Genomic DNA, 55,222 nt, shown 5'->3' on the forward strand with positions numbered 1-55,222 from the left:
AATCAATCACATAAACGAACCAGAGCCTCCAATGCTCAAACCGCTATAATGTCCCATTTTATATGACGACGGACAGGGGGGCAGTTAAAACGCGTCATGACGGCCATGGCGATGGCGCCACGCCCCGACCTGATCATTTTTGACGAACCGACCATGGCGCTGGACGTGAAAAGCCAAGTCGAGATGTTGACCACACCAGGTAAAATCCCGATCCAGTCTTCTATTGCCAACCCCACTGTGCCGCCAATGTTCCATTGGCCTCCATCGGGCCTGTCAGGTGCTGCCATCCAAATGCGAAACCTTGGCCAGCTATGCCCGCTTGCAGAGCCACAGCGTAGTCGTTCAGGCGCAAACCCCTTAGACCTATTTCAGTCCCGACGTCGAAATAAGCGAACCATTGTCTCCAAGTTGGCCGCTCACGAATGAGCTCCTCAAAGTGGATCAGGCGCTAATGCACGAGACGGCCCAAGCTCTTTAGGTTGACCGCAGCGGCCATCGTAAGAGGGGCGGCGACCGCATATATGACTTCTTTGGCAAGAACTTCTACGTTGCAGTTCGGCCAATACCCTTTCCCATACCGCACGACCAAGGACATATTCTCGACGTCGATATCCTGCTCACGGTCGCTGGCCTGAAAACGCGGGTCCAGCCCGAGATGAGGCCATTAATATTCGCACGGCGTGGCATCATCCAATAAAAGTTAAACGCCGTTGAGGCGCTGAGAGGAACGAAATCTATTCATGCATACCGTCTGACGGCCTGCGCTGACCCCAAGAGCTGATCGAAAGCCAGTGTTACGTTTTTGTAAAAACGTTTCCCTGCGGTTGTTGATCGGACCTGCCTGTGCTTTTAGTTGAAAAGTGGCGGACAGGAAGGGATTCGAACCCTCGAGACGGTCACCCGCCTACGCACTTTCCAGGCGCGCGCCTTCGACCACTCGGCCACCTGTCCGAGATCCGTCTATCGAAAAAGCGGGTGGGTCTGCAAGCCCAAACTTCCCTATCGGTCAGATCAAATGCAGGTTCACACGTCGGTTCTGTTTTCCTTTGTTTTCGATCTTGCCAAGACGCAGCTCACCAATCTCGCTGGTCCGTGCGACGTGTGTGCCACCACAGGGCTGAAGATCAGTTATATCATCCGCTTCGCCAATCTGAACAAGCCGAATAGGCCCCCGTCCGCGGGGCGGCGACACGCTCATCGTTTTCACAAGCGCAGGGTTCGCATCCAGTTCAGCTTCTGATATCCAGGTTTGGATCACAGGCAAATCTGCGCCAACAAGCGCGTTGAGTGCCGCCTCAACGGCCTCACGATCCGAAGGCAGCTCTGGCATCATAAAATCAAGCCGCCCCTTGTCCGAACCGATCTGCCCGCCCGTCACAGGCAGAGGCAAAACGACCGACAGCAAATGAAGCGCCGTATGCACCCGCATATGCCTGTGACGTCTCTCCCAATCGAGATGTTGCACAAGCTTCACACCGACCTGTGGCAAAGCCTCAGGCGCTGCCGGCACAAGCACAATCTCCGCGCCATCGCCTTTGACAGTCGTTGCAATCTCAAGCGTATGACCATCCCAGACAAGGCGTCCGCTGTCGCCAGGTTGGCCGCCGCCTGTCGGGTAAAAAACAGTGCGGTCTAAAACAATGCCGCCTTCAGCCGTATGGGCGACAACAGTTGCTGTGAGGTCGCGAAGATAAGCATCGTCTAAAAATGTCGCTTCGCTCATTTGCCCTCTCTCTCCTTTTTGTCTGATATCGCAGCCGAAGTCAGAGGCTTCGCACGCTTGGCTTTCGATTTTGCCTCAGTCTGTGCCGCTGGCAAAAGCGCCTCTGGATTTCTGATCCAGATATCGCGCTGGTTGAACGGAATTTCGACACCTTCCTCTTGGAACCGCTTTGCAATTTCATGGTTCATATCCGAGCGCACAGACATCACAAAGTTGACGTCTCGCAGTATCGCGCGGATTTCAAAATCAAGGCTATCCGCCCCAAAGCCCTGAAAGACAATCGTCGGCTTTGGATTGAGCAAGACCATAGGATGCGCCTCGGCAATCTCGCTCAATATCCGTTCAATCTTTCGGGTGTCGTTGCCATAGGCCACACCAACAGGCACAATCACCCGCCCGACGGTATTGCCTCGGGTGTAATTGGTGACCTTTCCGCTGATCAGATCGGCATTGGGCAAAATCACATCAGAGCGGTCAAATGTCTCGATCCGCGTCGAGCGAACAGAGATATCGCGCACTGTGCCGTGGGTTCCGCCCACTTCGATCCAATCACCCTCAGAAATAGGTCGCTCGATCAGAAGAATGATACCCGACACAAAATTCGAAACAATATTCTGAAGACCAAAACCAATCCCGACAGAGAGCGCACCAGCCACAATCGCAAGGCTGGACAGATCAATCCCCGCACCGGTGATCGCGCCGAGAGCCGCCAAGAATATCCCGATATAGCCAACACCAGAGACAAGCGCATTCTGTCCGCCCTGATCCATCTGGGTCTTGGGCAAAACCGTGTTTTTAAGCGCCCCCTGAAGAAGGCGTGTGATAATATAGCCAATCACAAAAACAACCGCAAAAGTCAGAAAGGCCCCTGCCGTGATCGTCGTCTCTCCAACGGTAAACCCTTCCCGCGCACGGCTCCAAAAAGCCGAAATCCGTGCATCGCTCGTGCCCCATATTCTCAAGAACTGCGGCAAGGCCAGCAAGATCAAAGCAAAGCCTGACAGGGTCGGAACAAGCCCCTCACGGGCCTCTTCGGCCCCTCCACGCAAGACAACCCAAAGCTCCGCGACAACCCGCTGCGCCAAAATCAAGACCGCAATCAGAACCAGAGTTTCAATTGTTTGGAAAACAGCAGTGGTTCCCGCTTCAAAATACCCTGCTGCCAAAAGCCCAATGCCACCAAGCCCAAAGACCATGATGACGCGGCCCAATAGACCATACATACGGTCAACGTAGCGGGGCGCAGCCTCCTCTTCGAGCGCAGCGCTGGCGGCTTGCGAATGCTGACGCAAGAGGCGGCCAAGCTGCCAGAGAAGATAACCTCCAATAAGGATCAAAGGAAAAACAGTCACGACTTTGGCGCTCGCCGACCACGTGTCATAACGCGCAAACGCATCGAGAATAAAACTGAGGCCAAACACAACTCCAAGACCGATCACCGTCTGGCGGCCTCGCGTGTTTTGCGCCTCGCTCAAGGAAAAGCTGTGAAAGCTGCGGTCTGCGCGAGCAAAAACAAATGCGCTCAGCCACACCGATATAATCACAAAAAAGCCACCCTCAATCACCGCTTCAATCAAAGGATCGAGCCGCAAGCCGACCAAGTCCGAGGAATAGACAGCAAAGGCCAAGCCATAGAGACCAAGGGTTGCAACACAAAGCTGCACAACCGAAAGAACAAACGCGGTAAGCCAGCCTTTGGCGGTGTTTCTATGGCGCACAAAGCGCTCGCTCAAGGCCCGCACCCATCTCCACCCCATCAGCAAAAACACAATCGACACGGACACAAGTGTCAAGAATGTCGGCAAATTCTGGATAAAGGCCTCACGCTGGCTGGGATTATTCCAACTTGTGACAACTTCGCCCCGCGTATTGACCAAAGAGCTCTTAAGGGCGGTCCAGCCCCGCGCCCAAAGCGTCGGGTTAAGCGGGCTTGGCCCGCGTTCCAGAAAGGCATTGGCCTGTCTTTGGGCCAATATGCGGTCAATCTCACCAATTAGGGCATCTGCACGGCTTTGGGCCACTTCTGCCCGCTTGCCAGGGGCCTCAAGAGCAGCCAAGCGCGCGGTCAACGTCACCCGCTGGTTGGCAATCTCTTCAGGCTCTATGCCTGTCTCAGGCGCTGGGCCAAGGGCCGAAACCTGTGCTTGCACCGCGCTGATCGTGCGCACATTCGCGTCTTTCGCGCTCAAAAACTCTGTGCGCCAGCCGACAAGATCTGTGCGCAGATTTTCCAAAACCACATCAGAGGCGCGCCCCGCTTCCACAGCGCCTTCGATCCGTGAGGCCAATGTCTGCCACGCTTCATAATCAGGCTTCGCCGCAGTGCTCGTCTGTGCATTCAGTGGCACAGCCAGCATCATGACCGTCAGCCAAAGTGCGACGAGGCTCTTGATCAAACCCTGCGGTCTCATTGAGTCACCTCCTCCATAACGGAGGGGATGTCGCGTGGCTCACGCTCCATCCATTCAGGCACAGGCAGGCCCTTTTCATGCAAAAATTCGGGGTTAAACAATTTGGACTGATAGCGCGTGCCATAATCACATAGGATCGTCACAATACGATGCCCCGGCCCCATGTCGCGCGCCATACGCACTGCGCCGGCAATATTCACGCCCGAAGAGCCGCCAAGGCACAGCCCTTCTTCGGCCAGCAGATCAAAGACATAAGGCAGAGCCTCTTCGTCAGGCACCTGACAGGCCATATCAGGCGTAAACCCCTCAAGGTTCTTTGTGATACGCACTTGCCCGATCCCCTCGGCAATCGAGCCACCCTCCATCTTGATCTCGCCTGTGGTATAATAACTGTAAAGCCCCGCACCCATAGGGTCCGCAATCCCGATCTTTACGCCCTTGGGCTGCAAGACCATCCCCGTGCCGACAAGCGTGCCGCCCGAGCCAACCGCACAGATAAACCCGTCAACCTTGCCGCCTGTCTGCTCCCATATTTCGGGGCCAGTGGTTTCGATATGCGCCTGTCGGTTGGCCACATTGTCAAACTGGTTTGCCCAGATCGCGCCGTTTGGCTCGGTCTTGGCAAGCTCCCGCGCCAAACGCTCCGAATAGCGCACAAAATTATTGGGGTTGCGATAGGGCGCAGCTGGCACCTGCACAAGCTCTGCCCCTGCAAGGCGCAACATTTCTTTTTTCTCTTCAGACTGCGTCTCAGGGATCACAATCACTGTCTTAAAGCCCATAGACGCGCCCACCAGCGCAAGGCCAATGCCCGTGTTGCCAGCCGTGCCCTCCACAATCGTGCCCCCAGGCTTCAACTCGCCCCGCGCGATCGCGTCTTTGATGATATACAGCGCCGCGCGGTCTTTGACAGACTGACCCGGGTTGAGAAACTCGGCCTTGCCATAGATGTCACAGCCTGTCTCTTCGCTGACTTTTCTAAGCCTAATCAGAGGCGTATTGCCCACGGCCTCCGCCAAATCTCGTGCAATTCTCATGGGCTGTCTCCTTAGGCTCAGTGCCGCACAACCTAGGCGTTCAGATAGAGCACCACAAGCCGCATCAGCCGCAAAAAGCCAAGGTTCCAAACAAAGCCCCGAAAGCGGGAAACTATCCCTGTCGCAAGCGCCCCCGCTCGCCTTTGAGCCACAGCAATAGGTGCAAAAGCGGGCCAATATTGATTTCACCGCTTTTCATCAAAGCCTCAGCCGCCTCAAAGCTGAGAACATGGCTCTTGATATCCTCGGACTCGCTCTCAAGCCCTCCCATCCCAGAGGCCGCATCAGGCAAATCACACAGCCCGATGAATGTGTGAAAATACGTGCTGATCTCTCCGGGCGACGGATAATAACCCGCTACAGGCTCAAGCGCGTCCAACACAAGCCCCGCCTCCTCTACACACTCGCGCTGCGCCGCCGCCTCTGGAGTTTCTCCAAGATCGACGCGCCCCGCGATTGGCTCAAGCGTCCAAGGCAAAGGGTCACCGCGCCCCAAAGGCCCCATCCGGAACTGCTCAATAATCAATACCCGATCCCGCACAGGATCATAGGGCAACACAAGCGCTGCATCCCCTGTCAAAAACACTTCCCGCACCATCTCGTCACTTTGGCAGCCATCATAGCGCAGATGGCTAAGGCGCAGAGTATCTGTGCGAAAATAGCCGATATGGCTGAGGCGTTCGTCCTTTAGCATCACATCTTTTCGCCCATGCGCCGCCCGCAACGTCGCTGGGCTGGGCTGGTTCTCGGCCAGATAACGGGAATAGGCCCGCGCTCTGATCCTCTCAAAATAGCGGCCAAGCTCACTTGGGGCCACCTGCCCCATCAACCCCATAATCTCGCGCGCCGAATGCTGCGTCACAGGCCAATCTGTTTCGCTCCAGCGCTCAAGGCTCCAAGCCTCGCCCGCTTGCCAAAGATCAGGCTCGGGGAAATAGACCAATGTCTCTCTCCCTTCGATTGTGACAGGCAAAAGCCGATAGCCAAAGCCAAGCTCGTAATAATCAAGCCGCGCCTGCTCCTCCGGTGTCACATCAACCAGCAAGACCCCGTCACAACGGCCTCCCGCCTGCTCCAAAATAAGTGGAAAATCATGGCCCTCGGCGCGCGCGACATGATAGCCCTCAAGCACGGAAGCCCGCATCCTGTCGTGCGGCAAACGCCCCAAGACAATCTCAAGCAGCCCCATGTGGCGCAGCGTGCCATATAAAAAAACCTGTGTCACAGCTTGCCTCGCGTCTCGTGCCGTCTCTTAGCGCCAGCGACGGTTGGCAAATTCGGCAAAGACACCGCAAATCAGCCCACCAGCAACCAGAGTTCCTATAATAGTGACGCGCAATAACTCAGCAGAATAGTCAATCGCAAGCTGAACCGCACCAATCAAAGCCTCCATCGGGCCATCAAACTTACGATCCAGAGACAATTGCAACATTTCCCAAAAAGCGTGAGTAAAGACGCAATAAAACACCGCGCTGGCGACAGCCGTGAGACCAAGCCCAAGCGAAACGGAATAAGCATTGCCCACCCGCGCCCCAAGTATCCACCAGCCAACGGCCGCAGAAATCACCACATTAATCTCCATCAAGCGGCCCAATTGCAGGTCAGGGTCTTCAGAGAGCATCGCCGCCTTGACCATATCACTCACAAGATAGGCAACAACGGCAAGACAAACAGCAGAGAGCAATTTGGCGGCAGTGGGCATTTACTCTGACTTTACAATAGTGATCTGAACTACATCACAGTTACCGCCATGAAATGACGCGGCGCAAGAGGTTAGATAAAAATTCCACATTCGACGGAAGCGGTCATCAAAGCCCATCGGCACAATTTCACCCCATGCCGCGTTAAAGCGTTCATGCCAGCGGCGCAGCGTTTGTGAGTAGCTTTCGCCAAACTCAAGCACATCCGTTTCCGCCAGCCCTGCGCGCGCAATCTCGGCCCGCAGCGCCGTTTTCGATGGCAGCATCCCACCCGGGAAAATGTATTTCTGGATGAAATCGACACCCTTACGGTAGATTTTGAAGCGCTCTTCTTCCAGCGTGATAATCTGCAAACTCGCCCGCGCCGCGGGCTTCAAACAAGCCCTCACCTTGTCAAAATAAACAGGCCAGTATTTTTCGCCAACAGCCTCAAACATCTCGATTGAAGCAATTCCGTCATATTGGCCAACTTCGTCGCGATAGTCCTGCATCTTCAAAGTGACAAGGTGAGATAAGCCAGCCTTTTCAATACGCTCCTGCGCATACTTCAACTGCGCTGCGCTGATGGTCAACCCAGTGACGCGCAAGCCGCGCTCGCCCGCCGCATATTCAGCAAACCCGCCCCAGCCACAGCCGATCTCCAAAATATGGTCGCCCGTCTTTACGCCCAAAGCGTCCACAAGGGCCGCATATTTCGCACGCTGCGCCGCCTCAAAGCTCTCTTGTCCGCTCTCAAACAAGGCGCTGGAATAGGTCATGCTCTCATCAAGCCATTTGGCGTAAAACGCATTGCCCAGATCATAATGATAAGAAATGTTCTTACGCGCCTGCCCTTTGCTATTTGACCGCATCAAATGGCGCAGCCGCTCAAAAGCTTTCACAAGCCCTTTGCCAGGAAAACCACGATAGAGAATTTCGTTGCCTGAATTCATGAGGTCAAGAAAAGCCTGCAAGTCAGGCGAGGACCAGCCCTCATCCAGATAGGCGTCACAAAAGCCAAGTTCGCCCTCACGGATCAGCCGTGCAAACACATCTGGGTCATGAATATGCACTTCCCCGACAGGCCCCGCCGTCGCGCCCTCCGCCCGAAAGCGCCGCCCGTCAGGCAAAACCACATCCAGACGCCCGACAGGCATCTGCTTGGCCAGCGCGAACACCCGCGCAAAATACCTCGGCAAATCGGTCTGCCCTCTGGTGTCTGTTAGTATCATTTATGCACCTCCCCTTGGCGCAGCCCCTTCAGGCTAAATCGCGCGATCCTGTCTCGCAAGTTTCTTGTTATCTAGCACTATAGGCTGCCAAAGCCCGCTCTCGGCCGTCTTTCAGCCCGACAATAGGCTGTGGCCGTACGGCTTTTGGCGATAGCCCTGAGTGTTTTGGAATAGCCTCGTAAAAATCAAGTGCCGTCTGGGGCGGCTCCCGTTGGCCTTCCGCAATCCAACGCTTGAAATACGCTCGCTCTGGGTCAAATTTCTGCAACTGGGTGTCAGGATTGAAGACCCTGAAATAAGGCGCCGCATCAGGCCCGCTCCCCGCAACCCACTGCCAGCCCATCGCATTGTTGGCTGGGTCAAAATCAATCAGCTGATCGGCAAACCAGCGCTCGCCAACCCGCCAATGCACCATCATATGCTTGGTCAAATAGCTCGCCACAACCATGCGCGCGCGGTTGTGCATCTTGCCCGTCACCCAAAGCTCGCGCATCGCAGCATCAACAAAGTCAACGCCCGTGCGACCATATTTCCAAGCCTGCACCTTGGCGTCCGTTTCATCCTCACTCCAAGGAAAACTGTCCCAGCCCTCACGCCAGTTGTCGTGAAGCATATGCGGAGTGTGAAACATCAAATGATGCGCAAAGTCTCGCCAGCCCACTTGGCGCAAAAACGGTTCCAGCCCACGCATCCCTGCCGCCGTCGCCGCCTGACCCGTCGCCCAGACACTGCGCGGCGATATTTCTCCATAGGCCAGATTGTCTGAAAGGTCAGATGTCCCCTCTGTAGCAACCTGATCTCGCGCCGCCTTATAATCTGCCGCACGCTCCTCAATAAACCGTGTCAGCTTTTCCCAAGCCGCCACCTCGCCCGCCGTGCTGTGACGCGCCAAAACAGCCGCGCCCCGCCGCATATCACAAGAAAGGGCCCAGCTGGCCAGATCGTCACTGTGAGGCCAAGCCTCGGGCGCAATAAGTCTCGCAGGCAAGGGCAAAGGCGCGGCAACCCCCAAAGGCTCAATCGCGCGCCAAAACGGAGAAAAGACTTTATAATAGTCACCCATTTTGGTTTTGACCGTCATCGGCTCATGCAGCAAATGCCCCGCATGGCTCTGCGCTGTGATGCCCTCATCGCGCAGTGCCGCCTTCACATCCGCATCAATCCGTCGCGACGCGGGGTCATAGAGCCGCCCCCAATGCACAGCGCCCGCACCCGCCTCAGCGATAACCGCGCGCAAAACATCAAGCGCAGCACCTTTGCGCAAGACAAGCTTAAGACCCTTGGCCTCAAGCCCCGCTGCCAAAGCCTTCAAGCTCTGCTCAAGCCGCCAGCGCGGCGCCGCGCCAAGCGCCTCAACCCGCTCCTCGTAAATAAACACTGGGACAACAGGCCCCTTGGCCGCCGCCGCGGTAAGCGCTTCATTATCAACCAAGCGCAAGTCGCGCCTGATCCACCAAATGGATGTTGCCGTGGTATCGCTCATAAGTCCCCGCCCGTGTTTACGTCGTTTACGGGCGCGCCCCGCTCACAGATCACAAAACGCGATCAAGCGCCTCCATAAGCTGTTGCACCTCGGCCTCGCTGGTATAATGCACAAACGAAAGTCGCAACACGCCCTTCTCGGGATTAACCCCCATCGCCTTTAGCGCTCGCACAGCGTAAAAGTCGCCGCCGCCCGCCATGACGCCATGCGCCGCAAGCTCTGCCGCCACAACCTCCCCCGATTGCGCCAGTTCCAGCGCAACTGTCGGCGCGCGCCCAACCGCCTCGGACGGCCCGATCAGGCGCACCGAGTTCTTCGCGCTCACATAATCCAGCAGGGGCTGCAAAAGCCTCACCTCATGGGCGCGCATCAAGTCATGCACCCCCGCTGCCTTTTCTGCCGCCGTGCCTGCAATCCCATGGTGCGCCGCCAGCGCGTCAGCATAATCTGCCATCCCTGCCGAGGCCGCCACCTGCGCATGATCTGGCCCCGCAGGGGTAAAGCGTTTGTAAAGGCTGCCCGCATTAAAATAATGCCCTTGGTTTGGCAGCGTCTCGCCCAAAGCCCGCCGCATCACCATGAGGCCTTGGTGCGGCCCATAGGTCTTATAGGCCGAAAACAGATAAATATCAGGCCCCATCAAGCCCACATTCGGCAAGCCGTGCGGCGTATAGCTGACCCCGTCCACACAAACAAAAGCCCCCGCAGCGTGCGCCAGCGCGGTGATTTCCACCACAGGGTTGATCTCGCCCACAACATTGGAACAATGGGGAAAGCAAACAAGCCGCACCTTCTCGTCCAAAAGCGCCTCAAGCTTCTTAAGGTCAAGATGCCCCGTCTCGGGATCAACCTGCCATTCGCGCACCTCAAACCCCTCATCTTCCAAGCGCCGCCACGGGCCAGTGTTGGCCTCATGGTCCTGATTGGTCACAATGACAGCGTCACCGGGCTGCATAAATTGACGAAACGCATTGGCCAGAACATAGGTGTTCTGCGTCGTTGATGGCCCAAAGCTGAGTTCGTCGCTTTCAACCCCCATCATCGCCGCCAGCCGGCTGCGCGCTTCATCCATTTCTGCGCCGCCAAGCCGTGAAGCCTCATAAGGCGCATAGGGCTGCACTTTGCGTTCTGTGTAAAACCGCGTCAGCCGGTCAATCACAGGCTGACACGTATAAGAACCACCCGCATTTTCAAAAAACGCCTGCCCCTGAAGGCTCTCTTGCGCAAAAGCGGGAAACTGGCCGCGTACAAATTCGATATCAAGCATGAAGGTTTCTCCTCGGTGTATTGGTCTCATCAGGCCCCTGTCGGATAGCCACTCTTAATGGCAGGTCCTCCAGCCGAGCCGCCCGTCGATAGACACCGAGCCGCAGCCACCCCAAGGGATCAACACCCAAGTGAGCAACGCACCAGTGCGTAGCGCGCCCAAATCCACAAGGTCAAGCACCACAGCCCGTCAAAGCCAAGACAGCCCCCCTAACTTTTTCTTTCTCTAAATATCCCAGGGGGTATGGGGGACTGGTCCCCCTTTTAAATCCAGCGCTATGGAAGGCTGGTCCCCAGTCACACAAACGCTATGGCGAGCAAAGCCCATCCTGCGTGCGCGCTTGCGCGCAGGCAGGATGGGCCACGGGGCGGCGCGCGCAGCGCGGCGCAAGTCTCAAGCCAGCGCCGCCGTCAGCTTTTCGCCATTGGCCTTAATCTCCGCCATATCTCCCATCACACCCGCAGGCCCCAAAGCCCGCCCCTCATGACGCGGCAGAATGTGGAAATGAAGGTGAAAGACTTCCTGCCCCCCCGCCGCTTCGGAAAACTGCTGCAAGGTGATCCCATCCGCCCCAAAGGCCGTCATAGCGGCCTTGGCCAGCTTGTTCACGGTGCTCATACAGGCGGCAAGCTGCGCGGGGCTCGCATCCAGAATATTGCGGCACGGCGTCTTCGGAATAACCAGACAATGCCCGGGGCTGCGCGGCATAATATCCATAAAGGCCAAGGTCTCCTCGTCTTCATAAACCTTGAAGGATGGGATTTCCCCTCGCAGGATTTTGGCAAAAATATTGTCCATGTCATAGCTCATAGCATCGCTCCCAAAACGCATTTTCCCAATCTCTTTCACAAATCACGCCCCCCGCCAAGCACGTTCACCAAAAAGAAAGCCGCCCCAAAGGGCGGCTCTCAGAACAGTCTGTTAGATGCCTCAGGCGTTCACATCCACAACAACACGGCCCTTGACTTGGCCTTTGAGAATGTCGCGGCCCAGCTGTGGCAGGTCGCTAAGCGTGGCGGGCTGCACCATCGCCTCAAGCTTGTCCATCGGCAGATCCTTGGCAATCCGCTCCCAAGCCCGCAGACGGTTGTCATAGGGCTGCATCACCGAGTCGATCCCCAAAAGGTTCACACCGCGCAACAAGAACGGAATGACAGTGGCCGGCAAGCCAGCACCCCCCGCAAGGCCAACAGCGGCCACAGATGCGCCATATTCCATCTGGCCCAACACACGCGCCAGCATATCGCCGCCCACGGCGTCAATGCAGCCGCCCCATGTTTCGCCCTCCAGCGGGCGCTTCACCGTTTCGTTCAGCTCTTCGCGCGCCACAATCTGGCTCGCACCAAGCGACGTGAGGTAATCCGCCGTTTCAGGCCGCCCTGTCACAGCCGCAACCTTATAGCCAAGATTAGCAAGGATCGCCGTGGCCACAGAGCCAACACCGCCCGCCGCGCCCGTGACAAGCACAGGCCCCGCCTTGATGCCGTGATCTTCCAGCGTCATTACCGCCAACATCGCGGTAAAGCCCGCCGTGCCCACAGCCATCGCCTGACGGGTATCAAGACCAGCAGGCAGCGGCACAAGCCAGTCCGCCTTCACGCGGGCCTTCTGACCATAACCGCCCCAATGCGCTTCACCCACGCGCCAACCGGTCAGAACAACCTTGTCCCCCGCCTTGTAGCGCGCATCACTTGAGGCCTCGACTGTGCCGGCAAAGTCGATCCCGGGGACGTGGGGATACTTGCGCACAAGCCCGCCGCCCGGGCCAATGCAAAGCCCGTCTTTGTAATTCACTGTCGAATACTCGACCGCCACCGTCACATCGCCCTCAGGCAAGTCAGCCAGCGTCAAGGGCTTGACCGCTGCGCTCGTTTTGCCGCTCTCTTCGTCTTTATCCACCACCAAGGCGTTAAATTCACTCATCTCGTCCTCTTTCTTCTAAATCCAGAATGTCTCGCGCACCGTCGCCGCGCGCACACCCGCAGGGGTGATCACATCCACTTCACTGCCCTCGTCCCAATGCGTCATACGCACCATTCCGATAGACACATTCGTTGCAAAATCAGGCGAGTAAGCTGAAGAGCTAATGTTGCCTACCTGCTTGTCGCCGACCATAATCGGCCAAAGCCGATCACATGGCGGCACAGCATCGCCATGAATTTCTACAGCGCGGATCTGGCGCACTGGGCCTTCCTTAGCGACGCGCAGCAAAGCATCACGCCCCACACAGCCAATCGCGCTTTGGGTGTTGCAAAACTTGCCAAGCCCGCACTCATGCGGCGTGTTGTCATCGGTCATGTCGTTGCCATAGCTCAGCAAACCGCCCTCGATCCGCTCAATCAGGTTGGGACAACCCGCATGAATATCATGCTTTTTGCCCGCTTCCATCAAAGCGTTCCACAGCGGCATCCCGATATCGCTGCCTTCTACATAAATCTCAAAGCCGCCCTGCTTGGAATAGCCTGAGCGCGCCACAGCCAGCTTACGGCCCTGAAACTCAAGCATCGCAAAGCGGAAAAAGCGGATATCGCGCACCGCGTCCCCAAAGACATCCGCCATAACATCATCGGCCTTCGGACCCTGAACCCCGAGCGGGCTGACATCTGGCTCCTCGACAAGCACATCCAGACGATAGCCATAAGCAATGCCCTTAACCCACAATAGCAAATCACTGTCCGCAATCGAAATCCACCAACGGTCTTCCGCCAACTTCACAGCCACAGGATCGTTGAGCATCCCCCCCGTCTCGTCCACGATCGGCACATAGTAACACTGACCCACCTGCATATTGCGCAGATCGCGCGGGGTGAGCATTTGCATCAGCCGCGTGGCGTCAGGCCCGCGCAGCTCCACTTGCCGCTCAACAGCCACATCCCAGAGCTGAACCGCCTCCTTGAGGTGGCGGTAGTCTTCTTGAACCGTGCGAAACACAGTTGGCAAAAGCATACGGTTGTAAACCGTGTAGCCTTTCACACCTGCAGCCTCCACACCCTCGCTAAAGGGTGTGCGGCGCAGGCGACGCGACAAAGAGATGAGCGCCATTAACGGGGGCCTTTCCAATCAATCTGGCAGATTTCGGCGCTGCGGCCGTCAAAATCCCAGACACGCCCAAAGGCGCGCACACGTCCCTGCGTGGCCTTGGCCACAGTGATATCAGGGCCCATCCAATATTCTGTGTTGGTCACAACGATGTCTTTACCGTCCTTGCCCTCAACAGGAATAACCGAGCCTTTGATTTTCTTGCCAACCATCAAGCGGCGCTCTTTGCCGACCGTCTCAAAGGTGATCGGCGCGCGCTCGGCGCCCAAGAATTCGCCAACCAAAAGGCCAAATAAGCCCGTTGTGCCACGTGCAGCGCCAGAGAAGATCGCCACAAGCGCTTCATACTGATCGTCTGTCGCGCGCTCGTCGATATAGGCGGCCGCTTTCCAGTTGCCGCGGCCCATATTGCCGGGGATCTCAAGGAAAAGCCCCACATTGAGGCCCGAAAGGCTCACGCCGCCGTATTCGCCATCATCAATACGCACACCTGACCAAGCTTGGCAGTGGCCTTCCGTGGGCGGGTGCGTGCCAAGGCTCACAACACAGGGGCAAAACACTGTGCAGTTGCAATTGAGAATAAGTTCGCCCTTGATCTCCCAAGGGATTGTTCCAACTTCACCATCTAAAGCCATGTTCTTCCTCCACTAAATGAAAGCGCCAACCAGCGCAAAAAGCCCCCAGCCAATGAGGCCATACCCCAAAGGACGTGTGAGCCAACGCCCGATATCGGGCAGTTTCTCCAAAATCATCATCACAGTCGCCAGCCCCATGAACGCGAGATTCATGACTCCACCCACAAATCCAAGCAGCATCAAGGCCCAGCAACAGCCAAGGCAGACAAGGCCAAGCCGCACACCGTTGCGCCACGCGCCCTCATCCCAATGCTGCATAAAAAAGCTGATCGGGCGGCGGCACTTGCTCAAGCAAGCCTCCTTGAGCGCCGAAAACTGATAGCTTCCAGCGCCAATCAACAGCCCCGCCGTCAAAAGCGGCGACTGGCTCTGCCCCAGAAGATCGACCGCGCCCATCTGCGTCAGGCCCATCTGCACAGCCGCCGCAAAGGCTGCAAAACCGAGCCAAACCACAATATACCCCGCAACCAGCGCTCCGAAGTTGCCTTGCCCTGTTGAGCCGACAAGATCATCATAAGTGCCAAACGCAGGCAAAGCCGTCGGCGCCATCATCGCCGCCGACATCAAGGCCCACATCAAAAAAAGCCGCGCAAGCCCTGCCGCATCGGGCGTAACAGTGCACAGCGCCTCCCAGAAATCTGCGCCATACAAATTGGAATATGCCCGCATCTCCGCAGGCACAGCCATCATAAACAAAGCCGCCCACGCCAAAGCGATCACGGCAAACAATGTCAGCCAATGCCATCCGGTCATGGTTTTGATACGCTCTATCAGCACGTTGTCCTCACGCGACTCAGGTCTTGAATGCAAATGTCAGACAATTTAAGCTCTACGTAAAGAGTGAATTGTCAGACATATGAAAAAATCAACATCCAAACCAGCAGACCTCTCCGCCACAATCGCCAAAAACATCCGCGACGCGATCATATCAGGGGAGCTGATTGTCGATGAACGCCTGCCCTCGGAATCCGATCTCTCCGAGCAGTTCAACGTCTCCCGCCCGACCGTCCGCGAGGCCCTCAAGCGCCTCGCCGCCCAGTCGCTGATCCGCACACAGCGCGGCGCCACGGGCGGCGCTTTTGTCAATCATATCAGCTTCCAAGACGCCTACCCGCAGCAGATCACCACTTCGACCCTGCTCCTGAGCATGAATGACGTCAGCTTTGATGTCGCCTGCGAGGCCCGCTACACGCTGGAGCGCGCCTGCGCACCACTCTCTGCCGCGCGGCGCACGCCAGACCAGCTCGCGACAATGCGCACAGAGATTTTTCGCCAGTCCCAGCCTGCCCTGTCCGATGAGGCCTTCTGCGCCTCCGATGTCGCCTTTCACCGCGCGCTTGTCGATGGCGCAGGCAACCCTGTGCTCTCTTATCAGCTCGCAGGGGCCGTCGAGGCCATGCAGCCCCTGATGAACATGATCACCTTCACAGCCCGCTCCCGCGCCGCAATCATTGATCTGCACAGCCAGATCGCCGATGCCCTTGAGGCTGGCAATGCCAGCGATGTCGAAACCCGCCTGACAGAGCTTGAACGCTACACTCAAAAACTGGCCGCCGATGTCTTTGCCCGCCGCAAAACAGCCAAAAAGCCCTCATAATCTGGCCGTAATTAAAGGCCATCCTCTTCGCCAAATTGCGCAGCCATGGCGAGGTCAAAATGTATACACGTCACTTAACAGAGATCGAAAACACGCCTCATTTCGTCGATTGGGGCAATGGCACAAGCCACCGCCTCCTCACCGAACAAGACCAAATGGGCTTTACCATCTGTCATACCGTCGTGCGCGCCGGATCAGAATCCCGCCTCCAATATCGCAATCATCTTGAAGCCTGCTATTGTATCTCAGGCTCAGGTTCGATCCGCGATCTCAACGGAACATCCCTTAAAGTAAACGTCGGAACCGTCTATGTGCTTGATCAACATGATGATCACTTTCTCTGCGCCGATGCAGGCGCGGATATGGTCCTGATAAGCGTCTTCAATCCCCCCCTCAAAGGCACAGAACGCCACAGCCTCGCCGCAAATTCAGGCTCGGCCTATTAAAGCGAAGTATTTTCATTTTCCCCCTTCAAATCGCCCCGATTAGCGACTATTTTGTAGGTGTCTCCTCGGAGACTATGAACATAAACGCGCTTGTAATAAGCGGATCGGACCCGGGGGCGGTACCCGGCGTCTCCACCAAACATCCTTCATTTGGGGATCATGGGGACGAAATAGGATCGACGAACGTCTAAAGAGGTTAGCTTTGTTTCGGCTGGGTGCCACCGTATCGGCCCAAAATGTACAATTGCAAATGACAATCGTGCTCCAATGGCGATGGCCGCGTAAGCGACTGGAACTGTTGAAATCTAAGTCCTTACGCTTAGCGGCCTAAGGCGGGGTTCGCAGGCACCTGGCAACAGAAGCCTGCACTTTCCTCTCCCTTCCCCTCTCTGATATAGCCCCTATCATGCGCCCCTCTCACACAGCGCTTTTGGAGCCACCACATGACGCCCCCAAGCGCGCAAGAGTTCAACCGCACATTCGCCCGCATCGGCCTTTTGTCTTTTGGCGGCCCCGCCGCTCAAATTGCCTTGATGCACCGCGAGCTGGTGCAGACACGCTCATGGCTGACAGAGCGCCAGTTCGCAGGCGCGCTCAGTTTTTGTATGCTTCTCCCTGGCCCTGAGGCCATGCAGCTCGCAACCTATGCAGGCTGGCGCTTGCGCGGGCTGAAAGGCGGGCTGCTGGCGGGGCTGTTCTTTATCCTCCCGGGCGCATTGGTGATCTGGGCCTTAGCCGTCGCCTATCTCCTTTACGGCGCACAGCCTTGGGCCGTCGCCGCGTTCATAGGCGTCAAAGCCGCCGTAATCACGATTGTGGTTCAGGCGCTCTTTAGCCTCTCGCAAAAAGCGCTGACAAGCTGGCCCAGCCGCGCCATAGCCCTTGGCGCTTTTCTGGGGCTTTATACCCTTGGCGCGCCCTACCCGTTGATACTCGCCCTCGCGGCCCTTGCGGGCAGCCTGCTGTTCGCCTCAGACAGCGAAACACCGAGAGAGCTGCCGCCCACGCTCCCTCTCGCCCAAAGCCTGCGCTGGCTCGCCTGCGGCGTCGCGCTCTGGCTGGCTCCCCTCGCCGCTCTCAGCCTCTCAGGTCAAACCTTCCTCACAGAGCTGGCCGCCTATTTCGCCCAGCTCGCCCTGCTCAGCTTTGGCGGGGCCTATGCGCTGCTTGGCTGGATGACCCAAACCATGGTGCAAGATCACGGCTGGATCACCTCCGCTCAAATGATCGACGCCCTCGGCCTCGCCGAGACAACCCCTGGCCCGCTGATTCTCGTGACCCAGTTCACAAGCCATATCGCAGGCCATGCCCAAGGCAGCTTTGGCCTCGCCACCGCCGCAGGGCTGCTCACCCTCTGGATGGTCTTCACGCCCTGCTTTCTCTATATTTTCCTTGGCGCGCCCTATCTTGAGCGCCTCCTCGCTTGGCCGCGCTTGCGCGCCGCCCTCTCAGGCGTCACAGCCGCCGTCACAGGCGTCATTGCCAGTCTCTCGCTCTGGTTTGCCCTGTCTGTGCTCTGGCCAAACGGGCTGACGGGCGGGTTTGAGCAGGTTTTTGCCCAAATAAACTGGCCTGCACTCGCCCTGATCGCCTCAGGCGCGGCCATCTCACGGCTCACAAAAGGCAATCTTTTCATCCTGATCCTCGCAAATGCCCTGCTCGGCTTCGCTCTCTTTACAGCCCTTGGCCTTTAGCGCGGTTTCGGTCTTTTGTTTTCCGCGAAACTCCCTATTCTTGTCGCAACAACCAAGGGGGCAGCCGATGTCAAAGACGATTGACTATGGCACATTGATGCACAACGCCATGCGCAGCCTGATCCGCCGCGTGCTGACAGACGTCGCGCAAAACGGCCTGCCGGGCGCGCATCACTTCTTTATCACCTTTGACACCCGTCACCCCGAGGCAAAGCTCGCCGACTGGCTGCACGAGCGCTACCCCGAAGAAATGACGATTGTCATTCAGCATTGGTTTGATGCGCTTGTTGTCACCGATGAAGGCTTTTCCGTCACGCTGAATTTCGGCGACGCCCCCGAAGCGCTGCAAATCCCCTATGATGCGATCAAAACATTCGTCGACCCCTCTGTCGAATTCGGCCTGCGCTTTGAAGCCAGCGAAGACGACGACTTTGAGGACGAGGATGACGAAGATGAAACCCTCTTCTCAGATCATGACGAAGCCCCCGAAGCGCCCATGGTTGAACAGGCCGAACCGGAAAAGCGACAAGCCGACGTCGTCAGCCTCGATCAGTTTCGCAAGTAAGCAGGCGCTCCTGCGCCCCCGTTAGGGCTATCAGCCATTGCTCCCCTCCCGCGAGAGCGTTAGACCGTTTGCGACAGTTTGCAAAAGGAGCCGAACATGGCCGACACCCGCACAGAAACCGATAGCTTCGGCCCCCTTGAGGTCCCGTCAAACAAATATTGGGGCGCACAGACACAGCGCTCGATCATGAACTTCCCGATCGGCTGGGAAAAGCAGCCTGTTGCCATTGTGCGTGCGCTCGGGGTGATCAAGCAGGCCTGCGCCATGGCCAACCGCGACAGCGGCGCGATCGACAGCAAGCTTGCAGAGGCGATTATCCAAGCCGCAAGCGAAGTGGTGGCTGGCAAATTTGATGACAACTTCCCGCTGGTCGTGTGGCAGACAGGCTCGGGCACGCAGTCCAACATGAACTCAAACGAGGTCATCGCCAACCGCGCCATCGAAATATTGGGCGGAGTCATCGGCTCCAAAGACCCAGTGCACCCCAATGATCACTGCAACATGGGCCAGTCCTCAAACGACACCTTCCCGACAGCCATGCACATCGCCACGGCTATGTCTGTCCATGATGTTCTGCTCCCTGGCCTTGAAAAGCTCGCCTCCGGCCTTGAAGCCAAGGCAGAGGCCTTCAAAGACATCATCAAGATCGGACGCACCCACACCCAAGACGCAACGCCCCTCACGCTCGGCCAGGAGTTCTCAGGCTACGCCCACCAGATCCGCATGGGCATTTCACGCGTTCACGCCGCCCTCCCCGCGATCTATGAGCTGGCCCAAGGTGGCACAGCCGTCGGCACAGGCCTCAATACAAAGCACGGCTGGGGCGAAACCGTTGCCTCCCACATGGCCGATATCACAGGCCTGCCGTTTGTGACCGCACCCAACAAGTTCGAAGCCCTCGCCGCCCATGACGCCATGGTCTTCATGTCAGGGGCGCTGGCGACAATCGCAGGCTCGGCCTACAAAATCGCCAATGACATCCGCTTCCTCGGCTCTGGCCCCCGCTCGGGCCTTGGCGAGCTGATCCTGCCCGAAAACGAGCCAGGCAGCTCGATCATGCCCGGCAAAGTCAATCCGACACAGGCCGAAGCGCTGACACAAGTCGCCGCGCACGTGATGGGCAACGACGCCGCAATCAAATTTGCAGGCTCACAGGGCCATTTCGAGCTCAACGTCTACAACCCGATGATGAGCTACAACCTTTTGCAAAGCATCCAGCTCTTGGGCGACGCCGCCGACAGCTTCACCGAGCGTATGCTCATGGGCATCGAAGCCAACGAGCCACGTATTGAGAAGCTGATGAAAGAAAGCCTGATGCTCGTCACAGCGCTGGCGCCCACCATCGGCTATGACAACGCGACCAAAGTGGCGAAAACAGCCCACAAGAATGGCACGACCCTCAAAGAAGAGGCCATCGCGCTTGGGTTTGTCGACGCCGAGACGTTTGACCGCGTTGTGCGCCCCGAAGATATGATCGGCCCCAAGTGATGGCCGAGCCGGTTAATTTCAACCGGTTTAAAAAAGCAGCGGCGCGGGCCGAAGACAAAGCCCGCGCCGGTGAAAACGTGGTCAAACATGGCCGCACAAAGGCTCAAAAAGAGCTCGAAAAAGCCCGCGCCGCCAAGGCGGCGCGCGATCTGTCCGCCAAAGAGCGCGACAGATGAGCCGTCCCGTGAAGCGCTCGCTTACCCTGCGGGGGCACCGCACCAGCGTCTCTTTAGAGGATGAGTTCTGGCGCGCATTCCGCACCATCGCTGCGCAAAAAAATAAACCTATCAATGAGTTGGCCGCCGAAATTGATGAAGCACGCGGCGTTGAGAGCGGCCTCGCCTCAGCCATTCGGCTTTATATTCTGGCAGAACTTCAGCGTTAAGCGCGTGTTAACCACTCTATGGCTCAATAGGGCCATGCCTGTCCCAGCTCATCTCACCCCTGATCTCTGGATCGAACAGATTTTTAGCTCCCGCGCTGCCGCCAAAGGCGATGTCGTGCGCCGCAAACAACGCGACATCGAACGTCTTGTTGGCATGATACGCTTCAAATACGAGCTGTCGCGCCGTGGCTATACCGCGCTCACGAATGCTGGGGACATCATCATCTTTTGCAATCAAGAGCCGATCAAACGGCTCTGATCCAAAATTTCTTTCCAGAAATTTGCCCCGAAAATTCGAATTTTCTGGGCCGCTCTATCGCTTACTCACCTTCAGCCAGATCCCGTCTTTGGCCCGCACGGTCAGATGCGCAACAGGTTGCGGCTCACGCCCCTCCACCCGCTCAAAGCGAAAGCGCTTCAACAGCATCGACAAAATAAGCGGCCCCTCCACCATAGCAAAGCCCGCCCCCGTGCAGACCCGCGGCCCCGCACTAAAGGGCATATAGGCTTGCCGCGCACAGCTGCGCCCCGCCTCCGTCTGCCAACGCTCTGGCTCAAACGCATCAGGGCGCGCCCAGATCCGCTCATGGCGGTGCAAGTGCCATGGGCTCAGCACAATCTGGCTGCCCGTCTTCACCTTGCGGCCGCGAAACTCATGCGGACAGCCCGCCTCGCGCACCATCATCGGCACAGGTGGATAAAGTCGCAGCGCCTCTCGAAAGACATCGCGGGAGAGCTTCAGCTCCGACATCACCTTAAAATCACATTCCTTTAGCGCAGCCGCTTCTTGCGCAAGCCGCTCCTGCCACTCAGGGTAAAGCGCCAGCAAATAGAGCGTCCACGCCAGCGCCGAGGCGCTCGTCTCATGCCCCGCCAAAAAGAAGATCGCGACCTGATCAACCATCTCTTCAGGCGTAAAGCGCTCCCCCGTCACAGGGTCTGGCGTGGTCATGATCTTGCTCGCCAAATCGTCAGGCGCCGTGCCCGCCGCAATCTCGGCGGCCCGCGCTTGTGTGAGCCGCGCAATCAGGCTGCGAATGCTCTTAGCTGTCTCTCGCGTGCGACGACGGAAGAACCGTGGCATCCAGCGTGGCAGCGGCAGAAACGCCGCTATATTCACAATCGGCTGGCTGCGCTGATAGTCGCGAAACTCATTGAAGACCTCCGCCGCAATCTCGTTTTCAATCGGAATAGAAAACAGCGTGCGAAAAATCACATCCGCTGCCGCATGGCTCGTGACTTCCTCAATCTCGACGACGCCTTCCTCAAGCCGCGCCACACAGGCCTCCGAGGCGGCCCACATCGCCGGAAAAGTATCACGCAGCCGCCCGCCCTCAAAAGCGGGGTCGATGATGCGCCGCTGCCGCTTCCACGTCTCGCCATTGGTCAGAAACACGCTCTCGCCAAGCAAAGGCCGCAGCCCCTCGCTCACCCGCGATGATTTGGGAAAGTCATCAGGCCGCTCTTTCAGCACGATATCAATCAGCTTCGGATCATTGACCATAAACGAGCGAAAGAACGGCGTGCGAAACTCAGCCATCCAAGCCCGATACAGCTTTGCCGGCTGCGCTGACAGAATATCCTGCCGAAAGAGCTTCACATAGCGCCAAAGGCTCACTTTATCAGGCCGCGCAGGCGGCTTTGGCGGCAGGTTCATGGCGCAACACTTCTAAATTTGTTCACAGGCGTCTCGATGCGGCTCTTTGAGGCCCCGCGTGTGCCATAGCGCGCGCCCAATGTCAGTGGCCCCGCCGTGATCTGGAAGTAGTCATAGTCACGCGGGCGATCAAAGGCGCAGAGATACTGAAAATGAAGCCGAAAGAAGCGCCAGCGCAGCTCTTTCCAGCGCGCCGCACTGAGGCTCTGGGTAAAGGCCGCCGAAATCACCAAGGGCCAGCGCTGGCCCTCAGGCGCAACCCCTGACACTTTGACAGGGTCACACAGCGCAAAGGCACAGCCATCGCCAGGCGCTGTCACATCCACCCAGGCCAGCTCCTCTCGCGTGCTCAAATAGGCCAGATCCGCGCGCAAGCGCCATGCCGCGGGCAAAAAAGACACCATGGGCACAACCTGTCCGAGCGACAGAAACGAAAGCTCTGGCCCCGCCTTGGGCACCTGCCCCGCGCGGATGAGGTCCGCCAAAATCGACACCCCGAGATGCGCGCCCGACGAGTGCCCCACCACCAGAACCTCGTCATACTCTTGCGTCAATGCCTCGGAAATTGCCGCGCCAAACGCGGCCATCCGCGCCTCAAGCTCAGGCGGGTTCGCCCCCTTATGGCGCGCCGAATAGGAATAATCATGCATAAGGTAATAGACAAAAAACTTGGCGTCCTGTGTCTTGAACCAGACAAGAAGCCCCCACGCCACAATAAGCCCAAGCAGAAGGCCCGCATAAGGCGCAAGCCCCGCGAGCAGAGGCACCCCACCGAGCAAAAGGCCCACACCCCGCATCACACCCCATGCCGCCCCAAGCGCCAAAAGCGCCTGCACAATCAACATAAGCACAGGGTAAAGCGCCGCAATCACAGGCCCCTTCCTGAGCCGCATGAGTCGCCAAAGCGCCCCCGAACCGATATAGGCCCAAGCCGTGCGCAGCATCGCGCCATAAGTGGCAGGGATCGTATGGCTCATGCTGTCGCGCACAATATCAGACCAGACCAGCGCCTCGACATCGGTCTGCGTCTCTTGCCCGTCCACGGTTGCGCTCACGTGCCAGCCATAGGGGCCCTTGGTCGTCTTGGGGCTGAGGGCAATGTCATAGCCCGAAATCGTCGCTTGCGCGGCGCCTTCCTTTCGGTAAAGCTCGCGGTAGCGGCGCGGATGAATAGGATCATAGCCGGGGATGTAAAACACCCGCCGTCTGCGCACCCATTGCTTCGCGCTGTCTGCCTTACCGCTCATTCTGTCCCCTTTGCCAAAGAGCCTAGCGCAGGTTTTTGGCAAGAGTAAGGCCAAAGCCTTCAGCCAAGCTTTGCCAGCGCGGGGAAGGTTTCAAGCAGCCAATAAGAGAAGTCCGAAAAGCCCCCCGTCAGCATCAAGAGACCCACGGTCCAAAGCAAAAGCCCCATGATGCGCTCGATCTGCGCCATATGGGCCTTCATCCAACCCATCACGCCGCCAAGGCGCGGCAGATAGAGCGCCACCAAAATAAACGGAATACCAAGGCCAATCGCGTAGGTTCCAAGCAGCACAAGCCCCTTGGCAATGCTCGCCTCGCTCGCCGCCAGCGACAGGATCGCGCCAAGCTGCGGCCCGATACAGGGCGTCCAGCCAAAGGCAAACGCAAGGCCGAGCACATAGGCGCCCATCGCGCTGCCGCCCTGATCGCCCACATCAAGCCGCGCCTCGCGGTCCAAAAAGCCGATGCGATAAATCCCGATAAAATGCGCCCCGAAGATCATCACAATGATCCCGGCCACAGTCGAAAACAGATCGCTATAAGACAGCAAGACCCGACCAAGCGCCGAGGCCGCAAAGCCGAGCAGTAAAAACACGGTCGACAACCCCAGCACAAAGAAAAGAGCAGGCACAACGGCGCTGCGCGGCCCTTCCTTGCGGTTGAGATCAGAGACAGACACCCCCGACATATAGGCCAGATAGGGCGGCACAATCGGCAAGACGCAAGGGCTGAGAAACGAGACAAGCCCCGCCATCAGCGCCACGATCATAGCAGGGAGCAGCCCCGCATCTATAATTTCGATTCCAAACATAAAACAGCCTTAGCGCATCACAGAGGCCGCGTCATTGGCACTTTCTGTCACAAGTCTGTGGACAGGCTGAAACATTCGCAATACCTCTGGCATATGAGCGAAACAGTTGATGCCATAGGCCTTCTCTGCCCCCTGCCCGTCTTGCGCCTGCGCAAGCGGATGCGCGCGCTTGCGTCTGGCGAGACGATCACGCTCATAGCCGATGATCCTGCCGCCGTGATTGATGTGCCTCACTTCTGCGCCGAGGCGGGCCATAGCCTTCTGAGCACAGAAGAAGAAAACGGCGCAATGCGTTACACCGTTCAGAAAGCCTAAACCTCCCAAAAGAATACCGCGCCCGAAGGCGCGGCTCTTTATCTTTTTTCTGTCAGAAGAGCTTAGCCCCCCAGCGACCACCAGCCGCGCTTCTTGGGCTTGGGTGGCGTGTCGTCCTTCACCTCAGGCGCAGGTGCTGGCTCAGGAGCCGCCACAGCCTCAGGCACAGCAGCGACCTCGACAACAGGCTCAGGTGTCGCCTCCACAACAGGCTCAGCTGCCGCTACTGGGGCCGCCTCATCCGCCTCAACAGGCTTTTTCTTCGCCCGCGACCGTGTCGTCTTCGGCTTGGCTGGCGCTTTGTCGTCTGCCGCAGCTTCAACACCAGCCTCCGCCTCATCTGCCTTGGGCTTCTTCGCCCGCGTCGATGGCTTGCGTGTGGCTTTCTTGGGCTTCTCCTCGGTTTCAGCTGTTTCCACAGCCTCGACAGCCTCCGCCTTTGCTGCTGTCGCAGGCTTGGCCTCCGCTGGAGTATCCGCCTTCTTCTTGCGCGAACGGCTCACGGTCTTTTTCTTTGGCGCGTCTTCCGCCTCTGCCTCGGCAGGTGCAGCTTCCACCACCTCAGGCGTGGCCTCTAGAGCGCCAGCCTCATCGGCTGCGCCCTCAGACACAGCCTCCGCGTCAGCTGCGCTCTCGCCATTGCCGTTTTCGCCGTTGTTCTCGCCATTGGCGTCGCCGCCATTGCCCTTGCCCCGACGGCGCCGACGACGACGGCGCTTCTTGGGCTTGTCCTCGCCATTGGTCTCAGCGGTCTCTTCCATGGCTTCTGCGGTGACCTCGTCGATCTCGTCTGGCTCTTCGGAGTCAATATCGTCCATCAAAGCAGCCGTGGCCGAAATAGCCGTCGAAGCCACTTCTTTCACAACCCGTGTCGCCGTCTTGAACTTCTCAAGCGTAAAATCAGGGCTGATCAGAGCAGGGTCGCCCTCGATCCGCACAGACATTCCATAGCGCGCCTCAATCTGCGCCACGTGCTCGCGCTTCTGGTTCATCAGGAAATTGGCAATCCCGACAGGGCATTTCACCAAAACTTCCCGCGAGCGGCGGCGTGTGCCCTCTTCCTCGATCTGGCGCAAAACGCTCAGCGCAAGGTTGTCATCCGAGCGGATCAACCCCGTGCCGTGGCAGGTCGAGCACGGCTGCGTCGTCGCCTCGATCATCCCGGGGCGCAAACGCTGACGGCTCATTTCCATCAGGCCAAAGCCCGAAATACGGCCAACCTGAATGCGCGCACGATCAGACTTGAGCCTGTCTTTCATCCGCTTTTCAACCGAGGCATTGTTGCGGCGCTCGTCCATGTCGATGAAGTCGATCACGATCAAACCGGCCAAGTCGCGCAGGCGCAGCTGGCGTGCCACCTCGTCGGCCGCCTCAAGGTTGGTTTTCAAAGCGGTCTCTTCGATGCTGCCTTCTTTGGTCGCACGGCCAGAGTTCACATCCACAGCCACAAGCGCTTCTGTCACGCCAATGACGATATAGCCCCCCGACTTAAGCTGCACCGTGGGGTTAAACATCCCCGCGAGATAGCTCTCGACTTGGAAGCGCGCAAACAGCGGCAGATTGTCTTCATAGCGCTGCACATTCTTGGAGTGCGACGGCATGATCATCTTCATGAAGTCTTTGGCAATGCGGTAGCCGCGCTCGCCTTCGACCAGAACTTCGTCAATCTCGCGGCTGTAAAGGTCGCGGATCGAGCGCTTGATGAGGTCACCTTCCTCATAGATTTTCGCAGGCGCAGTTGATTTGAGCGTCAGCTCGCGAATCTGTTCCCACAAACGCTGCAAATACTCATAGTCGCGCTTGATTTCGGTCTTGGTGCGCTTGGCACCCGCCGTGCGCACAATCAGACCAGCGCCCTTTGGCACTTCGATCTCGGTCGCGATTTCTTTGAGTTTCTTGCGGTCTGCGGGATTTGTGATCTTGCGCGAGATGCCGCCGCCACGAGCGGTATTGGGCATCAAAACGCAGTAGCGACCGGCAAGGCTCAGATAGGTTGTGAGCGCTGCGCCTTTGTTGCCGCGCTCTTCTTTGACCACTTGCACCAGCATAATCTGGCGCACTTTGATCACTTCTTGAATTTTGTAACGGCGCGGGCGCGGCTTGCGGGGCGGGCGAATATCTTCTTCTTCGTCCTCATCAGCCACAGACTCGATGCTTTCGTCCTTTTCCACGGCGTCTTTCTTGCCACGGCGCGAACGGCCCTTAGGGGCCTCTTCATCTTCCTCGGCCTCAACAGCCTCAGCCTCTTCCGCCCCAGCCCCAGCCTCGGCCTCAACAGCGTCCGCCTCTACGGTCTCGGCGGCCTCTTCGTTTGGCTCTTCTACAGGCGTTTCGCCCACAAGCTCCATGGGCGAAAGCCCTTCGGCGGTGTCCTCGCCGTCGCTCTCGCCAAGGTCGATCGTCTCCATACCAGAAACGTCGCCCTCAACTTCGCGTGTTTCCACTGCGTCGTCTGTTTTCGCACGCGCAGCACGCGAGCGGGAGCGGCCGCGCTTGGGCTTGTCCTCATCGTCCTCGTCGCGGGCGCGCTGTGCTTCCACATACGCGCGCTCTTCTTCCATCAGAGCTTCGCGGTCCGCGACCGGGATCTGATAGTAATCAGGGTGAATCTCGTTAAAGGCGAGGAAACCATGACGGTTTCCGCCATAATCCACGAAAGCCGCCTGAAGCGACGGCTCGACCCGTGTTACCTTTGCAAGATAGATGTTGCCAGCAAGCTGCCGGCGGTTCTCGGTTTCAAAGTCAAATTCCTCAACTTTGTTTCCATCAACCACAACAACGCGAGTTTCCTCTGCGTGGGTGGCGTCGATAAGCATTTTCTTAGCCATGAAGTCCATTTGCACGCAAAATCCCTGCACACCCCTCTCGGAGTCACAGGCCTTAAAACGTGTCTATTTCGGGCGATGTCAGACGCGCGTTCAAGAGGGGCGCTTGCGCCCTCTGCTCTCGAACTCAATAGTTTAGCGCGCTTCATCGCGTTTCTTCTCCGACACCTTGCCGCTTGCGCAGACCAAAGTGCCCATTCATTGGCAGACACAAAGGCCCGCCGGTCCGTTTGGCCCCGTTTTCGGGCCAATTCATCCTGCTGGGGAGTGCGCAAGGCGCAGCATCCGAAGCAGATAAACTCCTCAGAGAGCGAAACTCGCAGCTCTGTAACTCTACTTAAGGCCAGCAAGGGTTAAAATACAATGGCTAATCGACGCCAAACCGCGCCAAACCCACCCAAAGGCAAAAAGCCTAGCTCAAATACTCCGAACGCTGCAGCGCATATTTCGCCATCTTCTCGTTCAGCGTGCGCCGCGGCAGGCACAGCTCCTCCATCACAGCGGCAATAGAGCCCTTGTGGCGGCGCATGGTGTTGTCAATCAGCATCCGCTCGAAGGCCTCGACATATTCCTTGAGCGGCTTGCCCTCGGTCGTCATCACAGGCTGCATCTCGTCGTGATCTGCCATCAAAAGCGAGGTGATCGTTCCGGCCCCACGCCGCGACTGAAGCACCGCCCGCTCGGCAATATTGATCAGCTGGCGCACATTTCCGGGCCATGGCGCTTGCAAAAGCTGCGCCGCCTCCTGCGCGCTCACCTTGGGCGCATCGCAGCCGTATTCCTCGGCAAACTCGTCCGAGAGCCGCGTAAACAGCGTCAGGATATCTTCCCCGCGCTGGCGCAAGGGCGGAACCGTGATGCGCAGCGCCGCAAGGCGGTAAAAGAGATCGGCGCGCAGCGCGTCTTCCACAGTGCGGTTCTGCTCCTGCAAGTTCGAGATCGCCACAATCCGCGTTTCAGGCGGGTTGCCCTCCTCATTCATAAAGCTCAGCAAGCGCGCCTGAACCGCGTCAGGCAGTGTCTCGATGTCTTCCAGCACAAGCGTGCCGCCACGCGCCTCCTCTACCGCAGGCAAGCGGCTGTCTTCGGGCTGCATCGGGCCAAAAAGCCGCTTCACAAGCGCCTCTTCTTCCAGAGCCGAACAGCTCACCAAAACAAACTTCTTTCCCGCCCGCGCGCCCACCGCGTGCAAGGCATGGGCCACAAGCGTTTTGCCCGTGCCCGTCTCACCGTCAATCAACACGTGCCCGTCAGCCTGCCCCAGATCGAGAATATCTTCCTTAAGCCGCGCCATAATCGGGCTGGCCCCGATCAGCTTTTTCATCAGCTGCCCGCCTTCAGACAGCTCGCGCCGCAACGCGCGGTTGTCCAGCGTCAGACGGCGCGCATTCGCGGCCTTCTTGGCCAGCTCGGTCATACGGTCAGGGTTGAACGGCTTTTCAAGAAAATCAAACGCCCCCACGCGCATCGCCTCCACAGCCATCGGCACATCGCCGTGCCCCGTGATCATGATCACAGGCAAAGCAGAATCCGCCCCCATCAGCTTTTTGAGAAACTGCATCCCGTCCATGCCAGGCATCTTGATGTCAGAGATCACAATCCCCGGATAATCCGCGCCCAACTCCTTGAGCGCGTCCTCCGCGCTCGCAAAGGTCTGGGTGTCATAACCCGATAGCGCGAGCCACTGGCTAATCGACTGGCGCATATCCTGCTCGTCATCCACAATCGCAATCTTCATAGCCTTGGCCATCACTCGTCTCTCTTTCCCTACTCTGCAGCTTCAGAGCTGCTGTCTTCCAAGATAGGCAGTTGCATTTCAAAAACAGCCCCCCCCGCCATCGCATTGCGCGCCGTCAACCGCCCGCCAAGGTCGTTTACAATGCCTGACGAAATCGCAAGCCCAAGCCCCACGCCCTCGCCGGGCTGCTTGGTGGTGTAAAACGGCTCAAACAGCGCATCCAGATTTTCGATCCCCTCGCCATTGTCGCGCACAGAAAGCGTCGCCGTTTCCCCCGCCGTCAACATCAGCTCGATTTCGGGCTCCTGCACCAGCTTGGTGGCGTCCAGAGCGTTGCGAATGAGGTTCACCATGACCTGCTCAATGCGCACCCGATCGCCCATCACCATCACAGGCCACTTGGGCACAACACGGTCGATCTTGACATGGCGAAGCTTGAGCTGCGGCTCCATCATAGACAAAGCCGATGTCAGCGCATCACCCATGTTTATCGGGCTCAGCTCGTCCTGCCCCTTGCGCGCATAGCTCTTGAGCTGCTTGGTGATCGTGCCCATCCGCTCAATCAGATCATCAATCCGGTGAAAAGATGACAAAGCCTCGTCAGGGCGGTTGCGCTGAAGCAAAAGCCGCGAGCCGGCCAGATAGGTCTTCATCGCTGCCAAAGGCTGGTTCAGCTCGTGGCTCACAGCCGCCGACATCTCGCCCAAAGCCGCCAGCTTGGAGCTCTGCGCAAGGCTCTGTTCGGCGGTCCTGAGCGCGCCCTGCATCTTCTCGCGCTCGGCAATTTCCCGCTGCAAGCGCACGTTCAGCTGGCGAAGCTCCGCCGACTCGCGCTGAAACAGCGCCATCCGCAAGGCCGACTTACGGCTGAGAAGGTAAAACACCAGCGACAGCAAAATCGCAAAAACCATAATCTCGAGCGCCAGAACCCCGTTCACCCGCTCGCGCACACTCGCATAGGTCGTAAAGGAGGTGATCTTCCAGCCCCGAAACGGCACCCGCATCTCCTTGCGCATCACGCCCTCGCCCTGCACATAGGCGTCAGGCGGCAAAGAGGTCCAGTTTTGCGTGGCGCGGATCGCCCGCTCAATGGCGCTGTCTGCGGACTCGCGCCCAAGCGCTTCATCTTCCTGCAAGCCCCGCCAGCGCGGCTCGGTGGCAAGAACAATCGTGCCCTCGCTGTTGGTCACAAGAACAGCGTCCGAAATACCGGCCCACGCCCGTTCAAACTTGGCCAGATCAACCTCAACCACAATCACCCCGATGGTCTCGGACTGGCTCGTCACACGGCGCGCATAAACAAAGCGGTAGCCGCCGCTCTCGCGCGGCACCGTGGAAAAGATCGTGTTGGGCGAGCGCAGCGCTTCGATAAAGTAGCTATGCTCGCGATGTGGCTCCCCAAGCCGCGCACGGTCGGTCGCCGCCACAGTCCGCCCGCTGGCATCCAGCAAAATAAGCGAGGCCGCGCCGATCTCTTCAACAAAAGAGATAAGCCGCTGGGTCGATTGACTAAAATCGCCCGAGTTCAGCGCCCCGATCAAAGCAGGGTCGCGGCTCAAAAGCTGCGGCACAATCGAGTTGCGCTTCAGCTCCGAGATCAAATTGCCCGAATAAAGAGTCAGCCTGAGTTCGGCGCGGTTGCGGGTGTTTTCGGTAAACCGCTCGGTCAAAAAGCGGTTGGTGACCGATATAGTGAGCACCGCCAAGAGCAAAAGCACGACAAATACCGCCCGCAAGCGCCAGCTTTTGGTGCGCGGGCGCTCGTCTGGCGAGGGGTCAACAATCAGGCTCATGCCGTCAAATTAGCGGGGCTTTCTGCCCCTCACAAGCGCACAGATCTCAGGCAAGCGCCATTTGGCTCATGAGGCTGGCAAACATCGCTTTGCCGTCGGTTCCGCCGTGGCTTGGCTCGGCCATCCGCTCGGGGTGCGGCATCATTCCCAGCACGCGTCGGTTGCGGCTCACAACCCCCGCAATATCGGCCACAGAGCCGTTGGGGTTGTCGACATAGGTAAAGGCAATGCGCCCCTCGCCCTGAAGCTCGGCGAGCTTGGCGTCATCGACATAGTAATTGCCGTCATGATGCGCGATCGGCACGGTGATCACCTGCCCCGCCTCATAGCCGCTGGTATAGGCCGTATCCACCGCCTCGGCGCGCAGCGCGATCGGTTTGCAAATATACTTCAGCCCCGCATTGCGCCGCAGCGCGCCCGGCAAAAGGCCGGTTTCGGTCAGAACCTGAAACCCGTTGCAAATCCCGAGCGCATAGCCGCCGCGCTCGACATGGGCCTTCAGCTCGCCACAGATCGGCGAATTGGCCGCAATCGCGCCACAGCGCAGATAATCCCCAAATGAGAAGCCCCCCGGAACAGCCACAAGATCAATGCCTTCAGGCAAGGCCGTGTCCTTGTGCCAGACCATTTTCACATCGGCCCCCGCCTTTTCCAAGGCCACAGCCAAATCACGGTCACAGTTTGATCCGGGGAAGACAATCACAGCGGCTTTCATGGGGTTCTCCTTGGCGTTTCAGCTCTCAAAATCGGTTATTACAGCCACACCCGCAGGCGCAGCATGGTCAAAAGCGGCAAGCTCGCGGGTCGCCTCACTCAGGGCAATACGGCGGGTGACAAGCGGCGATAGATCAACCTGCCCCGCCTCCATCAAGCTCAAAAGACTTGGGTAACGGTGCGCAGGCATCCCACGGGTGCCATAAATCGCAAGCTGCCCCGAATAGACCACATCCATCGGAATCGGCATCACAGCGTGATCCCCCGCAGGCATCCCGACCTGAACCATACGACCGAGCTTTTTCAAGGACTTCAGCGCGCCAACCGTGGTCGCCTCAACTCCAAGCGCCTCAATGGCAAGGTCCGCGCCGCCGCCCGTGGCCGCGCGCACAGCTTCTGCAGCGTTGCCCTCGGCCGCGTTAATCACAACATCCGCCCCAAGGCGCTTCGCATAGGCGAGCTTCTCGGGCACAATATCGACAACAGCGACCCGCGCGCCGAGGGCGCGGCCCAGCATCAAAGCCGAAAGCCCGACACCGCCGCCGCCAAACACAGCCAGCCACTCGCCCGCCCGCAACGCGGCGCGCCCTGTCAAAGCGTGCCACGCGGTCGTCACGCGGCAGCCAAGCCCCGCCGCCAGATCAGGCGCAATGCTCTCCGGCAAAGCCGTCAGATTGGCATCGGCATAAGGCACAGCGATATACTCGGCAAAAGCGCCCGCATGGGTAAAACCCGGCACAGCCTGTGTGGCGCAGATGGTCTGGTTGCCAGACTGACAGTCGCCACAGCGCCCGCAGGCCAGAATAAACGGCGCAATCACACGCTGGCCAACCTGCCACCCCGTGACACCCGCGCCCACCGCGACAATCTCGCCGCAATACTCATGTCCCGGAATATGGGGCAGCGCCACATCAGGGTCCGCCCCGACCCAAGCGTGCCAGTCAGAGCGACAGACACCACAAGCCAGCACCCTGAGCACAACACCGCCCACTGGCGGTGTCGGGTCGTCCAGACGGACGATCTCAAGCGGCGCGCGCCATGTGGTGATCTGCGCGGCGCGCATCAGCCAAGCTCGATTGTGTAGCTCTCGATCACAGTGTTCGCGAGCAGCTTTTCGCACATCTCGGTGACAGTGGCCTCAGAGGTGCCCTCGGCCAGATCAAGCTCGATCACCTTGCCTTGACGCACGCCCTCGACACCATCAAATCCAAGCGCCCCAAGCGCATGGCGCACGGCCTCGCCCTGAGGGTCCAGAACCCCGTTCTTCAGCATAACTTGCACACGCGCTTTCATGGCTCTCTCCGTTTTCATTCATCATCTGCCAAGAGTTTATCTTGGCTTATCAATATTTTGAAGGCGTTAGTTAATCAACGTCGGCTTCATCGGGGTCGCCCCCTTTGGCATCACGCCGAGCCGTCGCGCCACTTCGCTATAGGCGTCTGTCAGGCTGCCAAGATCGCGGCGGAACACGTCCTTATCCAGCTTCTGGCCGGTTTCCAGATCCCACAGACGGCAGCTGTCAGGGCTGATCTCATCGGCCACCAACAAGCGCATAAAATCGCCCTCATAGACACGGCCGATCTCGATCTTGAAGTCCACAAGCTTGATCCCGACGCCAAACATCACGCCCGACAAAAAGTCGTTCACCCGCAGCGCAAGGCTCAGGATATCTTCCATATCTTGCTGGCTGGCCCAGCCAAAGGCGGCAATATGCTCCTCCGACACAAGCGGGTCGCCCAGAGCATCGTCCTTGTAGCAATATTCCACAATCGGGCGTGGCAGCGGCGTGCCCTCTTCAATCCCGAGGCGCTTGGCCATGGAGCCTGCCGCAAAATTGCGCACAATCACTTCCAGCGGAATAATCTCGCAGGCCCGCACAAGCTGCTCACGCATATTCAAACGGCGGATAAAATGGTTCGGAACGCCAATTTGCGTCAAACCGTTCATAAAATATTCCGAGAGCATATTGTTCAAAACGCCCTTACCTTCGATCACATCCCGCTTTTCCGCGTTGAAGGCCGTGGCATCGTCCTTGAAATACTGCACTATCGTGCCTGGCTCTGGCCCTTCAAACAGGGTTTTTGCCTTGCCTTCGTAGATTTTCTTGCGGCGTGCCATCGGGGCTCCAATCTCGCGCTATAGGTGAGTCTGCTTGCTTGACTGTCTCTTATGGCAAAGGGCTGATTGTCGCAAGCCGCGCCATGAGGGCTTGTGCTCTCCCGCGACGAATTGCATATTTTTGGGGTAAGTTTAACACTGTTCGGAGACACGCCCATGTCCACATTTGACGATCGCGAAAACGCCTTTGAAAACAAATTCGCCCATGACGAAGCCATGAAATTCAAAGCAGAAGCCCGCACAAACAAGCTCCTCGGCCTCTGGGCTGCCGAGCTTCTGGGCAAATCAGGCGATGACGCCGCCGCCTATGCGGCCGACGTCGTGAAAGCCGATTTTGAAGAAGCAGGGCATGAAGATGTGGTCCGCAAGGTCGCCGCCGACCTTGGCGAAATGGCCGATGCCGACACCATCCGCGCCAAGCGCGCCGAGCTGAGCGTTCTGGCCAAAACCCAAGTGATGACAGAAGCCGGCTAAGCCTCGCCCTACATGAGCGTTCAAGCGCCGTCCCTTCGGGGGCGGCGCTTTTTTGGGGCGTATTTTAACTGTTAACGGCAAACTCACAGACCTCTGTCAAAAGGGAGCCAGCTCCTTTAGCAGATGCGCCCTGAGGTCCTATGTTGAAATTTTCCGCTCCCCCGTCTGGCGCGCCTGCCTTGCCCAAGCTGACGCCCCTCAAGGCGCTCTTGCCGCTCGTGATCGCGTCGGTTTGCCTCTGGCTCCTCCTTAACAAACTGCAAACGCTTGATCTCACCCTCCTTCAAAGCGCCCTGTCCTCGATTTCGCCTGTCGCCTGGGCGCTCGCAGCCCTCGCCACTGTCGCTAGCTTTTGGGCCGTGGGGCGCTATGACACTGTGCTCCATCGGCATTTTGACACAGGCGTGCCCACGCCTCTCACCGTGCAAAGCGGCGTGGCCGCCATCGCTTTGAGCCAAACGCTCGGCTTTGGCCTCGTCATAGGCAGCTTGGTGCGCTTGCAGCGCCTGCCAGCGCTGGGGGTGCAGCGCGCTGTCGCAATCACAGTGCTCTGCGCTCTTTCCTTTGGTGCAGCCCTCGCCACACTCATCGCGCTCTGCTCGCTCCTGACGCAGGGCCGCGCTGCAGCGCCTTGGGCTCTGCCCCTGCTGGGCGCGCTCCTTGTCCTGCCGCTCGCATCCCTGCTCTGGCCGAGGCTGCGCCTGCCCTCCCTGCCTGCCATGGGCGCTCTCTTGCTGCTCACCTGCCTTGATACGCTCTTCGCGGCGCTCGCATTTATGTTTCTCTTACCCGACCTCTCAGGCATCAACCTGCTGGCCTTTTATGCCGCCTTCCTGACAGCCTTTGGCGCAGGTCTGCTATCGGGCGCCCCCGCAGGCGCTGGCGCATTCGAGCTGAGCTTGCTGGCGCTCCTGCCCGCCCTGCCCGAGGCCGAGCTTGTGGCGGGGCTGATCGGTTTTCGCCTGATTTATTATGCCTTGCCCGCGCTTTTCGCCGCCTGCCTTCTGCTCAAAAAGCCGCCCGCAGCGCCCCCCGCCGAAAGAGCGCTGCACCGAGCCACGCCACCAACCATTGCGCCGCGCCTTCTGGCCCATGCGCGGCGCGCCGAGCTTGGCGTTACCCGCCAAAACGGCGCCACTCTGCTCACCCACGGCGACGCCGCCCTCTGCGCCATCGCCACACCCCAGACCCTCACCGCGCTGTTTGATCCGGCCCACGGCAGCTTTGACACGCTGCTGCCCGCGCTTGTCGCCCGTGCGCGCCTCGGCAACCGTGTTCCAGCCGTCTACAAATGCAGCCAGACCAGCGCCACCGCCCTGCGCCGCGCAGGCTTTGTGCTTCTGCACATCGCCAATGAAGCCCGCATTGATGTCAAACGGTTTGACACCGCCGCGCCCGCCCACCGCCAACTGCGGCGCAAGCTGCGCAAAGCGGCCTCGGCGGGTGTCACAGTCCGCTGCTCTGCCCGTTTGCCCCTCGCCGAAATGCACCGCGTCGATGCGGCATGGAGCGCCCGTCACAAAGCTGCGCGGGGGTTCTCCATGGGCCGTTTTTGCCCTGACTACCTCGCAAAACAGCGCGTCTATCTGGCCTATCACAAGGGCGCACTCGTCGCCTTCGTCAGCTTTCACCTCTCCGCCCACGAGCTCTGCCTTGACCTGATGCGCTCCACCGATGACGCCCCCGACGGGACAATGCACAGCCTGATCACCCAAGCCATCCACGAGGCCGCCGCCACAGGCCGTCAAAGCCTCTCGCTCGCCGCCTTGCCCGCGCTGCACCACGCGGGGCCGCTGGCGGCCCTGCTGTCCCGCCTCTCCGGAGCCGCAGGCCTTGGCCAGTTCAAAGCCTGCTTCGCGCCGCGTCTGGCTCCCCTCTACATGGCCGCGCCAAGCCGTCTGGGCCTTGGCCTCGCCCTTCTAGATCTCACGCTCAGCATTCACCGCCCCGGCTTCAAGCCCAACTCATAATCTTCATGTCTATTATGAATTTGCCTAAAGTCCCGACCTGTGCGAAGGCAGCGCAAACCCATATAAGGTAGCCCAACCATGACATCCCCCCTTGAAACGCTCCTCGCCTCCCGCGACTGGCTCCTCGCCGACGGCGCAACTGGCACAAATCTGTTCAATATGGGGCTCGGCGCAGGCGATCCACCCGAATTCTGGAACGTCGATGAACCCGCCAAAATCACAGCGCTCTACAAATCCGCCGTCGATGCCGGCTCCGATCTCTTCCTGACAAACTCCTTCGGCGGCAATGCCGCCCGCCTCAAACTCCACAATGCCGCCAAACGCGCCCGCGAGCTGTCGCGCATCTCTGCCGAAATCGGCCGCAATGTCGCCGACCGCGCCGATCATACCGTGATCGTCGCAGGCTCCGTCGGCCCCACAGGCGAGATCATGGCGCCGATGGGCCAGCTCACCCACGCAATCGCCGTCGAGATGTTTCACGAGCAAGCCGAAGGCCTCAAAGAGGGCGGTGCCGATGTGCTCTGGCTCGAAACCATTTCTGCACCCGAAGAATATATCGCCGCCGCCGAAGCCTTCAAGCTCGCGGATATGCCGTGGTGCGGCACCATGAGCTTTGACACCGCAGGCCGCACCATGATGGGCATGACAAGTGCCGCCATGGTCGCCATGGTCGAAAAACTCGATCACAAGCCTCTCGCCTTCGGCGCCAATTGCGGCGTCGGCGCCTCCGATATGCTGCGCACGGTGCAGGGTTTTGCCGCCCAAGGCACAGAGCGCCCGATCATTGCCAAGGGCAACGCAGGCATCCCCAAATATGTCGATGGCCACATCCATTACGATGGCACGCCCGCGCTCATGGCCGACTATGCCGTCCTCGCCCGCGACAGCGGCGCACGGATCATTGGCGGCTGCTGCGGCACCATGCCAGAGCACCTGCGCATGATGCGTGAAGCCCTTGAAACAAGACCAAAAAGCGACAAACCCAGCCTCGAAGAGATCACCGCCCGCCTCGGGGCTTTCTCCTCGGCCAGCGACGGCACAGGCGACAACGAACCCAGCAGCACACGCAGCAACCGCCGCCGCCGCGCCTGACCCGTCTCTGCGGCGCAGCATGGATTTGCTGCGCTGCTATTTGCGACATTCGTGCAGTTGGTCGGCAAAAGTCTCGCGTATGTCGCAATCGAGCCAGTCACATTGCGACATTCTGCCAAAAGCTGTCACAAAGAAAATTCGATCAAAGGATTCCGCCATGTCGGACGAAGAAGACATCATCCTCGCAGATCTGGACGACGACGAGCTTGTCCAACAAATGTTTGACGACCTCTATGATGGCCTCAAAGAGGAAATCGAAGAAGGCGTAAACATCCTGCTCAGCCGCGATTGGCCGCCCTACCGCGTGCTCACAGAAGCCCTCGTTGGCGGCATGACAATCGTCGGACAAGACTTCCGCGACGGCATCCTCTTTGTGCCCGAAGTTCTGCTCGCCGCCAACGCGATGAAGGGCGGCATGGCGATCCTCAAGCCGCTCTTGGCCGAAACAGGCGCGCCCCGCGTCGGTGGCATGGTCATCGGCACGGTCAAAGGCGATATCCACGACATTGGCAAAAACCTTGTCGCCATGATGATGGAAGGCGCAGGCTTTGAAGTCGAAGACATCGGCATCAACAACCCGGTCGAAAATTATCTCGCCGCCCTCGAAGAGCACAAGCCAGAGATCCTCGGGATGTCGGCCCTGCTGACAACCACAATGCCCTACATGAAAGTCGTGATCGACACGATGGTCGAGCAAGGCATCCGCGACGATTATATCGTCCTCGTGGGCGGCGCGCCGCTCAACGAAGAGTTCGGCAAAGCCATTGGTGCCGACGCCTACTGCCGTGATGCGGCTGTGGCCGTCGAAACCGCCAAAGAATGGGTCGCGCGAAAGCACAACCAAGCCTCGGCGGGCTAAGCCCGGGCGACACAAACGCGTCTCAAAGGCCCGCCGGACAGACCGCGCGGGCCTTTTTTCTAAAGGAGCGATAATGTTACCAGACGACACCACGCTCACAGCCGAAGGCCTTCCCCCCGAAGGCACAGGCCGCCTGCTGCTGATCGCCTGCGGCGCGCTGGCCCGCGAAATTCTCGCCCTCAAAGCACAAAACCGCTGGGACCACATGGATCTCACCTGCCTGCCCGCCAATCTTCATCTCTACCCAGAGCGCATCACCGAAGCGGTCGAGGCCAGCGTGCTGAAACACCGCGCCGCCTATGATGCGATCTTCGTGGTCTACGCCGATTGCGGCACAGGCGGGCTGCTCGCGGCCAAATGCGCCGAGCTTGGCGTCGAGATGGTCGCAGGCCCGCATTGCTACTCCTTCTTTGAAGGCAACGCCGCCTTCGCCGCCCATGAGGATGAAATCACCGCCTTCTACCTCACCGATTTTCTCGTAAAACAGTTTGACGCCTTCGTCTGGAAGCCGATGGGCCTGCACAAACACCCCGAGCTGCGCAACATGATCTTTGGCAATTATACCAAGCTCGTCTACCAAGCCCAAACCCGCGACACCGCCCTTGAAGCCAAAGCCCAAGACTGCGCCGCCCGCCTCGGCCTTGCCTATGAATACCGCTTCACAGGCTACGGCGATCTCGCCGCAGCCCTCCTAGCCCAAGCGGACAAAGCCTGAAGACAACAGTCCAGAGACTGCCCGACACCTGCCCGACACCGGCCCTCTGCCTTTCCCTCTGCCTTTTTCTTTCTCAAAATATCCTGGGGTGAAGCGCCAAAAGCCCTACCGCTTTTGGCGCTGAGGGGCAAAGCCCCTTCTTGGTCGGATTTGCGCAGCAAATCCGACGTTCTTAGGCGTCCGCTGCCACTGTTCTGATCCGCTCGATCATGGCGCGCACCCCATTGCTGCGCTGTGCAGAAAGATGCTCCTGAAGCCCCAGCCGCCCAAGCTCGCCCTGTGCATCCACAGCCAGAACCGCGTCCAGATCAAGCCCGTTGTAAAGTTTGCGCAACACAGCCACCAGCCCGCGCACAATCATAGCGTCGCTCTCGCCGTCAAAGCTGAAAACACCCCCCTCAACCTTGGGATGCAGCCAGACCTGACTGGCGCAACCCTCAACCTTGGTGGCCGGCACTTTAAGCGCCTCCTCAAGCGGGTCCATCGCCTTGCCCAGCTCGATCACATAGGCATAACGGTCTTCCCAATCCTCCAGAAACTGGAAATCCTCCACAAGCTCTTCAAATGCAGCGCTGCTCATCATGCTCCCCTTCTACTCCCCTTGAAATAGGCCTCCGATGCGCGAAGGTCCATATGCTTTCCCGTCTTTTCAAGCCCGCCGCAATCAGGTAGCAAGACAGGAACACACAAGACGGAGTGACAAATGCGGATCATCCTCACAACAGCTCTGGTCTCGGCCCTCGCCCTGTCAGGATGTGGCAAAGGCCCTGGCGGCTCCAAATACAACCCGCTCAACTGGTTTGGCAACAGCCGCAGCGAAGCCGTCGCAACAGCGCCGCAAAACCCGCTCATTCCCAAGGAATCCGCCCTCAAACGTGGCCCCGTAGACTATCAAGGCGTTCTGGTCGCCGAAGTGATCGCCATGAGCATCGAGCCGGCAGCCGGCGGCGCGATCCTGCGTGTGACAGGGCTGTCGCCCACGCTCGGCGCCTATAACGTCAAGCTCGTGCCCGAATTTGATCTTGATAAAGACGGGCCGCAAGAGACATTAAATTACAGTCTGAAAGCCGAGTATTCCGCCGTGTCTCGCCCCGCCGCGCCAGCGCGCTCGCGCGAGCTTCTGGCAGCGGTCTTTGTTTCGGACGAAATGCTGCGCGGGGTGCGCAACATTCGCGTCACCGGCGCAGAAAATGCCCGCTCCGTCAGACGTTAAGCCGCGTTCTTAAAGTGAAATAACCTTCACAGAGCGGCCCTTGACGGCCAAAGCGATCTCGCCGTCACAGAGCCGCAAGGCATCCTCGCCAAAGGCTTCCCGCCGCCAACCGCTCAGCGCGGCCACGTCCCGCTCCCCCGCCGCGATCATGTCCAGATCACTGGCCGAGGCGATCAGCTTCGCCGCAACGCCCATATCTTCGGTCTTGGCCTTGAGCAAAACCCGCAAAAGATCGGCCAAAGCAGGGTTCACATTGAGCTTTTCACGCGTTTTGTCGCCTTGGGGCATATCCTCGGGCTTGCAGGCCAAACCCGCCGCCACAGCCGCCAAAATCCCCTCCGCAATCTCGCCCTTGCGCGCATCGCGCAGCAACAGCCGCGAGCGCGACAGATCATTCATATCCTTAGGCTTGGTTGAGGCCAGCTCGGTGAGCGCATCGTCCTTGTAAACACGGCTGCGCGGAACATTGCGCGCCTGCGCATAGGCCTCGCGAAATTTCGCCAGCTCCCGCACCACAGCCAGAAACTTGCCCGAGCTTGTGCGCACTTTCACCCGCTCCCAAGCCTTGGCAGGGTCGATCTGATAGGTCGCCGGCGAGGTCAGCACAGACAGCTCCTCACTCACCCATTTGGCGCGCTTGTTCTTGGCCAGCTGGTCGCGCAGATATTCATAAATCTGGCGCAAATGCGTGACATCCGCCAAAGCATAGGTCTTCTGTGCGTCTGACAAGGGCCGCCGCGACCAGTCGGTAAAGCGGCTTGTCTTGTCCACCGTGTCCTTGGCAATCTTGCGCACCAAAGTCTCATAGCCGACCTGCTCGCCAAAGCCACAAACCATCGCCGCAACCTGCGTGTCAAACAAAGGCGCAGGGATCACATCCCCGTCATGGAAAAATATCTCCAGATCCTGTCGCGCCGCATGAAAAACTTTCACAACGCCCTCATCCGCCATCAGGTCATAAAGCGGCTGAAGCGAAATCCCGCTCGCCAGCGGGTCCACCAGAACGGCGTTGTCATCTGTCGTGCCTGGCATCGCCAGCTGCACAAGGCAGAGCTTGGAATAATAGGTCCGCTCGCGCAAAAACTCTGTGTCAACAGTGACATAGTCGTGGGTTGCGGCCTCTTGGCAGTAGTCTGCCAGCTCTGCTGTCGTGGTGATCGTTCTCATAAAGGCGCTTGCTCTTGTGTTATATGGCTCTGCCTATACGCCAGAGGGTGAGGAATGAAAAGCGCCAGGCGAGTTCTCAGGGCGAGATCTCAGGGCAAGCTTACAGGGCGCGTGTCCCCGCTGGCAAAGCGCCTGAGCACCGCAGGGTAAAGTCGATGCTCCTGCACAAGCACCCGCGCCGCCAGCGTTTCGGCCGTGTCGCCCGCCAAAACAGGCACCCGCGCCTGCCCAAGGATCGGCCCGTCGTCGAGCTTGGCTGTGACTTCATGCACAGTGCAGCCCGCCTCGCTGTCGCCCGCCTCCAAAGCCCGCTGATGGGTGTGCAGCCCTTTGTATTTCGGCAAAAGCGAGGGGTGGATATTAAGCATCCGCCCGTCCCACTGGCGGGTAAAACCTTCGGTCAACACGCGCATAAAACCGCAAAGACAGATCATATCAGGCGCATGGCGCGCGAGCACGCTTTGCAACTCGGCCTCAAAGGCCGCGCGATCCGCCCCGTAAGGCCGATGGTCGACAATTTCTGTGGCCACGCCAAGCGCCTCGGCCTTGGCCAGTCCGCCCGCCTCCGCGCGATTGCTCACAACAACACAGGGCCGCGCAGGGTGGTCCCCCGTCATGCTCTTCACAAGCGACAGCATATTTGAGCCGCCCCCCGAGATAAAGAGCGCAACCCGCATCAGATCAGCGCGCCCGAGTAGCGCACACCCGCGCCCGCCGTCACAGTGCCCAGCACAGAAACAGTCTCGCCCTCGGCCTCCAGAAGCGTCTTCAGGCGCTCGGCCTCTTGCGCGTCCACCGAGAGGATCATGCCAATCCCCGAGTTGAACGTCTTAAGCATTTCGGCCTCGGCCATACCGCCTGTCGCGGCGAGCCATTTGAACACCTCGGGGAGTTCCCAAGCATCAAGGTTGATATCCGCGCCCAAGCCCTCAGGCAGAACCCGTGGCAGGTTCTCGGTCAGCCCGCCGCCCGTGATATGCGCCAGCGCATGAACGCCGCCGCTCTTCACAGCCGCCAAAGCCTGTTTCACATAGAGCCGCGTCGGCGTCAGCAAAGCCGCGCCAAGCGTGCCCTCGGCCCATGGGCAGTCCGCGTCCCAGCCAAGGCCTGAGACGTCAACAAGCTTGCGCACAAGACTATAGCCGTTGGAGTGCACCCCGTCAGAGGCCAGCCCTAAAAGCACATCGCCCTCAACCACACCGCTTGGCAAATCCTGCCCACGCTCCATCGCGCCGACAGAAAAACCCGCCAGATCAAAGTCGCCATCAGGATACATCCCCGGCATCTCGGCCGTCTCGCCCCCAATCAAAGCACAGCCCGACAGCTCGCAGCCCTTGGCAATGCCCTCAATGATGCGCGCGGCCTTGTCCATCTCCAGACGCCCCGTGGCAAAGTAATCAAGGAAAAAGAGCGGCTCCGCCCCTTGGCACACCAGATCGTTGACACACATCGCCACAAGGTCGATGCCCACGCCGTCAACTTCGCCCGTATCAATCGCAATGCGCAGCTTCGTGCCCACACCGTCTGTCGCGGCCACAAGCACAGGGTCGCTATAGCCCGCCGCCTTGAGATCAAACAAAGCGCCAAAGCCGCCAAGCCCTGACATAACGCCTGCGCGCGCCGTGCGCTTAGCCGCAGGCTTGATGCGCTCCACAAGCGCGTTGCCCGCGTCAATATCTACGCCTGCATCTGCATAGGTGAGTCCGTCTTTGCCAGCCATCCTGAAGCCCCCATATCAAAGTTGCCCACGTCCTAAATCATCCCCTGCCGCATAGCAACGGCCCATAGTCACGCAAAGACTTGACGCCGCCCGCCGGTCTGCTAACCAGTCGCCTATGGCGGGCCTGTAGCTCAGTTGGTTAGAGCAGAGCGCTCATAACGCTTTGGTCGTAGGTTCGAGTCCTACCGGGCCTACCAAACCCTCCGCCAAGCTCACAGCACAAGATCGCGCCATAAGCCCATATCACACGTCGTGAGCGCCCGCGATTAGGCCGTGCCGAGCAGGTCCCGCGCAATCTGTTCAAAAATAGCCGTTCCCATAGGGATAATATCGTCGGGAAAGTCATAATCGGGATTGTGCAGCGCCGCATAGCCCTCGCCTGGTCCAAGGCACAGCATGGCCGCCTTTGCGCCCCAGCCAAACACCCCGAAGTCCTCAGACGCGCGCATCGGCACCCCCGCGCCGCTATGAGCGATCTCAAGTCGATCAAGCGCCTTGGCCGCAACCTCATAGGCCTCGGGCGCATTGATCGAGGCGGCAAAATGATCCTCAATCTCAAAGTCGACCGTTAGCCCGTATTTTTCGGCGGCCGCGTCTGCCAAAGCGCGCGCGCCCGCTTCGATCCCCTCAAGCCCCGCATCATGGGTGCTGCGCAGCGTCGCAAAAATCACCCCATCACCGGGCGCAATCCCGAACGACGGTGCCCCGATCTGGACATGGGTGAGCGTCACCAAGCGAAACGCCGCATCAAGCGCGCCCCCCGTGCCAAGCGCTTCAAGCGCGGGAATAAGCTCTGCAATCGCGCGCGCAGGCGACACCCCGTCTTCAGGGTCCGCTGCATGGGCGGTTTTCCCCGCAAACGAAATCTTGAGGCCAAGAGAAGCACAGTTGATCAGCCCGGGGGCCGTTGAGACAAAGCCAAACGGACGGCCCGGCTCCAGATGAATGGCAAAGGCCCAGTCGGGCGCAATCTCCTGAAACGCAGGGTCCGCAACCACAGCCTTTGCGCCGCTGCCGTCTTCCTCGGCGGGCTGGAACATCAAAACAACCCGCCCCTTGGCCACAGGCTGGCGCGCGATCAGCCGCCCCAAAGCCAGCACCATGGTCATATGCCCGTCGTGCCCGCAGACATGGCTCTTGCCGTCGACCTCTGAGGCATAGTCGATCTTGCTGTTCTTTTCCTCGATCGGCAAAGCATCGAGCTCGGCGCGAAACAAAACAGTCGGCCCCGCGACACCGCTGTCAAAAACAGCCGCAACCCCGTGTCCGCCAAGCCCCGTCAGGATCTTGCTGGGCGACAGCGCTTCAAGCGCCCCGACAATCCGCCGCGCCGTCTCGACTTCTTCGCCCGCAACCTCGGGAAAGCGGTGCAACAGGCGGCGAAACGCCGTCAGCTCCACAAGATCAAGATTTGTCAGCATTCTTCCCCCACGCACAGCGCTCTCTTGCCCGTGATATGAGCCGCAACGGCGTAAGGATGCAACCCGCAAGCCGATTGAACCGCCCCCGCTTTCGCGCTACCAAACTCCCAAGGGCCAGCCGCACCGCCCGGAAAGAGCACCATGACACCACCGCGCCATACTCTCCAGACCGCCGCTCTGCTGGTGCTCGGCCTTGTTGGCGCTCTGCTCGCCGAGGCGCTCGGCCTGCCGCTGCCCTTTCTGCTCGGCCCGCTCCTTGCCACGGCGCTTGTCGCGGTCTTCGCCAGCGCCCGCCTGCCGGCAGGCTATGCCTTCCCCGCCAATATCCGCGTGCCTTTCATCGGCCTGATCGGCGCGGTGATCGGCGCACAGGTCACGCCCGCGCTGCTCGCCTCCCTGCATGATCTGCTGCCCTCGCTCGCCGCCATGGTCGCCTTCGTGCTCCTCGCCCAAGGGCTGAACTACGCGGTGTTTCGCTACATCGGCGGCTATGATGCGCCCACCGCCTTCTTCTCGGGCGCGCCGGGCGGGCTGATCGAATCTATCGCCATGGGCGAAGCCACAGGCGCGCAGCAGCCGACCCTGATCGCCCAGCAATTCCTGCGCATCATTCTGGTGATCACTCTGGTGCCCCTCGGCCTCTCGCTCTGGCTCGGCTATCCCGTTGGCTCGGCCAGCGGGCTGAGCGTCAACACCCTCCCCGTCACATGGGCGGCCTATCCCCAAGCCGCCGTGATCCTCGCTCTCGGCCTTGTCGCGGGCCGCGCCATGCGCCTGCCCGCATGGCAGCTTACAGGGCCGCTGCTCGTCTCCGCAGGCTTTGCCTTGCTCGGCGCGCCTCTCGCGCTGCCCGACTGGCTCGTTCTGCTCGCCCAGCTTGTTGTGGGTGCCTCACTCGGGATGCGCTTTGCTGGCCTTGATATGCCCACGCTGCGCCGCTGCCTCTGGCTCTCGCTTGTCTCGATTGGCCTCATGTTCGCCCTCGCAGCCGCCCTCGCCGCGCTCCTGATCGGGCCGACAGAGCAGCCCTTGAAAACCCTCTTCATCACCTTCGCCCCCGGCGGCGTCAACGAAATGGCGCTGATCGCCCTCTCGCTGCAAGCCAACCCCGCCTTTGTCACCCTGCACCATATCTTTCGCATCATGGTGACAGTGCTCCTGCTCGGCTTTGTCGCCAAGCGGCTCAACAAAGTTGACTAAAGCGGCGGGCTTGCGTTATTGAACGAGTGTTCATTTCATGCGCGCAAACGCCAAGGAGCCTCCCATGCAACTCTCAGCCACCAAAGCCATCATCACAGGCGGAGCCTCAGGCCTCGGCGAAGCCACCGCGCGCCACTTTCGCACCCTCGGCGCCGAAGTCACCCTCCTTGACCGTGATGTTGCGCGCGGCAAAGCCGTCGCCGCCGAGATCGGCGCGCATTTTGCCCAGACCGATGTGACAGACGAAGCCAGCGTTGCCGCCGCGATTGACGCCGCCACCTCCGCCATGGGCGGGCTCACCGCCGCGATCAACTGCGCCGGCATAGCCCCGCCCGCCAAGACACTGGGCCGCGACGGCCCCCACCCGCTCGCACTCTACCAAAGCGTGATTGACATCAACTTGGTTGGCTCCTTCAACGTCGCCCGCCTCGCCGCCGCCGCCATGGCCAAAGGCGCACCCGACGCCGCAGGCGAGCGCGGCGTGATCATCAACACCGCCTCCATCGCAGGCTTTGAAGGCCAGAAAGGCCAAGTCGCCTATGCCTCCTCCAAAGGCGGTATTCTCGGCATGGTCCTGCCCATGGCCCGCGACCTGGCCCGCGACAATATCCGCGTCATGGCCATCGCCCCCGGTATCTTCGCTACCCCGATGCTCAAGGGCCTGCCCCAAGAGGTGCAAGACGCGCTGGCCAAAGACGTCACCTGCCCACAGCGCTTAGGCGACCCGCTCGAATACGCGCGCCTCGCGGCCTTTATCGTCGAGTCAGGCTACCTCAACGGAACCTCGATCCGCATTGACGGCGCGCTTCGGATGCAGTGAGGCATTGGACGGATAGCAGCCCTTGTCGACGGAGGCTAACGTCAGCCCCTGGGGTGGCGATGCTACGGTTTTGATAAGGCGCTTTATGCTCGCCAAGCACATCCTCAGAACGAATGGCGCGCCTGCATCTGCCAAATCGCCAGCCCAAGGGAGGGGCTGACGATAGCCGGGCCGCTCCGCGGCTGTTAACCGGCTGGCTGCACACATTGATTGTCTTCTATGGGCTCAAAGCAGATTTTCACAGTTCATAGGCTGCCCCCTTGCGAACTGTTAATTAACTAAATTTCGGTTAATCAAAACTGTTTCACGCGGTGCACGCATGGTGCACGCATGGTGCACGCATATCACCCCCCCCCGAATCAGGCATTTTTTGGGCCGTTAACCCGCCTGTTCGGCCTTTTCTTCAAGCGTTAACCAATCTTCTTCGGCCTGCGCCAAAGCGCTCTGACGCTCGACCAAAGCCTCGGTGGCTTTCTTGAACTTCACGGGTTCCTTAGTGAACAAATCAGGCTGCGCCAGCAGCTCTTCGAGCTTGCCGATCTCGGCTGTCAGCCGCTCCATAACGCTTGGAAGTTCTTTCAAACGGTGCTCTTCCGTAAAGCTGAGCTTGGGTTTGGCCTTGGCCTTCTCCTGCTTCTCTTTTGCCCGCGAAGCCTTTGTATTTGGGCGGTTTTCCCAGTCGTCACTGTCGGGCTTCTGGGCCTGATAGTCGCTCCAGCCGCCCGCATAAACCGTGGCCTTGCCGTCGCCTTCCATCGCCACAGTGAGGCTTGCCACACGGTCCAGAAAGTCCCGATCGTGGCTCACAAGCAGCACGGTTCCGTCATAGTCGTCCAGAATTTCCTGCAACAGATCGAGCGATTCGACGTCCAAATCGTTGGTCGGCTCGTCCAGCACCAGCAAATTGCTTTCCCGCGCCATCAGTTTGGCCAGCAAAAGGCGCGCCTTTTCCCCACCCGAAAGCGCTTTCACAGGCCCCCGCGCCTGACCTTCCTCAAACAGAAATTCTTTAAGGTATCCAACAACATGGCGTGGCATTCCACGCACCATAATCTGGTCGGCCTTGCCCGAAACCCGCATATCAGGGTCGCCTGTGAGGCTGTCCCAAAGGCTCATCTCCGGATCAAGTTGGGCGCGCGCCTGATCAAAGATCGCCGCCTCCAGATTGGTCCCGAGTTTGACCGTGCCTGCGTCGGGTTCTTCCAGCTTCATCAAGAGCTTAATGGCCGTGGTCTTGCCCACACCATTGGGCCCGACAAAAGCAATCCGGTCCCCGCGCTGCACGGTGATGTCAAACTCTGTTAAGATTTGCTTGCCATCATAGGCTTTCGATATCCCGACCGCCTCAATGACCTTCTTCCCCGAAACCACCCCCGACGACAGCGCCATACCCGCCGTGCCCTGCCGTCTGATCTGGCTTGAGCGCTCTTCGCGCAGCTCGGCAAGGGCACGCACACGGCCTTGGTTGCGCTTGCGGCGCGCGCTGATGCCTTCAACAGCCCAGCGGGCCTCGGCTTTGATCTTGCGGTCAAGCTTGTGGCGGGCTTGGTCCTCTTCGTCCCAAAGCTTGTCGCGCCACGCTTCAAAATGCTCGAATCCTTGCTCGTTTCGCAGAACTTTTCCCCTGTCAATCCAGAGGGTTGCGCGCGTAAGTTCACGTAAAAAGGCGCGGTCGTGGCTGATCAAAACAAAGGCCGTGCGCGTCGCCTTCAGCTCGCCTTCCAGCCAGCGGATCGCCTCGATATCAAGGTGGTTGGTCGGCTCGTCAAGCAGCATCAACTCTGGCGCTTCCGCCATCAGCTTGGCCAAGGCCGCGCGCCGCTTTTCGCCGCCGCTCGCCGTCTCCACAGGCCGCTCAGGGTCAAACTTGAGGCCCTCGCCAGCCCGCTCCACGCGGTAAAGTTCCCCTGGCTCAAGCCCGCTTGAAGCATAGTCCCCAAGCGTCAAAAAGCCTGTCATATCAGGCTCTTGCTCCATATAGCCAACGCGCACACCAGGGCCCGCAACGACATCGCCTTTGTCCGTTTCGACAAGCCCCGCCATGACTTTCATAAGCGTCGATTTGCCCGAGCCGTTCCGTCCGACCAGAGCGAGCCTGTCGCCAGATTGCAAGGAGGCCGAAAGCCCGTCAAAGACTGGGTTTCCGCCGAATGTCAGCGAGACATCATTGAGCTGTAAAAGGGGTGCGCGTGCCATGGCAGAGCGCTACCGCCCCCCGCGCGCAGCGTCAAGCGCTCTCACGCCGCAAGGGCGCGCAAAAGCTTTATCCGCGTCGCCGGAATAGCGCCAACCTCCAGCCCCATAAAAACGTGCAGCGTGCCCATATCCTTGTCGATCACAGCATGATCACTGACCCAAGCGCCCATTGCCAAATAGCTGCGCAGCAAGGGCGGCATCTGCGCCACACCCCGCTTCAGATCGGGAGCCTCAAGAATTTTGCCTTTAAAATCATAAACCAAAGGCGCGCGCGCCTTGGGGCGCCAATGCTCAGGGGCCGCGTGATGCGCCTTTAATATTGCAAAACTATCCAGATAGGGCGCCGCAGAAGCCCCCGCAAAAGACGCACAGCCAATCAGCATTTGCACGGTTTTTTCGTCGACATAGCGCGTCAAAGCGGCCCATGCCACACGCAGGATATCAGGGTCGCTCAACGCAGGGTCCGTGCAAAAACGCCCCATCTCAAGCATCCTGCCACCAAACCCGCCAAGCGCGCCCAGATCATAATACTGCGCCGAATAACTCTCACACAGCTGGCTACCATCCCGCATCAGAAATATACGAAAACAGCCCGCCAGACGCCCCGTGTCGTGCTCCACCAAAACATGATCGCACGCCCCGTCAAAGCGGTCACAGTCCAAGCCCTCAGCGCCAAAAAAGGCGCGGTGGCGCAGAGCTTGCGCCGCCTGAACATCGCCCGCAGAGGCCGCAAGGCGAACTCTATAGCGCCCCTTCACAAACTCTTTCATAGCACCCTTCCGCGCGTCGCCCCGACTGGCAACACAGCGATCTTAACACAGCTCACTTCAGATAGGTGACGATTTCAGGCCCATCAGAGCCTATTCAAACGCCCCAGGCGAGAAGCGCCCGATGCTGCCGAGCAGCTGGCGCAGGAATGTGTCGTTTCTGACGGTCTGGTCGGTCACACGGCGCGACAGCGTCACGACTTCACCGTCCTCAAGCGAGAATCGTTCAATATTCTGCACAATCCCCGCCTCGGTAAAGCTGATCGCAAGAACCTCACGATTGATTTCTTTTGGCCGTAAAGCCCCGAAAAACCGCACACGACTTTTTACATAATAATAGCCGCTGTCGTTCAATACGCCCGCCGTCGAGGGCAAACCCACCGCCTCGGCCACACTGTCGCGGGAATCAACCCCAACAACAATCTCGGCCAAATCGCTCTCGGGCGGCACATAGCCGTGGTCACGATATGTCGCGGCACAAGAGCTTAACGCCATGAAAACAAGCCCGAGCAGCAAAAACGCCGCGCTCTGCTGTATGGGGTGGGTAATTGCTTTCATCTCTGCCCTCTTGTATCGGCGGTTGTGGCCTTGCCTTCCGATTACTAAGGAAAGGCCCCCGATTCAAGGAGCGGCGCGATGGCCCAAGACTTTAACGACACCACAACGATACCCGTTTCGCGCCTTTCGGCAAACCAAAGCTACAGCTTTTCGCTCAAACTGTCCGATGAAGCACGCGCCGAGATGGCCAAGACGCTTGATCTGCTTGCGCTCAAAAAGCCAAGCCTGATCGGCACGCTGAAGCCACATGGCGCAGATGACTGGCTCTTGGAGGCCCGCCTTGGGGCAACGGTGCAACAGGCCTGCGTGATCACGCTTGCCCCCGTCAGCGCCCGTATAGAAGAGCGCGTCGAGCGGCTGTTTGTGCGGCAGATGCCAAATTTTGACGACCTTGAAGAAGATGCAGAGGTCGAAATGCCCGAAGACGACCGCGCCGAGCCGCTGGAAAACACGATAAATCTGGCGGATGTCTTTGGCGAAGCTCTGTCTCTTGCCTTGCCGCCCTATCCGCGCGCCGAGGGTGCAAACCTCACAGAGGCCGTCTTTACAGAAGACGGCAAGACCCCCCTCACAGATCAGGACACAAAGCCTTTCGCAGGCCTTGCTGCCCTTAAGGCCAAGCTGGAAGACCGCGAGAGTTAAGGTAAAATTCGGGGTTGCAACTCATGCGTTTCCAGCTATTTTCGCGCGCTCTTACGAATTTAGGGTTGGACAGGCTCACCGCTTTTGCATAAGAGCAGTCTGAACCCGAACGCACAGGGCTTCGCCCTTCTGAAACTGGCAGTTTTGCCCCTAGATAATTGAGGTTGCGACATGGCTGTCCAACAGAACAAAGTATCCAAATCACGTCGCAACAACCGTCGTGCACATGATAGCCTCACGGCTGCAAACCCGAATGAGTGCCAAAACTGCGGCGAACTCAAGCGCCCGCACCACGTCTGCCCAGACTGTGGCCACTATGCAGATCGCGAAGTGATCGCGATGGCGGACGAAGTCGAGATCGACGAAGACGCGGCCTAAGCCGAGGCTTACGCATGCGCCAGACAGTCACGCCAGAGCCTGCATCTTTGACCCCGCAGGCGGAGCGTATTGTCATTTCGGTTGACGCGATGGGAAGTGATAAAGGGCCAGCGGCAATTGTCGCTGGCTGTTCTCTTTCCGCGAAGAAAAATAAAGATATTTTCTTTCTCCTGCACGGGCGCGCCTCCGAGCTGGAGCCTCTTGTGGCGCGCAAAAAGCATCTGCGCGACCGCTGCACCATTGTCGAGGCCGACGGCATTGTATCCATGGAGGACAAACCCTCTCAGGTAATGCGCTCGGGCAAAAGCACCTCGATGTGGTCCGCGCTGGAAAGCGTGCGCAATGGCGACGCGACAGTTTGTGTCTCTTGTGGCAACACAGGCGCGCTCATGGCGCTCTCTGTTATTCGCCTGCGCAAAACGCCGGGTGTCTACCGTCCTGCCATTGCCGTGCTCTGGCCCTCGCGCAACCCGCAGGGCTTTAACGTCATGCTCGATGCTGGGGCCGATATCCGCGCCGATGAGCGCGATCTTTTGCAATATGCCCTGATGGGTGCCTCCTATGCGCGCAACGGGCTCCACCTCGCCCGCCCGCGTGTCGGCTTGCTCAATGTCGGCACAGAAGAGTTCAAGGGCCGCGCCGAAATTCAGGCCGCCAACGAGCTGATCGCCGAAAACGCCAGTGCCGCCAATTTCGAATATGTCGGCTTTGTCGAAGGCAGCGATTTGCCCGGAACAAAATGCGACGTGGTCGTAACCGACGGCTTCACAGGCAATATCGCTCTCAAAACAGGCGAAGGTACAGCCAGCCTGATCCGTGATCTGTTGCGCGACGCGTTCAACTATACGCCGCTGTCGCGCTTGGCCGCCCTGCTCGCCTATACCTCTCTCAAGCGCCTGAGCAGTCGGATTGACCCGCGCAAAGTCAACGGCGGGATCTTTCTGGGCCTCAATGGCACAGTGGTCAAATCCCATGGCTCCGCCGATGCCACGGGCGTCTCCGCCGCCGTCAAACTCGCCTTTCAGCTGGCCCAATCAGGCTTTAACGAAAAGCTCGCCGCGCGCATTTCTGCGGCCACCATGCTCGCCTCCGAAGCAGGCGCAGCGCACAGCACAGACCACAAAGAAGAGACCATCTCATGACAAAACGTGCCGTCGTTGTTGGCTATGGCCACTATTTGCCAGAGCGGATCGTGGAAAATGCCGAGTTCGAATCAACTCTGGACACCACTGATGAGTGGATACGCAGCCGTTCTGGGATCGAGCGACGCCATTTCGCCGCCGAGGGCCAGCATACCTCCGATCTGGCCGCCGAAGCGGCAAAAGCCGCCCTCGCAGAGGCGGGGCTAACGGCTGGCGATATCGACGCCATTGTCGTCGCAACATCCACCCCCGATCTCACCTTCCCCTCCGTGGCCACCATGGTGCAGCAAAAAATCGGCATGGAGCGCGGCTTTGGCTTTGATGTGCAGGCCGTCTGTGCGGGCTTCGTCTTCGCCCTGACAACAGCCAACGGGCTGCTCCTGTCGGGTCAGGCTGGGCGGGTGCTTGTGATCGGCGCCGAAACCTTCAGCCGCATCATGGACTGGACCGACCGCGGAACCTGCGTTCTGTTTGGCGATGGCGCAGGCGCGCTTGTCCTTGAGGCGCAAGACTGCGCAGGCACAACCGATGATCGCGGCATTCTCGCCGCCGATCTCAATTCCGATGGCCGCTACAAGGATATGCTCTTTGTTGACGGCGGCGTCTCCTCCACAGGCACCTCCGGCAAATTGCGGATGCAGGGCAACGCGCTCTTCCGTCAAGCCGTTGAAAAGCTGGCCTCAACAGCCGATGCCGCGCTCCAAAAAGCAGGTCTGACGCACAGTGATGTCGACTGGATCGTGCCGCATCAGGCCAATATCCGTATCATCCAAGGCACCGCAAAAAAACTTGGCGTGCCAATGGAGCAGGTCGTGCTGACAGTGCAAGACCACGGCAACACCTCTGCCGCCTCCATCCCGCTCGCGCTTTCCGTCGGCGCAGCCTCTGGCAAAATCAAAACAGGCGATCTTGTTCTCACCGAAGCCATTGGCGGCGGTCTGGCTTGGGGCGCTGTCGCGATCCGCTGGTAAATCCACAGGTTAATGCGCTCAATTATCGCTGAAAAGCCGTGCGCCAAGTCATTGATATTGACTCGGAATCTCTCTGAGGCCTATGCTTGGCAAAACGGGGGATTTGAAATGAGCGAAAAAACACTCACACGTATGGACTTGAGCGAAGCTGTGTTTCGCGAAGTCGGCCTGTCACGCAACGACAGTGCGCAGCTTGTCGAAACGGTGCTTCAGCACGTTTCTGATGCGCTCGTCGCGGGCGAAAACGTGAAAATTTCGTCGTTTGGCACATTCTCGGTCCGTCAGAAAACAGCCCGCGTGGGCCGCAACCCCAAAACAGGCGAGGAAGTCCCGATCAATCCGCGCCGCGTGCTCACGTTCCGCCCCTCGCATCTCATGAAAGACCGAGTCGCCGCAGGCAACAAGCGCTAGGAGCCTCCCAAGGTATGGCAAAATCAGCCGACGCATTCCGCACCATCAGCGAAGTGGCCGAATGGCTCGATCTGCCGACTCACGTTCTCAGGTTCTGGGAAAGTAAATTTACGCAGGTAAAGCCCGTCAAGCGCGCTGGCGGGCGCAGATATTATCGTCCCAATGATATGGTTCTGCTCGGCGGGATCAAAAAGCTCCTCCACGACGATGGTATGACAATCAAAGGCGCGCAAAAAATGCTGCGCGATCATGGCGTCAAACATATCGCGAGCCTGTCACAGCCCCTTGATGGCGACTTGATCGAAGCCGAGGTTGAGTATGAAGCGGCGGCACCTGAGCCAGCGTTAGAGACACCAAGAGCGCCAGAGGTTGGGATTCAGGCCGAGACTGTCCCTGACACCGACCACCCTGAAGACACAACCGCCCCCGCCCAAATGCCCGCCTTCAGCCATCATCAAGACGAAGACGATTCGTCTGACGAGCCGACCGAGCCTGCGACAGAGGCTGCACGCGTGCAGGACCACGACGATCATAGCGAAAGCGCAGCAGAGCCAGCCCCCAAAGACATAGAAGACGCAGGCCTCAACACAGAGCCCGCGGCCATGCCTTCTTTCTTGCAGCCCAGCAAAGACGCCGACACAGAGAGAGACGCTCCCAAAGCCGCGCCTGTCTCCCTTGCGATCCAGCTCCCTGACGACCCAAGCGACACCGAGCTTGACGTCAGCGCAGGCCTTCTCAGCCGTATTGCGGCTTATAAAACAGCCCCGACAGATGAGGTCCGCCGCATCTTGGTACAAGCCCGTCATGATCTGAAGGCCCTCTCCTCCTGACGACAGAGCCTCGCGGCGCAGCCCTGCCGAGATTGCCATAGATTTGCCCTTGCCCTCTGGCTCAAAACCGCTAATAAGCAGCCTTAGTCGGGCTATAGCGCAGCCTGGTAGCGCGTCCGTCTGGGGGACGGAAGGTCGCAGGTTCGAGTCCTGCTAGCCCGACCATTTACCCTTTCCCCGGAGTTTTCGCCCGCTGCCAGCAAAACAGTCAAGAGACTGTTTCCCACTGTTACGGCGCTCCAATATTGCTTAGGTCTTGCTCTCGATGACGCCCGAAATCAGGGCTGTTTTCCCTGCCGTAAGTCACAAAGGCACTCAGGCTTTCACCTCTGGGCCAGATACGCCTTGAGCCAGCCCATCACAGGGGCGTCAGGGCCATTCTGGGCGATACGCCCAAGTGCTTTGGCCTCAACAGGTGACAAAACTTAACCAATCAGGCGGCAGAGGCGCATTTTTCCCTGCCTCTCGGTCGAAAACTTGATAAAAGCTGCGCAACCTTGCCCTGAAAGGACACAGCATGACAGGCGTTCTGGCCAGCCAGCAGCTCAAAGAGATGATCGCGCGTGGCGAAATCTTGGCTCAAGAGGACTATGCCGAGGGCCAGATCCAGCCCGCCAGCCTTGATCTGCGCCTTGGCGCGCGCGCCTATCGCGTCCGCGCCTCCTTCCTTGCGGGCGCGGGCCGCACAGTCGCCGAGCGCCTGTCGGAGTTCGAGATGCACCAGATTAATCTGAGCCAAGGCGCGGTTCTTGAAAAGGGCTGCGTCTATGTGGTCGAGC

Annotated in this window: 55 protein-coding genes, 3 tRNA genes, 1 other RNA gene and 1 pseudogene (1 of these 60 cut by a window edge); 28 read left to right on the forward strand and 32 right to left on the reverse strand. The window is 59.1% G+C overall.

The window, feature by feature from the left end; genetic code table 11:
• Positions 1-72: 72 nt before the first annotated feature.
• Positions 73-192: pseudogene (locus tag ACTF58_RS07105) on the forward strand (ABC transporter ATP-binding protein); the annotation flags it as partial.
• Between the two features lie 669 nt (positions 193-861).
• Here the strand turns inward: ACTF58_RS07105 and ACTF58_RS07110 are convergent.
• From ACTF58_RS07110 to ACTF58_RS07175, 14 genes are all read right to left on the reverse strand, one after another.
• Positions 862-951 (reverse strand) — tRNA-Ser (locus ACTF58_RS07110).
• A 55-nt stretch (positions 952-1,006) separates the two neighbouring features.
• A complete protein-coding gene (locus ACTF58_RS07115; protein WP_438991281.1) occupies positions 1,007-1,723 on the reverse strand; it encodes an alanyl-tRNA editing protein in 717 nt (238 codons plus the stop codon).
• Positions 1,720-4,134 (reverse strand): DUF3772 domain-containing protein, encoded by a 2,415-nt coding sequence (locus ACTF58_RS07120; protein WP_438991282.1) that lies wholly within the window; start codon positions 4,132-4,134, stop codon positions 1,720-1,722. Before ACTF58_RS07120 ends, ACTF58_RS07115 begins: the two co-directional genes overlap by 4 nt.
• Positions 4,131-5,171 carry a cysteine synthase A gene (locus ACTF58_RS07125; protein ID WP_438991283.1) on the reverse strand — a complete coding sequence of 347 codons (1,041 nt, stop codon included), beginning with the start codon at positions 5,169-5,171 and terminating at the stop codon, positions 4,131-4,133. Before ACTF58_RS07125 ends, ACTF58_RS07120 begins: the two co-directional genes overlap by 4 nt.
• Before the next feature lie 112 nt (positions 5,172-5,283).
• Positions 5,284-6,396: an NUDIX domain-containing protein gene (locus ACTF58_RS07130; protein ID WP_438991284.1), complete on the reverse strand. Its 1,113-nt coding sequence runs from the start codon at positions 6,394-6,396 to the stop codon at positions 5,284-5,286.
• 27 nt (positions 6,397-6,423) lie between these two features.
• On the reverse strand, positions 6,424-6,873 hold the full coding sequence (locus tag ACTF58_RS07135; protein WP_438991285.1) for a TrgA family protein: 450 nt from the start codon (positions 6,871-6,873) through the stop codon (positions 6,424-6,426).
• Positions 6,874-8,082: a class I SAM-dependent methyltransferase gene (locus ACTF58_RS07140; protein ID WP_438991286.1), complete on the reverse strand. Its 1,209-nt coding sequence runs from the start codon at positions 8,080-8,082 to the stop codon at positions 6,874-6,876.
• 67 nt (positions 8,083-8,149) lie between these two features.
• Positions 8,150-9,565 carry a cryptochrome/photolyase family protein gene (locus tag ACTF58_RS07145; protein WP_438991287.1) on the reverse strand — a complete coding sequence of 472 codons (1,416 nt, stop codon included), beginning with the start codon at positions 9,563-9,565 and terminating at the stop codon, positions 8,150-8,152.
• A 49-nt stretch (positions 9,566-9,614) separates the two neighbouring features.
• Entirely contained in the window at positions 9,615-10,832 is a 1,218-nt protein-coding gene (locus ACTF58_RS07150) for an aminotransferase class V-fold PLP-dependent enzyme (RefSeq protein WP_438991288.1), read from the reverse strand.
• A 393-nt stretch (positions 10,833-11,225) separates the two neighbouring features.
• Complete coding sequence (locus tag ACTF58_RS07155; RefSeq protein WP_438991289.1) at positions 11,226-11,642, reverse strand: HIT family protein; 417 nt, start codon at positions 11,640-11,642, stop codon at positions 11,226-11,228.
• A 120-nt stretch (positions 11,643-11,762) separates the two neighbouring features.
• On the reverse strand, positions 11,763-12,755 hold the full coding sequence (gene acuI / locus ACTF58_RS07160; protein ID WP_438991290.1) for an acryloyl-CoA reductase: 993 nt from the start codon (positions 12,753-12,755) through the stop codon (positions 11,763-11,765).
• A gap of 15 nt (positions 12,756-12,770) precedes the next feature.
• A complete protein-coding gene (locus ACTF58_RS07165; RefSeq protein ID WP_438991291.1) occupies positions 12,771-13,874 on the reverse strand; it encodes a dimethylsulfoniopropionate demethylase in 1,104 nt (367 codons plus the stop codon).
• Positions 13,874-14,506 (reverse strand): DUF1326 domain-containing protein, encoded by a 633-nt coding sequence (locus tag ACTF58_RS07170; protein ID WP_089888530.1) that lies wholly within the window; start codon positions 14,504-14,506, stop codon positions 13,874-13,876. The genes ACTF58_RS07165 and ACTF58_RS07170 overlap by 1 nt, the downstream gene beginning before the upstream one ends.
• A gap of 12 nt (positions 14,507-14,518) precedes the next feature.
• Entirely contained in the window at positions 14,519-15,259 is a 741-nt protein-coding gene (locus ACTF58_RS07175) for a DUF2182 domain-containing protein (protein ID WP_438991292.1), read from the reverse strand.
• A gap of 103 nt (positions 15,260-15,362) precedes the next feature.
• Here ACTF58_RS07175 and ACTF58_RS07180 point away from each other — a divergent pair, with 103 nt between their 5' ends.
• The 9 genes from ACTF58_RS07180 to ACTF58_RS07220 all read left to right on the forward strand — a co-directional run bounded on the left by ACTF58_RS07180 (position 15,363) and on the right by ACTF58_RS07220 (position 20,940).
• Positions 15,363-16,103 carry a FadR/GntR family transcriptional regulator gene (locus ACTF58_RS07180; protein WP_438991293.1) on the forward strand — a complete coding sequence of 247 codons (741 nt, stop codon included), beginning with the start codon at positions 15,363-15,365 and terminating at the stop codon, positions 16,101-16,103.
• 59 nt (positions 16,104-16,162) lie between these two features.
• Positions 16,163-16,549 carry an ectoine synthase gene (locus tag ACTF58_RS07185; protein WP_438991294.1) on the forward strand — a complete coding sequence of 129 codons (387 nt, stop codon included), beginning with the start codon at positions 16,163-16,165 and terminating at the stop codon, positions 16,547-16,549.
• Positions 16,550-16,569: 20 nt separating this feature from the next.
• Positions 16,570-16,919, forward strand: a transfer-messenger RNA (tmRNA) gene (gene ssrA / locus ACTF58_RS07190).
• A gap of 73 nt (positions 16,920-16,992) precedes the next feature.
• Positions 16,993-18,243 carry a chromate efflux transporter gene (gene chrA / locus ACTF58_RS07195; protein WP_438991295.1) on the forward strand — a complete coding sequence of 417 codons (1,251 nt, stop codon included), beginning with the start codon at positions 16,993-16,995 and terminating at the stop codon, positions 18,241-18,243.
• Positions 18,244-18,310: 67 nt separating this feature from the next.
• Positions 18,311-18,808 carry an SspB family protein gene (locus tag ACTF58_RS07200; RefSeq protein ID WP_438991296.1) on the forward strand — a complete coding sequence of 166 codons (498 nt, stop codon included), beginning with the start codon at positions 18,311-18,313 and terminating at the stop codon, positions 18,806-18,808.
• Between the two features lie 96 nt (positions 18,809-18,904).
• Positions 18,905-20,296, forward strand: a complete 1,392-nt coding sequence (gene fumC, locus ACTF58_RS07205; protein WP_438991297.1) for a class II fumarate hydratase — start codon at positions 18,905-18,907, stop codon at positions 20,294-20,296.
• Positions 20,296-20,472, forward strand: a complete 177-nt coding sequence (locus ACTF58_RS07210; RefSeq protein WP_438991298.1) for a DUF4169 family protein — start codon at positions 20,296-20,298, stop codon at positions 20,470-20,472. The genes fumC and ACTF58_RS07210 overlap by 1 nt, the downstream gene beginning before the upstream one ends.
• Positions 20,469-20,681, forward strand: coding sequence for a ribbon-helix-helix domain-containing protein (locus tag ACTF58_RS07215; RefSeq protein ID WP_438991299.1), 213 nt, complete (start codon positions 20,469-20,471; stop codon positions 20,679-20,681). Before ACTF58_RS07210 ends, ACTF58_RS07215 begins: the two co-directional genes overlap by 4 nt.
• Positions 20,682-20,715: 34 nt before the next feature.
• Positions 20,716-20,940: an N-(5'-phosphoribosyl)anthranilate isomerase gene (locus tag ACTF58_RS07220; protein WP_438991300.1), complete on the forward strand. Its 225-nt coding sequence runs from the start codon at positions 20,716-20,718 to the stop codon at positions 20,938-20,940.
• Positions 20,941-20,994: 54 nt separating this feature from the next.
• Here the strand turns inward: ACTF58_RS07220 and ACTF58_RS07225 are convergent, their stop codons facing one another.
• The 3 genes from ACTF58_RS07225 to ACTF58_RS07235 are packed head-to-tail and all read right to left on the reverse strand — an operon-like array spanning position 20,995 to position 24,394.
• Positions 20,995-22,338, reverse strand: a complete 1,344-nt coding sequence (locus ACTF58_RS07225) for a cytochrome P450 (protein WP_438991301.1) — start codon at positions 22,336-22,338, stop codon at positions 20,995-20,997.
• Positions 22,335-23,585, reverse strand: coding sequence for a hypothetical protein (locus ACTF58_RS07230; RefSeq protein ID WP_438991302.1), 1,251 nt, complete (start codon positions 23,583-23,585; stop codon positions 22,335-22,337). The genes ACTF58_RS07225 and ACTF58_RS07230 overlap by 4 nt, the downstream gene beginning before the upstream one ends.
• A 59-nt stretch (positions 23,586-23,644) precedes the next feature.
• Positions 23,645-24,394 (reverse strand): cytochrome c biogenesis CcdA family protein, encoded by a 750-nt coding sequence (locus tag ACTF58_RS07235; RefSeq protein ID WP_438991303.1) that lies wholly within the window; start codon positions 24,392-24,394, stop codon positions 23,645-23,647.
• 93 nt (positions 24,395-24,487) lie between these two features.
• On the opposite strand from ACTF58_RS07235, the gene ACTF58_RS07240 reads away from it, so the two are divergent.
• Entirely contained in the window at positions 24,488-24,709 is a 222-nt protein-coding gene (locus ACTF58_RS07240; RefSeq protein ID WP_438991304.1) for a sulfurtransferase TusA family protein, read from the forward strand.
• Positions 24,710-24,771: 62 nt separating this feature from the next.
• Here the strand turns inward: ACTF58_RS07240 and ACTF58_RS07245 are convergent, their stop codons facing one another.
• From ACTF58_RS07245 to purC, 7 genes are all read right to left on the reverse strand, one after another.
• Entirely contained in the window at positions 24,772-27,537 is a 2,766-nt protein-coding gene (locus tag ACTF58_RS07245) for an Rne/Rng family ribonuclease (RefSeq protein ID WP_438991305.1), read from the reverse strand.
• A gap of 409 nt (positions 27,538-27,946) precedes the next feature.
• Entirely contained in the window at positions 27,947-29,284 is a 1,338-nt protein-coding gene (locus ACTF58_RS07250) for a sigma-54-dependent transcriptional regulator (RefSeq protein ID WP_438991306.1), read from the reverse strand.
• A gap of 17 nt (positions 29,285-29,301) precedes the next feature.
• Entirely contained in the window at positions 29,302-31,065 is a 1,764-nt protein-coding gene (locus ACTF58_RS07255) for a sensor histidine kinase (protein ID WP_438991307.1), read from the reverse strand.
• A gap of 46 nt (positions 31,066-31,111) precedes the next feature.
• Entirely contained in the window at positions 31,112-31,780 is a 669-nt protein-coding gene (gene purQ, locus ACTF58_RS07260) for a phosphoribosylformylglycinamidine synthase subunit PurQ (protein WP_438991308.1), read from the reverse strand.
• Positions 31,781-31,798: 18 nt separating this feature from the next.
• Complete coding sequence (locus ACTF58_RS07265) at positions 31,799-32,842, reverse strand: zinc-dependent alcohol dehydrogenase family protein (RefSeq protein WP_438991309.1); 1,044 nt, start codon at positions 32,840-32,842, stop codon at positions 31,799-31,801.
• The gene (purS, locus tag ACTF58_RS07270) at positions 32,842-33,072 is read right to left on the reverse strand and encodes a phosphoribosylformylglycinamidine synthase subunit PurS (protein ID WP_298805027.1); all 231 of its coding nucleotides are present in this window, start codon (positions 33,070-33,072) and stop codon (positions 32,842-32,844) included. Before purS ends, ACTF58_RS07265 begins: the two co-directional genes overlap by 1 nt.
• Before the next feature lie 66 nt (positions 33,073-33,138).
• Positions 33,139-33,897: a phosphoribosylaminoimidazolesuccinocarboxamide synthase gene (gene purC, locus ACTF58_RS07275; protein WP_438991310.1), complete on the reverse strand. Its 759-nt coding sequence runs from the start codon at positions 33,895-33,897 to the stop codon at positions 33,139-33,141.
• Between the two features lie 156 nt (positions 33,898-34,053).
• On the opposite strand from purC, the gene ACTF58_RS07280 reads away from it, so the two are divergent.
• From ACTF58_RS07280 to ACTF58_RS07300, 5 genes are all read left to right on the forward strand, one after another.
• The gene (locus ACTF58_RS07280) at positions 34,054-34,371 is read left to right on the forward strand and encodes a DUF1476 domain-containing protein (protein WP_438991311.1); all 318 of its coding nucleotides are present in this window, start codon (positions 34,054-34,056) and stop codon (positions 34,369-34,371) included.
• Between the two features lie 140 nt (positions 34,372-34,511).
• Positions 34,512-36,341 (forward strand): phosphatidylglycerol lysyltransferase domain-containing protein, encoded by a 1,830-nt coding sequence (locus ACTF58_RS07285; protein WP_438991312.1) that lies wholly within the window; start codon positions 34,512-34,514, stop codon positions 36,339-36,341.
• Between the two features lie 78 nt (positions 36,342-36,419).
• Entirely contained in the window at positions 36,420-37,433 is a 1,014-nt protein-coding gene (gene bmt, locus ACTF58_RS07290; protein WP_438991313.1) for a betaine--homocysteine S-methyltransferase, read from the forward strand.
• Between the two features lie 157 nt (positions 37,434-37,590).
• Positions 37,591-38,292, forward strand: coding sequence for a corrinoid protein (locus ACTF58_RS07295; RefSeq protein ID WP_438991314.1), 702 nt, complete (start codon positions 37,591-37,593; stop codon positions 38,290-38,292).
• Positions 38,293-38,365: 73 nt separating this feature from the next.
• Entirely contained in the window at positions 38,366-39,007 is a 642-nt protein-coding gene (locus tag ACTF58_RS07300; RefSeq protein WP_438991315.1) for a DUF1638 domain-containing protein, read from the forward strand.
• A 172-nt stretch (positions 39,008-39,179) separates the two neighbouring features.
• On the opposite strand, the gene ACTF58_RS07305 is transcribed toward ACTF58_RS07300, so the two are convergent.
• A complete protein-coding gene (locus ACTF58_RS07305; protein ID WP_438991316.1) occupies positions 39,180-39,587 on the reverse strand; it encodes a SufE family protein in 408 nt (135 codons plus the stop codon).
• 123 nt (positions 39,588-39,710) lie between these two features.
• Here ACTF58_RS07305 and ACTF58_RS07310 point away from each other — a divergent pair, with 123 nt between their 5' ends.
• Positions 39,711-40,220: a hypothetical protein gene (locus ACTF58_RS07310; RefSeq protein ID WP_438991317.1), complete on the forward strand. Its 510-nt coding sequence runs from the start codon at positions 39,711-39,713 to the stop codon at positions 40,218-40,220.
• A 9-nt stretch (positions 40,221-40,229) separates the two neighbouring features.
• Here ACTF58_RS07310 and rnd read toward each other — a convergent pair whose 3' ends face one another.
• From rnd to purM, 3 genes are all read right to left on the reverse strand, one after another.
• On the reverse strand, positions 40,230-41,387 hold the full coding sequence (gene rnd, locus ACTF58_RS07315; protein WP_438991318.1) for a ribonuclease D: 1,158 nt from the start codon (positions 41,385-41,387) through the stop codon (positions 40,230-40,232).
• 89 nt (positions 41,388-41,476) lie between these two features.
• Positions 41,477-42,064, reverse strand: coding sequence for a phosphoribosylglycinamide formyltransferase (gene purN, locus ACTF58_RS07320; RefSeq protein WP_438991319.1), 588 nt, complete (start codon positions 42,062-42,064; stop codon positions 41,477-41,479).
• The gene (purM, locus tag ACTF58_RS07325) at positions 42,064-43,107 is read right to left on the reverse strand and encodes a phosphoribosylformylglycinamidine cyclo-ligase (protein WP_438991320.1); all 1,044 of its coding nucleotides are present in this window, start codon (positions 43,105-43,107) and stop codon (positions 42,064-42,066) included. Before purM ends, purN begins: the two co-directional genes overlap by 1 nt.
• Before the next feature lie 120 nt (positions 43,108-43,227).
• Here purM and ACTF58_RS07330 point away from each other — a divergent pair.
• Positions 43,228-43,304: transfer RNA gene (locus tag ACTF58_RS07330), tRNA-Ile, on the forward strand.
• Between the two features lie 69 nt (positions 43,305-43,373).
• Here the strand turns inward: ACTF58_RS07330 and ACTF58_RS07335 are convergent.
• The gene (locus ACTF58_RS07335; RefSeq protein ID WP_438991321.1) at positions 43,374-44,528 is read right to left on the reverse strand and encodes an amidohydrolase; all 1,155 of its coding nucleotides are present in this window, start codon (positions 44,526-44,528) and stop codon (positions 43,374-43,376) included.
• 141 nt (positions 44,529-44,669) lie between these two features.
• Here ACTF58_RS07335 and ACTF58_RS07340 point away from each other — a divergent pair, with 141 nt between their 5' ends.
• Both ACTF58_RS07340 and ACTF58_RS07345 read left to right on the forward strand, forming a co-directional pair.
• Positions 44,670-45,728 (forward strand): AbrB family transcriptional regulator, encoded by a 1,059-nt coding sequence (locus ACTF58_RS07340; protein WP_438991322.1) that lies wholly within the window; start codon positions 44,670-44,672, stop codon positions 45,726-45,728.
• Between the two features lie 64 nt (positions 45,729-45,792).
• Positions 45,793-46,548, forward strand: a complete 756-nt coding sequence (locus ACTF58_RS07345) for an SDR family NAD(P)-dependent oxidoreductase (protein ID WP_438991323.1) — start codon at positions 45,793-45,795, stop codon at positions 46,546-46,548.
• Between the two features lie 378 nt (positions 46,549-46,926).
• On the opposite strand, the gene ACTF58_RS07350 is transcribed toward ACTF58_RS07345, so the two are convergent.
• The 3 genes from ACTF58_RS07350 to ACTF58_RS07360 all read right to left on the reverse strand — a co-directional run bounded on the left by ACTF58_RS07350 (position 46,927) and on the right by ACTF58_RS07360 (position 50,069).
• Positions 46,927-48,744, reverse strand: coding sequence for an ABC-F family ATP-binding cassette domain-containing protein (locus tag ACTF58_RS07350; RefSeq protein ID WP_438991324.1), 1,818 nt, complete (start codon positions 48,742-48,744; stop codon positions 46,927-46,929).
• 41 nt (positions 48,745-48,785) lie between these two features.
• Complete coding sequence (locus ACTF58_RS07355; protein ID WP_438991325.1) at positions 48,786-49,514, reverse strand: GNAT family N-acetyltransferase; 729 nt, start codon at positions 49,512-49,514, stop codon at positions 48,786-48,788.
• A gap of 90 nt (positions 49,515-49,604) precedes the next feature.
• Complete coding sequence (locus ACTF58_RS07360) at positions 49,605-50,069, reverse strand: outer membrane protein assembly factor BamE (RefSeq protein ID WP_438991326.1); 465 nt, start codon at positions 50,067-50,069, stop codon at positions 49,605-49,607.
• A gap of 78 nt (positions 50,070-50,147) precedes the next feature.
• Here ACTF58_RS07360 and ACTF58_RS07365 point away from each other — a divergent pair, with 78 nt between their 5' ends.
• The 8 genes from ACTF58_RS07365 to ACTF58_RS07400 form a co-directional block, all read left to right on the forward strand.
• Positions 50,148-50,711 carry a YceD family protein gene (locus tag ACTF58_RS07365; protein WP_438991327.1) on the forward strand — a complete coding sequence of 188 codons (564 nt, stop codon included), beginning with the start codon at positions 50,148-50,150 and terminating at the stop codon, positions 50,709-50,711.
• Between the two features lie 171 nt (positions 50,712-50,882).
• Positions 50,883-51,089, forward strand: a complete 207-nt coding sequence (rpmF, locus tag ACTF58_RS07370) for a 50S ribosomal protein L32 (protein WP_298805686.1) — start codon at positions 50,883-50,885, stop codon at positions 51,087-51,089.
• Between the two features lie 14 nt (positions 51,090-51,103).
• Positions 51,104-52,231, forward strand: a complete 1,128-nt coding sequence (plsX, locus tag ACTF58_RS07375; protein WP_438991328.1) for a phosphate acyltransferase PlsX — start codon at positions 51,104-51,106, stop codon at positions 52,229-52,231.
• Positions 52,228-53,202: a beta-ketoacyl-ACP synthase III gene (locus ACTF58_RS07380; protein WP_438991329.1), complete on the forward strand. Its 975-nt coding sequence runs from the start codon at positions 52,228-52,230 to the stop codon at positions 53,200-53,202. Before plsX ends, ACTF58_RS07380 begins: the two co-directional genes overlap by 4 nt.
• 108 nt (positions 53,203-53,310) lie before the next feature.
• Positions 53,311-53,613, forward strand: coding sequence for an integration host factor subunit alpha (ihfA, locus tag ACTF58_RS07385; RefSeq protein ID WP_438991330.1), 303 nt, complete (start codon positions 53,311-53,313; stop codon positions 53,611-53,613).
• Between the two features lie 14 nt (positions 53,614-53,627).
• Positions 53,628-54,443 carry a MerR family transcriptional regulator gene (locus ACTF58_RS07390; RefSeq protein WP_438991331.1) on the forward strand — a complete coding sequence of 272 codons (816 nt, stop codon included), beginning with the start codon at positions 53,628-53,630 and terminating at the stop codon, positions 54,441-54,443.
• Positions 54,444-54,531: 88 nt separating this feature from the next.
• Positions 54,532-54,608, forward strand: a tRNA-Pro gene (locus ACTF58_RS07395).
• Between the two features lie 352 nt (positions 54,609-54,960).
• On the forward strand, positions 54,961-55,222 hold the 5' end (the start) of the coding sequence (locus ACTF58_RS07400) for a 2'-deoxycytidine 5'-triphosphate deaminase (protein ID WP_438991332.1). It continues 815 nt past the right edge of the window; 262 of the gene's 1,077 nt are visible here — the first part of the coding sequence; its start codon is at positions 54,961-54,963; the stop codon falls past the right edge of the window.

The organism is Lentibacter sp. (assembly GCF_965657785.1).
Taxonomy (GTDB): domain Bacteria; phylum Pseudomonadota; class Alphaproteobacteria; order Rhodobacterales; family Rhodobacteraceae; genus Lentibacter.

Coding starts and splice junctions, on each gene's coding strand:
- ACTF58_RS07335 (WP_438991321.1), bottom strand. CDS start 44,528: ATGCTGACAAATCTTGATCTTGTGGAGCTGACGGCGTTTCGCCGCCTG.
- ACTF58_RS07390 (WP_438991331.1), top strand. CDS start 53,628: ATGGCAAAATCAGCCGACGCATTCCGCACCATCAGCGAAGTGGCCGAA.
- ACTF58_RS07360 (WP_438991326.1), bottom strand. CDS start 50,069: ATGAAAGCAATTACCCACCCCATACAGCAGAGCGCGGCGTTTTTGCTG.
- ACTF58_RS07310 (WP_438991317.1), top strand. CDS start 39,711: ATGCGGATCATCCTCACAACAGCTCTGGTCTCGGCCCTCGCCCTGTCA.
- ACTF58_RS07305 (WP_438991316.1), bottom strand. CDS start 39,587: ATGAGCAGCGCTGCATTTGAAGAGCTTGTGGAGGATTTCCAGTTTCTG.
- ACTF58_RS07175 (WP_438991292.1), bottom strand. CDS start 15,259: ATGACCGGATGGCATTGGCTGACATTGTTTGCCGTGATCGCTTTGGCG.
- ACTF58_RS07220 (WP_438991300.1), top strand. CDS start 20,716: ATGCCTGTCCCAGCTCATCTCACCCCTGATCTCTGGATCGAACAGATT.
- purS (WP_298805027.1), bottom strand. CDS start 33,072: ATGAAAGCGCGTGTGCAAGTTATGCTGAAGAACGGGGTTCTGGACCCT.
- purN (WP_438991319.1), bottom strand. CDS start 42,064: ATGCGGGTTGCGCTCTTTATCTCGGGGGGCGGCTCAAATATGCTGTCG.
- ACTF58_RS07255 (WP_438991307.1), bottom strand. CDS start 31,065: ATGAGCCTGATTGTTGACCCCTCGCCAGACGAGCGCCCGCGCACCAAA.
- ACTF58_RS07340 (WP_438991322.1), top strand. CDS start 44,670: ATGACACCACCGCGCCATACTCTCCAGACCGCCGCTCTGCTGGTGCTC.
- ACTF58_RS07295 (WP_438991314.1), top strand. CDS start 37,591: ATGTCGGACGAAGAAGACATCATCCTCGCAGATCTGGACGACGACGAG.
- ACTF58_RS07280 (WP_438991311.1), top strand. CDS start 34,054: ATGTCCACATTTGACGATCGCGAAAACGCCTTTGAAAACAAATTCGCC.
- ACTF58_RS07215 (WP_438991299.1), top strand. CDS start 20,469: ATGAGCCGTCCCGTGAAGCGCTCGCTTACCCTGCGGGGGCACCGCACC.
- ACTF58_RS07115 (WP_438991281.1), bottom strand. CDS start 1,723: ATGAGCGAAGCGACATTTTTAGACGATGCTTATCTTCGCGACCTCACA.
- ACTF58_RS07140 (WP_438991286.1), bottom strand. CDS start 8,082: ATGATACTAACAGACACCAGAGGGCAGACCGATTTGCCGAGGTATTTT.
- ACTF58_RS07285 (WP_438991312.1), top strand. CDS start 34,512: ATGTTGAAATTTTCCGCTCCCCCGTCTGGCGCGCCTGCCTTGCCCAAG.
- acuI (WP_438991290.1), bottom strand. CDS start 12,755: ATGAGTGAATTTAACGCCTTGGTGGTGGATAAAGACGAAGAGAGCGGC.
- chrA (WP_438991295.1), top strand. CDS start 16,993: ATGACGCCCCCAAGCGCGCAAGAGTTCAACCGCACATTCGCCCGCATC.
- ACTF58_RS07245 (WP_438991305.1), bottom strand. CDS start 27,537: ATGGCTAAGAAAATGCTTATCGACGCCACCCACGCAGAGGAAACTCGC.
- ACTF58_RS07170 (WP_089888530.1), bottom strand. CDS start 14,506: ATGGCTTTAGATGGTGAAGTTGGAACAATCCCTTGGGAGATCAAGGGC.
- ACTF58_RS07200 (WP_438991296.1), top strand. CDS start 18,311: ATGTCAAAGACGATTGACTATGGCACATTGATGCACAACGCCATGCGC.
- ACTF58_RS07125 (WP_438991283.1), bottom strand. CDS start 5,171: ATGAGAATTGCACGAGATTTGGCGGAGGCCGTGGGCAATACGCCTCTG.
- ACTF58_RS07155 (WP_438991289.1), bottom strand. CDS start 11,642: ATGAGCTATGACATGGACAATATTTTTGCCAAAATCCTGCGAGGGGAA.
- ACTF58_RS07350 (WP_438991324.1), bottom strand. CDS start 48,744: ATGGCACGCGCACCCCTTTTACAGCTCAATGATGTCTCGCTGACATTC.
- ihfA (WP_438991330.1), top strand. CDS start 53,311: ATGAGCGAAAAAACACTCACACGTATGGACTTGAGCGAAGCTGTGTTT.
- ACTF58_RS07225 (WP_438991301.1), bottom strand. CDS start 22,338: ATGAACCTGCCGCCAAAGCCGCCTGCGCGGCCTGATAAAGTGAGCCTT.
- ACTF58_RS07365 (WP_438991327.1), top strand. CDS start 50,148: ATGGCCCAAGACTTTAACGACACCACAACGATACCCGTTTCGCGCCTT.
- ACTF58_RS07120 (WP_438991282.1), bottom strand. CDS start 4,134: ATGAGACCGCAGGGTTTGATCAAGAGCCTCGTCGCACTTTGGCTGACG.
- fumC (WP_438991297.1), top strand. CDS start 18,905: ATGGCCGACACCCGCACAGAAACCGATAGCTTCGGCCCCCTTGAGGTC.
- ACTF58_RS07355 (WP_438991325.1), bottom strand. CDS start 49,514: ATGAAAGAGTTTGTGAAGGGGCGCTATAGAGTTCGCCTTGCGGCCTCT.
- ACTF58_RS07345 (WP_438991323.1), top strand. CDS start 45,793: ATGCAACTCTCAGCCACCAAAGCCATCATCACAGGCGGAGCCTCAGGC.
- plsX (WP_438991328.1), top strand. CDS start 51,104: ATGCGCCAGACAGTCACGCCAGAGCCTGCATCTTTGACCCCGCAGGCG.
- ACTF58_RS07240 (WP_438991304.1), top strand. CDS start 24,488: ATGAGCGAAACAGTTGATGCCATAGGCCTTCTCTGCCCCCTGCCCGTC.
- purM (WP_438991320.1), bottom strand. CDS start 43,107: ATGGCTGGCAAAGACGGACTCACCTATGCAGATGCAGGCGTAGATATT.
- bmt (WP_438991313.1), top strand. CDS start 36,420: ATGACATCCCCCCTTGAAACGCTCCTCGCCTCCCGCGACTGGCTCCTC.
- purC (WP_438991310.1), bottom strand. CDS start 33,897: ATGGCACGCCGCAAGAAAATCTACGAAGGCAAGGCAAAAACCCTGTTT.
- ACTF58_RS07210 (WP_438991298.1), top strand. CDS start 20,296: ATGGCCGAGCCGGTTAATTTCAACCGGTTTAAAAAAGCAGCGGCGCGG.
- ACTF58_RS07185 (WP_438991294.1), top strand. CDS start 16,163: ATGTATACACGTCACTTAACAGAGATCGAAAACACGCCTCATTTCGTC.
- ACTF58_RS07180 (WP_438991293.1), top strand. CDS start 15,363: ATGAAAAAATCAACATCCAAACCAGCAGACCTCTCCGCCACAATCGCC.
- ACTF58_RS07145 (WP_438991287.1), bottom strand. CDS start 9,565: ATGAGCGATACCACGGCAACATCCATTTGGTGGATCAGGCGCGACTTG.
- ACTF58_RS07150 (WP_438991288.1), bottom strand. CDS start 10,832: ATGCTTGATATCGAATTTGTACGCGGCCAGTTTCCCGCTTTTGCGCAA.
- ACTF58_RS07380 (WP_438991329.1), top strand. CDS start 52,228: ATGACAAAACGTGCCGTCGTTGTTGGCTATGGCCACTATTTGCCAGAG.
- ACTF58_RS07135 (WP_438991285.1), bottom strand. CDS start 6,873: ATGCCCACTGCCGCCAAATTGCTCTCTGCTGTTTGTCTTGCCGTTGTT.
- rpmF (WP_298805686.1), top strand. CDS start 50,883: ATGGCTGTCCAACAGAACAAAGTATCCAAATCACGTCGCAACAACCGT.
- ACTF58_RS07230 (WP_438991302.1), bottom strand. CDS start 23,585: ATGAGCGGTAAGGCAGACAGCGCGAAGCAATGGGTGCGCAGACGGCGG.
- purQ (WP_438991308.1), bottom strand. CDS start 31,780: ATGAAAGCCGCTGTGATTGTCTTCCCCGGATCAAACTGTGACCGTGAT.
- rnd (WP_438991318.1), bottom strand. CDS start 41,387: ATGAGAACGATCACCACGACAGCAGAGCTGGCAGACTACTGCCAAGAG.
- ACTF58_RS07165 (WP_438991291.1), bottom strand. CDS start 13,874: ATGGCGCTCATCTCTTTGTCGCGTCGCCTGCGCCGCACACCCTTTAGC.
- ACTF58_RS07265 (WP_438991309.1), bottom strand. CDS start 32,842: ATGCGCGCCGCGCAGATCACCACATGGCGCGCGCCGCTTGAGATCGTC.
- ACTF58_RS07235 (WP_438991303.1), bottom strand. CDS start 24,394: ATGTTTGGAATCGAAATTATAGATGCGGGGCTGCTCCCTGCTATGATC.
- ACTF58_RS07250 (WP_438991306.1), bottom strand. CDS start 29,284: ATGGCCAAGGCTATGAAGATTGCGATTGTGGATGACGAGCAGGATATG.
- ACTF58_RS07300 (WP_438991315.1), top strand. CDS start 38,366: ATGTTACCAGACGACACCACGCTCACAGCCGAAGGCCTTCCCCCCGAA.